This window comes from Algihabitans albus (genome assembly GCF_003572205.1).
GTDB lineage: Bacteria > Pseudomonadota > Alphaproteobacteria > Kiloniellales > DSM-21159 > Algihabitans > Algihabitans albus.
In genome coordinates this window covers 55,899-112,232 of sequence record NZ_QXNY01000010.1, presented here as the reverse complement: position 1 = coordinate 112,232, position 56,334 = coordinate 55,899, and the positions used below count along the sequence as shown (strand labels likewise).

At 66.2% G+C, this 56,334-nt stretch carries 51 protein-coding genes and 1 tRNA gene (2 of these 52 running past the window's edge); 20 read left to right on the top strand and 32 right to left on the bottom strand.

Annotation, left to right across the window (positions count from 1 at the left end):
- Positions 1–621, top strand: partial view of an acyl-CoA carboxylase subunit beta gene (locus DBZ32_RS20990; RefSeq protein WP_119169211.1) — the 3' portion only. The gene continues 912 nt to the left of window position 1, outside the view; only the last 621 of its 1,533 coding nucleotides appear in the window; its start codon lies beyond the left edge, outside the window; the stop codon is at positions 619–621.
- Positions 622–905: 284 nt separating this feature from the next.
- Positions 906–3,140 carry a DNA topoisomerase IV subunit A gene (parC, locus tag DBZ32_RS20985; RefSeq protein ID WP_119169210.1) on the top strand — a complete coding sequence of 745 codons (2,235 nt, stop codon included), beginning with the start codon at positions 906–908 and terminating at the stop codon, positions 3,138–3,140.
- A gap of 48 nt (positions 3,141–3,188) precedes the next feature.
- Here parC and DBZ32_RS20980 read toward each other — a convergent pair whose 3' ends face one another.
- From DBZ32_RS20980 to DBZ32_RS20935, 10 genes are all read right to left on the bottom strand, one after another.
- The gene (locus tag DBZ32_RS20980; RefSeq protein ID WP_119169209.1) at positions 3,189–4,766 is read right to left on the bottom strand and encodes a TRAP transporter large permease; all 1,578 of its coding nucleotides are present in this window, start codon (positions 4,764–4,766) and stop codon (positions 3,189–3,191) included.
- 3 nt (positions 4,767–4,769) lie between these two features.
- A complete protein-coding gene (locus DBZ32_RS22610; RefSeq protein WP_235830296.1) occupies positions 4,770–5,984 on the bottom strand; it encodes a TRAP transporter small permease subunit in 1,215 nt (404 codons plus the stop codon).
- 249 nt (positions 5,985–6,233) lie between these two features.
- The gene (locus DBZ32_RS20970; protein ID WP_119169208.1) at positions 6,234–7,337 is read right to left on the bottom strand and encodes a TRAP transporter substrate-binding protein; all 1,104 of its coding nucleotides are present in this window, start codon (positions 7,335–7,337) and stop codon (positions 6,234–6,236) included.
- 184 nt (positions 7,338–7,521) lie between these two features.
- A complete protein-coding gene (locus tag DBZ32_RS20965; RefSeq protein WP_119169207.1) occupies positions 7,522–8,337 on the bottom strand; it encodes an arginyltransferase in 816 nt (271 codons plus the stop codon).
- 75 nt (positions 8,338–8,412) lie between these two features.
- Positions 8,413–9,396: an alpha-E domain-containing protein gene (locus DBZ32_RS20960; protein WP_119169206.1), complete on the bottom strand. Its 984-nt coding sequence runs from the start codon at positions 9,394–9,396 to the stop codon at positions 8,413–8,415.
- A gap of 10 nt (positions 9,397–9,406) precedes the next feature.
- A complete protein-coding gene (locus DBZ32_RS20955) occupies positions 9,407–10,858 on the bottom strand; it encodes a circularly permuted type 2 ATP-grasp protein (RefSeq protein ID WP_235830295.1) in 1,452 nt (483 codons plus the stop codon).
- Positions 10,859–10,993: 135 nt separating this feature from the next.
- A complete protein-coding gene (locus DBZ32_RS20950) occupies positions 10,994–11,512 on the bottom strand; it encodes an RDD family protein (protein WP_119169204.1) in 519 nt (172 codons plus the stop codon).
- A gap of 111 nt (positions 11,513–11,623) precedes the next feature.
- Complete coding sequence (gene motB / locus DBZ32_RS20945; protein ID WP_119169203.1) at positions 11,624–12,844, bottom strand: flagellar motor protein MotB; 1,221 nt, start codon at positions 12,842–12,844, stop codon at positions 11,624–11,626.
- Positions 12,845–12,989: 145 nt separating this feature from the next.
- Entirely contained in the window at positions 12,990–14,174 is a 1,185-nt protein-coding gene (locus DBZ32_RS20940) for a trans-sulfuration enzyme family protein (RefSeq protein WP_119169202.1), read from the bottom strand.
- Between the two features lie 14 nt (positions 14,175–14,188).
- Positions 14,189–15,580 carry a pyridoxal-phosphate dependent enzyme gene (locus DBZ32_RS20935; RefSeq protein WP_119169201.1) on the bottom strand — a complete coding sequence of 464 codons (1,392 nt, stop codon included), beginning with the start codon at positions 15,578–15,580 and terminating at the stop codon, positions 14,189–14,191.
- A 308-nt stretch (positions 15,581–15,888) separates the two neighbouring features.
- On the opposite strand from DBZ32_RS20935, the gene DBZ32_RS20930 reads away from it, so the two are divergent.
- Positions 15,889–18,243: a penicillin acylase family protein gene (locus tag DBZ32_RS20930; RefSeq protein WP_119169200.1), complete on the top strand. Its 2,355-nt coding sequence runs from the start codon at positions 15,889–15,891 to the stop codon at positions 18,241–18,243.
- Between the two features lie 35 nt (positions 18,244–18,278).
- Entirely contained in the window at positions 18,279–19,523 is a 1,245-nt protein-coding gene (locus DBZ32_RS20925) for a threonine ammonia-lyase (RefSeq protein ID WP_119169199.1), read from the top strand.
- 32 nt (positions 19,524–19,555) lie between these two features.
- On the opposite strand, the gene DBZ32_RS20920 is transcribed toward DBZ32_RS20925, so the two are convergent.
- The 10 genes from DBZ32_RS20920 to DBZ32_RS20875 form a co-directional block, all read right to left on the bottom strand.
- The gene (locus DBZ32_RS20920) at positions 19,556–19,897 is read right to left on the bottom strand and encodes a HesB/IscA family protein (protein WP_208539356.1); all 342 of its coding nucleotides are present in this window, start codon (positions 19,895–19,897) and stop codon (positions 19,556–19,558) included.
- An 82-nt stretch (positions 19,898–19,979) separates the two neighbouring features.
- Complete coding sequence (locus DBZ32_RS20915; RefSeq protein WP_328587499.1) at positions 19,980–20,456, bottom strand: iron-sulfur cluster assembly protein; 477 nt, start codon at positions 20,454–20,456, stop codon at positions 19,980–19,982.
- A gap of 36 nt (positions 20,457–20,492) precedes the next feature.
- Positions 20,493–21,776, bottom strand: a complete 1,284-nt coding sequence (locus DBZ32_RS20910) for an aminotransferase class V-fold PLP-dependent enzyme (RefSeq protein WP_328587498.1) — start codon at positions 21,774–21,776, stop codon at positions 20,493–20,495.
- Positions 21,773–23,122 (bottom strand): Fe-S cluster assembly protein SufD, encoded by a 1,350-nt coding sequence (gene sufD, locus DBZ32_RS20905; RefSeq protein ID WP_162906893.1) that lies wholly within the window; start codon positions 23,120–23,122, stop codon positions 21,773–21,775. The genes DBZ32_RS20910 and sufD overlap by 4 nt, the downstream gene beginning before the upstream one ends.
- A 73-nt stretch (positions 23,123–23,195) precedes the next feature.
- Positions 23,196–23,942 carry a Fe-S cluster assembly ATPase SufC gene (sufC, locus tag DBZ32_RS20900; RefSeq protein ID WP_119169196.1) on the bottom strand — a complete coding sequence of 249 codons (747 nt, stop codon included), beginning with the start codon at positions 23,940–23,942 and terminating at the stop codon, positions 23,196–23,198.
- 39 nt (positions 23,943–23,981) lie between these two features.
- Positions 23,982–25,433, bottom strand: coding sequence for a Fe-S cluster assembly protein SufB (gene sufB / locus DBZ32_RS20895; protein ID WP_119169195.1), 1,452 nt, complete (start codon positions 25,431–25,433; stop codon positions 23,982–23,984).
- Positions 25,434–25,519: 86 nt separating this feature from the next.
- Positions 25,520–25,975, bottom strand: a complete 456-nt coding sequence (locus DBZ32_RS20890; protein WP_119169194.1) for an SUF system Fe-S cluster assembly regulator — start codon at positions 25,973–25,975, stop codon at positions 25,520–25,522.
- Between the two features lie 650 nt (positions 25,976–26,625).
- The gene (gene upp, locus DBZ32_RS20885; RefSeq protein ID WP_235830294.1) at positions 26,626–27,288 is read right to left on the bottom strand and encodes a uracil phosphoribosyltransferase; all 663 of its coding nucleotides are present in this window, start codon (positions 27,286–27,288) and stop codon (positions 26,626–26,628) included.
- Positions 27,285–28,505: an MFS transporter gene (locus DBZ32_RS22225; protein WP_162906892.1), complete on the bottom strand. Its 1,221-nt coding sequence runs from the start codon at positions 28,503–28,505 to the stop codon at positions 27,285–27,287. Before DBZ32_RS22225 ends, upp begins: the two co-directional genes overlap by 4 nt.
- Complete coding sequence (locus tag DBZ32_RS20875) at positions 28,502–30,163, bottom strand: GMC family oxidoreductase (RefSeq protein ID WP_119169193.1); 1,662 nt, start codon at positions 30,161–30,163, stop codon at positions 28,502–28,504. The genes DBZ32_RS22225 and DBZ32_RS20875 overlap by 4 nt, the downstream gene beginning before the upstream one ends.
- 154 nt (positions 30,164–30,317) lie before the next feature.
- On the opposite strand from DBZ32_RS20875, the gene DBZ32_RS20870 reads away from it, so the two are divergent.
- Positions 30,318–30,593 (top strand): histidine kinase, encoded by a 276-nt coding sequence (locus DBZ32_RS20870; RefSeq protein ID WP_119169192.1) that lies wholly within the window; start codon positions 30,318–30,320, stop codon positions 30,591–30,593.
- A 63-nt stretch (positions 30,594–30,656) separates the two neighbouring features.
- On the opposite strand, the gene DBZ32_RS20865 is transcribed toward DBZ32_RS20870, so the two are convergent.
- The 5 genes from DBZ32_RS20865 to DBZ32_RS20845 form a co-directional block, all read right to left on the bottom strand.
- Entirely contained in the window at positions 30,657–31,343 is a 687-nt protein-coding gene (locus DBZ32_RS20865) for an ABC transporter ATP-binding protein (RefSeq protein ID WP_119169191.1), read from the bottom strand.
- Positions 31,343–32,098, bottom strand: a complete 756-nt coding sequence (locus tag DBZ32_RS20860) for an ABC transporter ATP-binding protein (RefSeq protein WP_119169262.1) — start codon at positions 32,096–32,098, stop codon at positions 31,343–31,345. Before DBZ32_RS20860 ends, DBZ32_RS20865 begins: the two co-directional genes overlap by 1 nt.
- A 5-nt stretch (positions 32,099–32,103) precedes the next feature.
- Entirely contained in the window at positions 32,104–33,069 is a 966-nt protein-coding gene (locus DBZ32_RS20855; RefSeq protein ID WP_119169190.1) for a branched-chain amino acid ABC transporter permease, read from the bottom strand.
- A complete protein-coding gene (locus DBZ32_RS20850) occupies positions 33,069–33,989 on the bottom strand; it encodes a branched-chain amino acid ABC transporter permease (RefSeq protein WP_119169261.1) in 921 nt (306 codons plus the stop codon). The genes DBZ32_RS20855 and DBZ32_RS20850 overlap by 1 nt, the downstream gene beginning before the upstream one ends.
- 115 nt (positions 33,990–34,104) lie before the next feature.
- Positions 34,105–34,971, bottom strand: coding sequence for a LysR family transcriptional regulator (locus tag DBZ32_RS20845; protein WP_235830298.1), 867 nt, complete (start codon positions 34,969–34,971; stop codon positions 34,105–34,107).
- A gap of 145 nt (positions 34,972–35,116) precedes the next feature.
- On the opposite strand from DBZ32_RS20845, the gene DBZ32_RS20840 reads away from it, so the two are divergent.
- Both DBZ32_RS20840 and DBZ32_RS20835 read left to right on the top strand, forming a co-directional pair.
- Entirely contained in the window at positions 35,117–35,575 is a 459-nt protein-coding gene (locus tag DBZ32_RS20840) for a (2Fe-2S)-binding protein (protein ID WP_119169188.1), read from the top strand.
- Between the two features lie 3 nt (positions 35,576–35,578).
- On the top strand, positions 35,579–37,798 hold the full coding sequence (locus DBZ32_RS20835) for a xanthine dehydrogenase family protein molybdopterin-binding subunit (RefSeq protein ID WP_208539354.1): 2,220 nt from the start codon (positions 35,579–35,581) through the stop codon (positions 37,796–37,798).
- A 75-nt stretch (positions 37,799–37,873) separates the two neighbouring features.
- Here the strand turns inward: DBZ32_RS20835 and DBZ32_RS20830 are convergent, their stop codons facing one another.
- From DBZ32_RS20830 to DBZ32_RS20820, 3 genes are all read right to left on the bottom strand, one after another.
- Positions 37,874–39,049, bottom strand: a complete 1,176-nt coding sequence (locus tag DBZ32_RS20830; RefSeq protein ID WP_119169186.1) for an ABC transporter substrate-binding protein — start codon at positions 39,047–39,049, stop codon at positions 37,874–37,876.
- Positions 39,050–39,203: 154 nt separating this feature from the next.
- Positions 39,204–39,563, bottom strand: a complete 360-nt coding sequence (locus DBZ32_RS20825) for a VOC family protein (RefSeq protein ID WP_119169185.1) — start codon at positions 39,561–39,563, stop codon at positions 39,204–39,206.
- A 64-nt stretch (positions 39,564–39,627) separates the two neighbouring features.
- Positions 39,628–40,386, bottom strand: coding sequence for an SDR family NAD(P)-dependent oxidoreductase (locus DBZ32_RS20820; protein WP_119169184.1), 759 nt, complete (start codon positions 40,384–40,386; stop codon positions 39,628–39,630).
- Between the two features lie 236 nt (positions 40,387–40,622).
- On the opposite strand from DBZ32_RS20820, the gene rplM reads away from it, so the two are divergent.
- Positions 40,623–41,084, top strand: coding sequence for a 50S ribosomal protein L13 (gene rplM, locus DBZ32_RS20815; RefSeq protein ID WP_119169260.1), 462 nt, complete (start codon positions 40,623–40,625; stop codon positions 41,082–41,084).
- 7 nt (positions 41,085–41,091) lie between these two features.
- Positions 41,092–41,592 carry a 30S ribosomal protein S9 gene (gene rpsI, locus DBZ32_RS20810; protein WP_119169183.1) on the top strand — a complete coding sequence of 167 codons (501 nt, stop codon included), beginning with the start codon at positions 41,092–41,094 and terminating at the stop codon, positions 41,590–41,592.
- Positions 41,593–41,667: 75 nt separating this feature from the next.
- Here the strand turns inward: rpsI and DBZ32_RS20805 are convergent, their stop codons facing one another.
- On the bottom strand, positions 41,668–42,441 hold the full coding sequence (locus DBZ32_RS20805; RefSeq protein ID WP_119169182.1) for a class I SAM-dependent methyltransferase: 774 nt from the start codon (positions 42,439–42,441) through the stop codon (positions 41,668–41,670).
- Positions 42,442–42,643: 202 nt separating this feature from the next.
- Between DBZ32_RS20805 and DBZ32_RS20800 the strand changes: the two genes are divergently transcribed.
- Both DBZ32_RS20800 and DBZ32_RS20795 read left to right on the top strand, forming a co-directional pair.
- Positions 42,644–43,267: a LysE family translocator gene (locus tag DBZ32_RS20800; protein WP_119169259.1), complete on the top strand. Its 624-nt coding sequence runs from the start codon at positions 42,644–42,646 to the stop codon at positions 43,265–43,267.
- A 71-nt stretch (positions 43,268–43,338) separates the two neighbouring features.
- Positions 43,339–43,926 (top strand): gamma carbonic anhydrase family protein, encoded by a 588-nt coding sequence (locus DBZ32_RS20795; RefSeq protein ID WP_119169181.1) that lies wholly within the window; start codon positions 43,339–43,341, stop codon positions 43,924–43,926.
- A gap of 281 nt (positions 43,927–44,207) precedes the next feature.
- Here DBZ32_RS20795 and DBZ32_RS20790 read toward each other — a convergent pair whose 3' ends face one another.
- From DBZ32_RS20790 to DBZ32_RS20780, 3 genes are all read right to left on the bottom strand, one after another.
- Positions 44,208–44,426, bottom strand: a complete 219-nt coding sequence (locus tag DBZ32_RS20790) for a tautomerase family protein (RefSeq protein ID WP_119169180.1) — start codon at positions 44,424–44,426, stop codon at positions 44,208–44,210.
- Between the two features lie 77 nt (positions 44,427–44,503).
- A complete protein-coding gene (locus DBZ32_RS20785) occupies positions 44,504–45,094 on the bottom strand; it encodes a hypothetical protein (protein ID WP_119169179.1) in 591 nt (196 codons plus the stop codon).
- Between the two features lie 13 nt (positions 45,095–45,107).
- Positions 45,108–46,940 carry a PHA/PHB synthase family protein gene (locus DBZ32_RS20780; protein ID WP_119169178.1) on the bottom strand — a complete coding sequence of 611 codons (1,833 nt, stop codon included), beginning with the start codon at positions 46,938–46,940 and terminating at the stop codon, positions 45,108–45,110.
- A 273-nt stretch (positions 46,941–47,213) separates the two neighbouring features.
- Here DBZ32_RS20780 and DBZ32_RS20775 point away from each other — a divergent pair, with 273 nt between their 5' ends.
- The 9 genes from DBZ32_RS20775 to rbsK form a co-directional block, all read left to right on the top strand.
- On the top strand, positions 47,214–48,089 hold the full coding sequence (locus DBZ32_RS20775) for an OmpA family protein (protein ID WP_119169177.1): 876 nt from the start codon (positions 47,214–47,216) through the stop codon (positions 48,087–48,089).
- 92 nt (positions 48,090–48,181) lie between these two features.
- Positions 48,182–49,390: an LL-diaminopimelate aminotransferase gene (locus tag DBZ32_RS20770; RefSeq protein ID WP_119169176.1), complete on the top strand. Its 1,209-nt coding sequence runs from the start codon at positions 48,182–48,184 to the stop codon at positions 49,388–49,390.
- Positions 49,391–49,412: 22 nt separating this feature from the next.
- Positions 49,413–50,705, top strand: coding sequence for a homoserine dehydrogenase (locus DBZ32_RS20765; RefSeq protein WP_119169175.1), 1,293 nt, complete (start codon positions 49,413–49,415; stop codon positions 50,703–50,705).
- Between the two features lie 128 nt (positions 50,706–50,833).
- Positions 50,834–51,802: a class II fructose-bisphosphatase gene (gene glpX, locus DBZ32_RS20760; RefSeq protein ID WP_119169258.1), complete on the top strand. Its 969-nt coding sequence runs from the start codon at positions 50,834–50,836 to the stop codon at positions 51,800–51,802.
- Positions 51,803–51,826: 24 nt separating this feature from the next.
- Positions 51,827–53,635 carry a single-stranded-DNA-specific exonuclease RecJ gene (recJ, locus tag DBZ32_RS20755; RefSeq protein ID WP_119169174.1) on the top strand — a complete coding sequence of 603 codons (1,809 nt, stop codon included), beginning with the start codon at positions 51,827–51,829 and terminating at the stop codon, positions 53,633–53,635.
- 18 nt (positions 53,636–53,653) lie between these two features.
- Complete coding sequence (locus DBZ32_RS20750; protein ID WP_119169173.1) at positions 53,654–54,280, top strand: LbetaH domain-containing protein; 627 nt, start codon at positions 53,654–53,656, stop codon at positions 54,278–54,280.
- A gap of 130 nt (positions 54,281–54,410) precedes the next feature.
- Positions 54,411–55,214, top strand: coding sequence for a DUF1194 domain-containing protein (locus tag DBZ32_RS20745; protein ID WP_162906891.1), 804 nt, complete (start codon positions 54,411–54,413; stop codon positions 55,212–55,214).
- Between the two features lie 46 nt (positions 55,215–55,260).
- A tRNA-Glu gene (locus tag DBZ32_RS20740) sits at positions 55,261–55,336 on the top strand.
- 408 nt (positions 55,337–55,744) lie between these two features.
- Positions 55,745–56,334, top strand: the 5' portion of a protein-coding gene (rbsK, locus tag DBZ32_RS20735; RefSeq protein WP_235830293.1) for a ribokinase. It continues 319 nt past the right edge of the window; the window shows 590 of its 909 coding nt (coding positions 1–590); it begins with the start codon at positions 55,745–55,747; the stop codon falls past the right edge of the window.

Below are 56,334 nucleotides of genomic sequence, written 5' to 3'. Positions count from 1 at the left end.
GCGAACATCATCACCGGCTTCGCGCGGATGGACGGCCGGCCGGTCGGCATCGTCGCGAACCAGCCGATGGTGCTGGCCGGCTGCCTCGACATCGACTCCTCCCGCAAGGCGGCCCGCTTCGTGCGCTTCTGCGACTGCTTCAACATCCCCATCGTGACTTTCGTCGACGTGCCCGGCTTCCTGCCCGGCACCAGCCAGGAATACGGTGGCATCATCAAGCATGGCGCCAAGCTGCTGTTCGCCTTCACCCAGGCCACCGTGCCCAAGGTCACCGTGATCACCCGCAAGGCCTACGGCGGCGCCTACGACGTGATGAGCTCCAAGCATCTGCGCGGCGACATCAGCTATGCCTGGCCTTCGGCCGAGATCGCCGTGATGGGGCCGAAGGGGGCGGTGGAGATCATCTTTCGGGCCGACGCCGGCGAGCCGGAGAAGATCGAGCAGCGCACCGAGGAGTACCGCAAGCTCTTCGCCAATCCCTTCGTGGCGGCCTCGCGCGGCTTCATCGACGACGTGATCATGCCCCACGGCACCCGTAAGCGGATCTGCGGCGCCCTCAAGCTGCTCGAGAACAAGCAAGTCGCCGACCCCTGGAAGAAGCACGACAACCTACCGCTGTAGGGGCGGGAAGGACTGCTCCGTCTCAAGCGATCTCCGCCGGTTGGGAGGGACTTTTCCACCGCTAGAGGGCCTGCCGCTCGGTCCTCCATCTTGTGGTCGACACGCCCTGCGCCTACGATGACTAGCGTCTAGACCGGATAGGGATCACTCGTAACCACTCCACGGTTCCGGCGATCGCGTGAGGTCTGGTCCAGAGTCAGATAGTTGGAGACTGTTTCTTCTGATCGGGGAAACCGCCTTGCGGTTCCATAGGATCACAACAGGCTCTAGACACGAGGTTGCCGATGCCCCCCCAGTCCACCGCCGAGTCCGGCGAGGTGCGCGAAGTGCGCCTGGTCGAGGCGCTCAGCGAGCGCTATCTGGCCTACGCGCTCTCGACCATCATGAGCCGCTCGCTGCCCGACGTGCGCGACGGCCTGAAGCCGGTGCACCGCCGCTTGCTCTACGCCATGCGCGAGCTGCGGCTGAACCCCGACACCCCCTTCAAGAAGTCGGCGCGCGTGGTCGGCGACGTGATCGGCAAGTATCACCCGCACGGCGACCAGTCGATTTATGACGCCCTGGTGCGGCTCGCCCAGGACTTCGCGCTGCGCTATCCGCTGATTGACGGGCAGGGCAACTTCGGCAACATCGATGGCGATAACGCGGCGGCCATGCGATACACCGAGGCGCGGCTGACGGCGGTCGCGGCCCGGCTGCTCGAGGGCATCGACGAGGCGGCGGTCGACTTCCGCGCCACCTACGACGGTGAAGCGCAGGAGCCGGTGGTGCTGCCGGCCAACTTCCCCAACCTGCTGGCGAACGGGGCCCAGGGCATCGCCGTCGGCATGGCCACCTCGATCCCGCCGCACAACGTGTCGGAACTGGCCGATGCCCTGATTCATCTGGTTCGGCATCCGGGGGCCGGCGTCGAAACCCTGGTGGAAAAGGTGCAGGGGCCCGACTTTCCGACCGGCGGCCTGCTGGTCGAGCCGCGCGAGTCCATCGTCGAGGCCTACCGAACCGGCCGCGGCAGCTTCCGTCTGCGCGCCCGTTGGGAGGTCGAGCGCCAGAAGGGCGGCACCTATCAGGTCGTGGTGACGGAGATCCCCTATCAGGTCGGCAAGGCGAAGCTGATCGAGCGGGTCGCCGAACTGCTGAATCAGAAGAAGCTGGTGATGCTGGCCGATATCCGCGACGAGTCGACCGAGGACGTGCGCCTGGTGCTGGAGCCGCGCAGTCGCAACGTCGAACCCGAGGTCTTGATGGAGTCCCTGTTCCGCCAGACCGATCTGGAGGTGCGGGTTCCGCTGAACCTGAATGTTCTCGACGGCGATCAGACGCCGCGCGTGCTGTCCCTGCGCGAGGCCTTGCAGGCCTACATCGACCATCGCCACGAGGTGCTGCAGCGCCGCAGCCGGCATCGGCTGGAGCGCATCGCCAAGCGCCTGGACGTGCTGGCGGGCTATCTGGTCGCCTACCTCAATCTGGACGAGGTGATCCGCATCATCCGCGAGGAGGACGAGCCCAAGGCGGCGCTGATCCGACGCTTCGAGCTGAACGAGGACCAGGCCGAGGCGATCCTCAACATGCGGCTGCGCGCCCTGCGCAAGCTGGAAGAGATGGAGATCCGCAAGGAGCATGCGCAACTCGCTGAGGAACAGGCTGACCTGAACGCCCTCCTGGAGGACGAGCCGCGGCGCTTCAAGCTGCTGGAGCGGGAGTTCAAGGACCTCAAGAAGGAGTTCGCGCCCGATACCGAGCTGGGGCGCCGCCGCACCGACATCGCCGAGCCGCCGATGGCCGTCGTGATGCCGCTGGAGGCGGTGATCGAGCGCGAACCCGTGACGGTGCTGCTCTCGGCCAAGGGTTGGATCCGCGCCATGAAGGGGCACGGGACGGCCGCCGCCGATGCCAAGTACAAGGAAGGCGACAAGGCGCGTTACGCCGTCCCCTGCCAGACCACCGACAAGCTGCTGGTCTTCGCCACCAACGGCCGCATCTACACGCTCGGTGCCGACAAGCTACCGGGTGGGCGGGGCTTCGGCGAACCGCTGCGTCTGATGATCGACCTGCCCAACGATCAGGACCTGCTCGCGGTTCTGGTGCACAAGCCGGGACGCAAGCTGTTGGTGGCCGCCTCCGACGGGCGTGGGTTCGTCGTGCCGGAAGACGAACTGGTCGCTCAGACCAAGAACGGCAAGCAGCTTCTGAATCTGGGCGAAGGCGCCGAGGCGCAGGTGCTGCGCCCACTGCCGGAGGGGGCCGACCATTTGGCCGTGATCGGTGAAAACCGCAAGCTGCTGGCCTTTCCGCTGACCGAACTGCCGGAGATGACGCGCGGGCGCGGCGTGACCCTGCAGAAATACCGCGACGGCGGGCTCAAGGACGCCAAAGCCTTCCGCCTGGAGGAGGGGCTGGAGGTCCGCCTGGGTCCGGAACGCAGCCGCACCTTCGATCTGCGCGAGTTTCTCGGCAAGCGCGCCCAGGCCGGCCGCCTGCCGCCCAGCGGCTTCCCGAAACACGGTCGCTTCGACTGAGACATCCGCCGCGTTACGGTCTGTTGGACGGCGACCCGGCTCGGCCTGCTATCCGAAGACCACGCTCGGGAACCAGGTGGCCAGGCCCGGGAAGCTGGCGAGGATGAAGAGCGCGACGATCTGGATCATCACGAAGGGAATCACGCCCCGATAGATCTCCATGGTCTGGATCTCGGGCGGCGCGACGCCGCGCAGATAGAAGAGCGCGAAGCCGAAGGGCGGCGTCAGGAAGGAAGTCTGCAGGTTTACCGCGATCAGCACGCCGAGCCAGACGGGATCGACGCCGAAGATGAATAGTACCGGCGCGACGATCGGGACCACGACGAAGGTGATCTCGATGAAGTCGAGGAAGAAGCCCATAATGAACATGACGACCATCACCGTGGCGATGGCGCCCCAGACACCGCCGGGCATCCCGGTCAGGAACTCGTGCACCATCTCCTCGCCGCCCAGGCCACGGAAGACGAGGCTGAAGAGCGCGGCACCGATCAGGATCACGAAGACCATGGCGGAGACCTGCGTGGTACCTCGCATCACGTCGCGCAACACGCCGTTGCGCAGAACCCGCAGCAGGCTGACGACCACTCCATAGGCGAGCCCGAGGGTCAGTAGGACGGCGAGGCCGATCAGCACCAGGTCCTGAGTGGGGATCACTTGCCGCGTGACCCGCAGATCGGCATAGCCCGTCAGCACCAGCAAGGCGATCAGGCAGGCCCCCGACAGGTAGATCGCTAGGCCGCGCTTCTCGTCCAGACGCAGGCCGGCCAGCATCAGAGCGCCGACGGCACCGACGCCGGCTGCTTCCGTAGGGCTGGCGATACCGGCCAGGATCGAGCCGAGCACGGCGATGATCAGGATGACCGGCGGCAGCAGGGCGTGCAGGACCCGGGCCAGAATCTGACCCTGGCTCATGTCCCGCCGGCGCTCGTCGTAGGGTAGCGCCGGAGACGACTCCGGATCGATCAGCGCCTTGACGAACTGATAGGAGATGTAGAGTCCGACCAGCATCAGGCCCGGCAGCAGGGCGCCGGCGAAGAGGTCGCCGACCGAAACGGTCTCGGGCGAGAAGTTGCCCATCGAAAGCTGGGTTTGCTGATAGGCGTTGGAGATCACGTCGCCCAGCAGCACCAGCACGATGGAGGGCGGGATGATCTGACCAAGCGTCCCGGCCGCACAGATGGAGCCGCAGGCGAGCTTCGGATCGTAGCCGTTGCGCAGCATGGTGGGCAGGCTCAGCAGGCCCATGGTGACGACCGTCGCGCCCACGATGCCGGTCGAGGCGGCGAGCAGCATGCCGACCACCGACACGGAGATGCCGAGACCGCCGCGCAGGGTCCCGAACAGCCGGCCCATGTTCTCGAGCAGCTCTTCGGCGACCTTGGAGCGCTCCAGCATAACGCCCATGAAGACGAAGAGCGGGACGGCGATCAGCACCTCGTTGGTCATCACGCCGAAGATGCGCTGGGGCATCGCACCGAAGAAGGTGTTCGGCTCGAAGACCCCGAAGGCGAAGCCCAGCATGCCGAAGATCAGCGCCGTACCGGCCAGCGTGAAGGCAACGGGAAAACCCGACAGCAGCACCGCGCAGACGGTGATGAACATCAGGAGATCGAGGATTTCTGCCATCGGTCAGTGCCCTCCGGCCGTGGCGGTGCCTGCCGTCTTGCGGAGACCGGCGAGCACCAGGATGGACCGGAAGGCGAGGGAGAGACCTTGAAGAATCATCAGCACGACGAACACCAGAATGCAGGTCTTCAGCAGGTAGACGCCCTGAATGCCGCTGGTTTCCCGCGAGCCTTCGAGCACGGCCCAGGAACTGAGGACGTAGGGCAGGGAATAGCGCCAGATCAGCAGGCACACGGGGATCAGCAGGAACGTCACGCCGAGCAGATCGACCCAGGCCTTTTTTCGCGGCTCCGCCTCGCGATAGAAGATGTCCACGCGGACATGGCCGCCGACCAGCAGGGTATAGCCGGCGGCAATCATGAAAAGCGCGCCGTGGGCGTAGATCAGCGACTCTTGGGTCATGATCGAACCGATGCCGAAGATGTAGCGCATCAGCACCAGAGCGAACTGAACCAGCACCATGAAAAGCGCCAGCCAGGCGACGGTGGTGCCGATATGATAGTTGACCCGGTCGATCGCCTCGGCCGTGCGCTCCAGGCCGAGGGCGGCCGGGATCAAGGCGAGGCTGATGAGAAAAACGAGGATACCGAAGGGCGTCAGTCCGAAGACGACGCCCATGCCGAACCAGAGATGCGGCGCCATCAGCGCCCAGACTCCGCCGGCGGCGGCGGCGAGCGCGAAAAGCTCGCTGGACCGCCCCATGACTCCAAGTATCACGGCGCCGAGGGCGCCGATGGGCAGCAGCAACAGCAGCAGCGGATAGATAAGGAACAGGCTGTGCGTCCAGAGCTGGTGGTCGGTCTGCCGGTAGCTCTCTAGTTGGAGTTCGGCAGCGGCGATCCGCTCTTCGGCCCGTTCGGCACTGCTGACGCGGCGTTCGGCACGGCTTCGAAGACGCTCGTCGCCGGCATCGGCGGCTGCTTCGGCCTCGGCCTCGTCCGCTTCGGCACGTGCTTCGTCGGCGCGTTCCTGCGCCCGCTCGATCGCTTCGGCGAGCGCGGCCTCCTGTCTGGCTATGGCAGCTTCGGCGACCTCGCGGCTGAGTGCCGGGGCTCGGAAGCCTTCGATCAAGACCTCGTAACCGGCGAGTCTTCGCTCCTCGCCTGCGATCGTCCACTGCACCCACGGCAGAAAGAACAGCAGGATGAGCGCCGCTGCCGATAGGACCGGCGGCCGGGTCGCGGCGCTGCCGGACCCGCTTTGGGCTGAAACCGACATGTCGAGTCCCAACGTTCCCTGTACTTTATTCTCTGTGCGAGACTCGCCGACTGACCGTGACGCCGCAACGCCTCAGCCCGCCACCCCCAAACTTGTCTCGCTTCTGACTTTATTCTTGCGGGTTTTATCCCGTCTCGGATGTGAAGCGGCGTCTGTATAGCTGAAACCGCCGCCTTATGTGACGAAAAAACAGAATGGCCCGCCCTCCGGAGGAGAGCGGGCCGCCTGAAATCGAAGCTCCGGTAAAGCTTAGAGGTTTTCAGTCGCGATCCGGCGCATATCGGCATAGCTCTGGTCGGACAGGGCCGTCCAGTCCATCGCCTTCTGCTTGAAGTCCGTATAGGAGGTGTAGATCCGGTCGACCATACCGGACTCCGCCGCCATGTCGGCCAGGACATCGACCGAGGCCGCTGCGAAGGCGTCGAAGATATCCTGATTGAACTGGCGCAGGTTGACGCCGTGCTCGGTCACCAAGGTGCTGAGAGCGTCGCCGTTCCGTGCGTTGAACTCGGCCATCATGATGTCGTTCTCGGCGGCGCAACAGGCGGCGATGAGCGCCTGATCGCTCTCCGAGAAGGAGTTCCAGACGTCGAGGTTGAAGGTGCACTCCAGCGTCGAGCCCGGCTCGTGGAAGCCCGGATAGTAGTAATAGCTGGCGACCCGGTAGAAGCCGAACGCCAGGTCGTTCCAGGGGCCGACCCACTCCGTCGCGTCGATCGCGCCGGACTGCAGGGCCGGGAAGATCTCACCGCCCGGCAGGTTGACGACGGCGGCGCCGAGCTGGCGCAACACCTCGCCACCGGCACCCGGCATGCGGAACTTCAGACCGTTGAAGTCCTCGACCGAATTGACTTCCTGACGGAACCAGCCGCCCATCTGAGAACCGGTGGAGCCGGCCGGGAAGGGCATCAGGTTGAAGTCGCTGGCCAGTTCCACCCAGAGGTCGTGACCGCCGGCGTGGTAAAGCCAAGCGTTCATTTCCGTGTAGGTCAGGCCCATCGGCACGGCGGTGAAGAAGTTGAAGCCTTTCGACTTGCCCTGCCAATAGTAAGAGGCACCGTGGAAGAGGTCGGCCGTGCCTTCGGAGACCGCGTCAAAGGACTCGAAGGGCGGGACCAGTTCACCGGCCGCGAAGAGCTTTACCGTGATCCGTCCGTCCGTGGTGGCCGTGATCCGGTCGGCCAGGCGCTGGGCGCCCGTACCTAAGCCGGGAAAGTTCTTCGGCCAGGTCGTGACCATGCGCAGTTCGCGCATATCCTGCGAGATCGCAGGCGTGGGGAACGCACCCGCCGCTGCGCCCACAGCGGCAACACCGGCGACCCCGGCGCCCTTCAAAAACTTACGGCGCTGCATCTCTTTTACTCCTCCCTGTGTTACGTCAACCCTGTCGTAGATCCTACGCTCGCCGTTCTGGCGATCCGCACCCGAAGCGGCACACCAGCATGCCGCTGGAAGCCTCAGTGGCTGGGACCTTACGGGCTGCCGCCCGAACTCGCAACAAATTGGGCGACTGGTGCGCCCGGAGCGAAAGCGCGCTCTACTCCTCGTGCGACGTGGTGTCGGGCAGTAATCGCCAGCCGTCCGGCCCGAGCGCTTCGAGGGGCCTAAACCGTGCCTTGTAAGCCATCTTCGGCGAGTTCGCGATCCAGTAGCCCAAATATACAACCGGGAGCTCCCGGCTGCGGGTTTCCCGGACGAGGCGCAGGATGATTTCGGTCCCGAGCGACCGGTCGGGTTCGGAGGGGTCGAAAAAGCTGTAGACGGCGGACGGGCCGTCTTCCAGCCAATCGACGAGACAAGCCGCCCGCAGACGGTTTTCACCATCGCGCAGCTCGATCATCCGGCTCTGCAGCACCGTGTCTTCGATCATGGCGCGGTAGTCGGCATAGGCCATGCTGGCCATCTCGCCACCGCTATGGCGCGCCTGTAGATAGGCCAGGAAGAGCTCGTACTGCTCGACGTCGGCCTTGGCGGCGCGGCTCCAGACGGTCAGGTCGGCGTTTCGCCGGGCAATGCGTTTCTGCGACCGGCTGGGTCGAAAGCGCGCGACGGGAATACGCACGGGAACGCAAGCCTCGCAGCCGCTGCAGGCCGGCCGATAGGCAAAGCGGTGGGACCGCCGAAAACCGGCGCGGCTCAACTCCGTATAGAAGGCCGTGTCGTTTGGCGGCAGCTCCGCGACGAGTTTTCGCTCGAACCGACCCGGCAGGTAGGGGCAGGGCGTCTCACGCAGAACGAAGAGGGCATTGCAGGGCGCCGCAAGCTCCGGCCGCGGGATCTGCTTGCGTCGGGATGGCTCGAACGCCGAAGCGGTGAGCGCATCCAACCCGGTATCGAAGGCCTCGTTCGGCATGACCTCTAAATAAGTCTTCCTCTTGCCGCTGCCCAGCCGATCATGCAGGCAGGCGAGACCGGACTGCGATCGGCGCTAGAGATCCTGAGCTTGAGCTTGCTCCGGCTCGTAGCCGAAGAAATCATGCCCCAAGGCGGCGCCGACGTCGATGAGTCGAAGCTGCGTCCAATCCAGGAGTTCGTGAAGACCGCGCTCCAGAATGCTGTCGATCGAGCGGTCGTGATAGACGGCGCGCAGTTCGTCCAGAACCTCCAGGGCATCCGCTCCGCCGCGCAGACGGTAAAGCGCGCGCAGATTGTTCAGGGTCGAGTCCATCGAGGCGATGCAGGCTGCGACCGAGCGGGGAAACAGCGGATTGAGGAGCAGAAAGCCGGAGGCCTTGGCGGGACTCATGCCCGACGGATGAACCCGCCGGAAAGCGTGGTAGCCAGCCGCCGAACGCAGCAGCGCGTTCCACTGACGGATATCCAGATTGCTTCCCAGATCCTCGGGACTGGGCAGCAGCAGGTGGTATTTGACGTCCACCAGGCGGGTGGTCTGGTCGGCGCGCTCGATCAAACGCCCGAGCTGATAGAAGTACCAGCCCTCGTCGCGGTAGAAAGTGCCTTCGGTGATGCCCGTATGACTCTGGCAGCTTTCCTTGATGGCACCGCAGAGCCTGGCGATCCGCTCCTCCGCGACGTCTTCCGGCCGGAGCGCCCGCATCCGGTTGTAGAAGGTGTTCAGATTGATCCACATCTCCGTCGAAATCAGCGGGCGGAGACTGCGGGCGTTCTCTCGGGCTGATTTGACCAGTTGAACGATGGAGCCGGAGTGCGCCTCGTCCAGAATGTAGAACTCCAGCACGGCCTCGGTGCTGGCCTCGTCGTGACGCTCCGCAAAGGGCTCTTCGTCGGCGTAGAGCTGGACGATGGCGCCCCAGTTCTGGCCGCCGCGCATGTCCCGGCTGAAGCTTTCGTGCACATCCAGAATGCGCGCGAGATTCTCGGCGCGCTCGACGTAGCGTGCCATCCAGAAAATAGCCTCGGCGTAGCGAGACAGCAGGGAGTAGGTGGTCATGGCCTGCAGATTACTCCAACACCCAGGTATCTTTGCTGCCGCCGCCCTGGGAGGAGTTGACCACGATGGACCCCTTGCGCAGCGCCACGCGGGTCAATCCGCCCGGCAGGACCCAGGTCGACTCTCCGGTGATTGCGAAGGGGCGCAGATCGACGTGCCGCGGGGCGACGCCCTCCTCGGTCAGCGTCGGGCAGACCGACAGGCGGACCATCGGCTGGCTGATGTAGTTGGCGGGATCGGCGAGCAGTCCAGCGCGGCAGGCTTCGATCTCTTCTTGCGTTGCGCGCGGACCGACCGTGATGCCGTAGCCGCCGGCCTCGCCGACCGGTTTGACCACCAGCTCGTCCAGATGGTCCAAGGTGTACTGCAAGGCCTGCGGTTCCCGGCAGATGTGCGTCTCGACGTTCGCGAGAATCGGGTCTTCGTCGAGGTAGTATTTGATCAGCCGCGGCATGTAGGCGTAGACGGCCTTGTCGTCGGCCACGCCGGTCCCCACCGCATTGGCCAGTGCGACCGTGCCCTTGCGGTAGGCGGCGAAGAGACCGGGCACACCGAGCATCGACTCCGGATTGAAGGCTTGCGGATCCAGGAAGTCGTCGTTGATCCGCCGGTAGATGACATGCACGGGTTTGTAGCCGGAAACGGTCTTCATGAAGACCTGATCGTTCGGCTGAACGACCAGATCGCGCCCCTCGACGAGGGGGACCCCCATCTCTCGCGCCAGGAAGATATGCTCGAAGTAGGCGGAGTTGAAAACGCCGGGTGACAGAAGGGCGACCTGCGGATCGAGGACTTCCTTCGGCGCCAGCGCCGCCAGCGCTTCGTGCAGTTTGTCGCCGTAGTTGGAGACGGGCCGGATCCCGACGCCGGCCATCAGGTCCGGGAAGGCGCGCTGCATGAGATGACGGTTCTCGACCACGTAGGACACGCCGGAGGGTGTACGTGCGTTGTCCTCCAGGACACGGAACGCGCCTTGCTGATCGCGTACGATATCGGTTCCGTCGATATGCGCGTAAGTACCGAGCGGCGGCGTGAAGCCCTCCATCTCCGGCCGATAGTTGGGATTGCTGTAGATCAGCTCACCGGGGATGACGCCGTCCGTGATCGCCTTGCCCGCTCCGTAGATGTCCCGCAAGAAGGTGTTGATCACGGCCACGCGTTGCTTGACGCCGGTTTCGATCGTCTTCCAGTCCGCCGCCGAAATGACGCGTGGAATGACGTCGAACGGCAAGATGCGATCGACGGCGTCCTTTTGCGTATAGACGGTGAAGGTGATGCCGAAGTTGTAGAGTTCGCGCTCCGCGTCGGCCGAGCGCGTCCGCAACTGGTCGAGAGAAATACGGTCGAGACGCCGGCGCGTCTGTTCCGTTTCGACGAGCGGTTGTCCGGGGAGGCCGTAGATCTCGCAGTAGTATCCGTCGGAGTCGTAGGCGGAGAGGAGAGTGCCGTCGGTCTGTGCCAAAAAAAGCGATCCTGCAGCGTTTTCAGAAGGCAACGAACCTCCAGCCTTCAGCGACGCGTGCATTATGGCAAGCGGTTTCTCGTATCCCAGGGCGTCGGTTTCGGCGACGGTGTCGATCTTCGCCGAAGCGGCGCCTTACGACGGCAGTTCGCCGCGGGACTCGGCAGCTCGACTGCGGACCACGACGGTTCCGGACAGGAAGTCGTGCAGCGCGCGGCGTTTGTCGTTGAAGAAAACGACGGCCAAAACGAGAAGGCCCGTGATCCCCACGGAGACGGAGTAGGTGGCCAGTCTCACGAAAGCCTGAAGGTAGTCGGGCTTTCGGCCGTCGAGACTGCGTGCTTCGATATCCATGAGTTGCATCCCCGGCGTCGCGCCACGCTCGCCGATGAACAGCGTATGGTAGGCGATGGGGAGCAGCGTCAGAGCCGCCGCCTGAAGTGGCAGTAAGAGGCCCAACGACAGGATCCCGATCAGGCCGAGAGAGAACCACAGCACGACCGCCAGCACCGCCAGTATGATCGCGTCGACGACGAAGGCGGCGGTCCGGCGGGTCAGAACCTCGTCGAACAGCGCCGTGTCCTCGAAGGCCCGATTGCCGTCTTCGCCGAGGCGCATCAGGAAGGGACGGCGGGCTGGAAGGTTACTGGTCACGCGACGGTGGCTCCCGATCTGCGGTGCAATCACACTCTACAGATGTGGGTCACGCGAGGCGGTGTCGCAAGTTACCGTAACCGCGCCGGGCCGTTCGAGCGACCCTGCCGCTCAGTTGCCGAAGGTCAGAACGTTGGTAAAGGGGTCCGGCGGAGCCGTCGCTTCGAATTGCTGGTCTTCTCTCACCGCAGCGGGGCGCGCGGTCGTCGCTGCTTGGGCCTCCACCCCATTGCCCGTCGGCGTTTCGGCCGATCCGGCAGCCGTCCCGGATGTCTGTGCCGACGTCTCGGTCGCGGCTTGGGTTGCAGCCGGTTCCGCCGGCTTCTCGCTGCGCTCGAAAAGGCGGGGCGGTTCGAAGGCCGGCTGTATCGGGGCGGGAGCGCCGCCCTCGACTTGGGCTTCGGTCAGGCCGTCTCGCAGGAGCACGATCGAGATCCGGCGGTTGACCGCGTCGAAGGGGTCGCCGTCATTCAGCGGTTCCCTGTCGGCCTTGCCCACCACGTAAGCAACCCTCTGGGTCGGCAAGCCCGACGCGAGAAGGGCGCGTCGGCTGGCGTGGGCCCGGTCGCTCGAGAGCTCCCAGTTCGAGTAGTTGCCGTCGCCCCGGAAGGGGGCAGCGTCGGTGTGCCCCTTGATGGCGACCTCGTTGGGGAGCGACTTCACGGCATCGGCCACCAGATTCAAAAGCGTGCGCGTGTGGGCGAGGGGCAGGGCCGACCCGGAAGCGAACATCGACTTGTTCTGGCGATCCACGATCTGGATGCGCAAGCCTTCCGGAGTTTGGTCGACCAGTAGATTTTCGCTCAGCTCACTCAGTTCCGGAACGCTGGCGATGGCATTGCGGAGCTGCTGGGCGATTTTATCGAACTCTTCTCGCTCCTGCTCGGCCTTCGCTTCCGCCGCGGCTGCCTGGTCGGGTGTCATGCCGTCGAAGTCGGTCTCAGATCCTGCTTGGGTCGAGTCTTCGGTCGCTGCACCGTCGTTCTCTCCGTCGTCGTCTTCCGACGTCTCGTCCGACATGCCCATCACCACGCCCATCGGGGCTTGGGTATCCCGCGCGGCACCTTCCGTGGTTACGGTCTGGCCGCCGAGCACGCCGCCTGCGCCGCTGGTCGTGGAGTCCGTCACCACTGTCGGACTGAAATAGTCGGCAATACCCTGGCGCTGCTCCTCCGAGGTGGAGGCGAGCAGCCAGAGCAACAGGAAGAAGGCCATCATCGCGGTTACGAAGTCGGCATAAGCCACCTTCCAGGCGCCGCCGTGATGGCCGTGCCCGCCGCCCTTCTTGACCTTCTTGATAATGATCGGCGCGTGATTCTCGCCGCCTGCCATCGCATTCGCCTGCCGCTAGACCTGCGCTCTCGCGAGCGCGTCTGCGCAGACTGCCGGTGCAAGGTTAAAGGACAGTTAGAAAGCCTTTGATTTTACTTAAGCTCAAGCGCGGGCAAGGCTCTCTGCAGTGACGTATCGCAGCCGGTCATGCGAGCGCGTGGCCCAAGTCCGCGATCAGATCGTCGAGACCCTCGATCCCGACCGACAGGCGAACCAGACCGTCGTCGATGCCCAGGGCCGCGCGCTTGTCCGCGGGGATCGACGCGTGGGTCATGATCGCCGGATGCTCGATCAGGCTCTCGACACCACCCAGGGACTCGGCCAGCGCGAAGAGCTCGACCCGTTCCAGGAAGCGCCGCGAGGCCTCCAGACCACCCTCCAGCACCGCCGTGACCATGCCGCCGCCGGCCAGGGTCCCGGGACCCTGCATCTGCCGTTTGGCCAACTCGTGCTGAGGGTGGCTCGGCAGGCCCGGATAGGCGACGCGCGCGACCTTGGGATGGTGTTCCAGATAGTCGGCCACGGCCAGCGCACCGCTGCAGTGCCGCTCCAGCCGGAGATGCAGGGTTTTCAGGCCGCGCAGCGCCAGGAAGGAGTCGAAGGGACCTTGCACGCCGCCAACGGCGTTCTGCAGATAGCCCAGGCGCTCGATCAGGTCCGGCGCATCGCGCGCCACCAGGATACCGCCGACCAGATCGCTGTGTCCGCCCAGATACTTGGTCGCCGAGTGCATGACCAGGTCGATGCCGAACTCCAGCGGCCGCTGGACCCAGGGACTGGCGAAGGTGTTGTCGGCCACGGAGATCAGGCCGCGGCTGCGGGCGATCTTCGCGATAGCCTCCAGATCGACCAGCTTAAGCATCGGGTTGGTGGGCGTTTCGAGCCAAACCATGCGGGTATTCGGCCGGATCGCGGCCTCGAAGGCTTCGGTGTCGGAGAGGTCGAGAAAGCTGAAGTCGAGCCCGGCCGAGCGGCGGCGGACGTTCTCGAACAGGCGATAGGTGCCGCCGTAGACGTCGTCCATGACGATCACGTGGTCGCCGCTGTCTAGCAGCTCCAGGGCCGTTGCCGTCGCGGCCATGCCGCTGGCGAAGGCGAAACCGGCCGCGCCGCTTTCCAGATCGGCGATGCAGCGCTCGTAAGCCATGCGCGTCGGATTCTGGCTGCGCGAGTACTCGTAGCCCTTATGAACGCCGGGGCTGTCCTGCACGTAGGTGCTGGTGGCGTAGATCGGCGTCATGATCGCGCCGGTCGTCGGGTCGGGCTCCTGGCCCGCGTGGATCGCGCGGGTGGCGAAGCTCGGGCGGTTCGGCTTGTGTGTATCGGGCATCTCGAATCCGTCGGTTACGGCATCTGCCGGCGCAGGTGGTTGAGCAGGTCGATGCGGGTGATCACGCCGTAGAAGCGTGCCTCGTCGGCGACGATGGCCACGTGATCTTGATCGAAGATCGGCAGCAGGTCGTCGATCGTGGCGCTCGGCGGCAGGGTCTCGAGCTTTTCGGTCATGGCGGTGCTGACCGCGTCGGCGAAACGGCTGCGGTCGCCGAAGACGCGCAGCAGAATATCGCTCTCGTCGACGATCCCGCAGGCTTGGCCGGTCTCGTCCAGGACCGGCAACTGGGAGACGTCGTAGAGTTTCATCCGCCCCAGGGCCTGGGCCAGCGTATCCGCCGGTCCGGCTGTGACGGCCGCATACTCGCTGTGCTTGCGGGCGATCAGGTCGCGCAGGTCGCCGGTCGCGGGCTCCTCCAGAAAGCCCTGATCGCGCATCCAGAAGTCGTTGTACATCCTGGAGAGGTACTTGTTGCCGCTGTCGCAGACGAAGGCCACGACCCGTTTCTCCGACCTCTGCTCCCGGCAATAGCGCAGTGCGGTTGCCAGCAGCGTGCCGGAGGAAGAGCCGGCGAGAATCCCTTCGGTCCTCAGCAGGTCGCGCGCGGCCAGCAGGGCGTCCTTGTCGGAGACGGAGTAGGCCTTGCCGACCCGGCTGAAATCCGCGATCGGCGGAATGAAGTCTTCTCCGATGCCTTCGACGATCCAGCTGCCGACCTCGTTGGGCGCGACGCCGGTATTGACATAGTCCGCCAGGATCGAGCCTTCCGGATCCGCCAAGATCATTTCCGTCTTCGGCGAGACCTCGGCGAAGTAGTTGGACAGGCCGGTGATCGTGCCGGCCGATCCGACGCCGCAGACCACGGCATCGACGTCGCCTTCCATCTGCGCGTAGATCTCCGGCCCGGTCGTGGTTTCGTGAGCCAGGGGATTGGCGGGGTTGCCGAACTGATTGACGAACCAGGCACCTTCCTCGGTAGCGATCCGTTCCGCCATGTCTTGATAGTACTCGGGATGGCCCTTGCCGATGTCGGAGCGGGTCAGGCGCACCTCGGCCCCCAGTGCCTTGAGGTGGAAGATCTTCTCCTGCGCCATCTTGTCGGGGACCACGATGATCAGGCGATAGCCTTTCTGCGCCGCGACCAGGGCGAGGCCCAGGCCGGTGTTGCCGGCCGTCGCCTCGACGATGGTTCCGCCGGGTTTCAACTGTCCGTCGGCCTCCGCCGCCTCGATCATCGAACGTCCGATCCGGTCCTTGATCGAACCGCCGGGATTCTGGCTCTCCAGCTTGAGAAACAGACGACAGAGGCCGGTGTCGAGGCGTTTTGCTTCGACCAGGGGCGTGTTGCCGATCAAATCGAGAGCCGAAGCGTAGACGGGCGCGGTTGGCGCGGTCGTTGTCATGGCGCGGTCTGTGTCATGGAGGTGCTCGTGTTGGGCGGACTGGAAGGTGCCAGGGCCAGCATGGGTCCCCGGCACGAGCGGAGCAAGGTCGCGGGCTTGCCCCTGCGGCAAATCTTTCGTGAAGAGGGGGCGGCCCGCCGGACAGGAGTTACCCCCGTTTTCGGCGACAAGGACGTGACCTGGATCTCTCCATGGCCTGTTTTCCGTGCTATCCGGTGCCATATTGCGGCGGTGCCGTAGTGTGCTCGAGTCATGTTGCGGTTGAGTCACGTTGAGGTCGAGTCACGGGCGGAGAAGAACCAGGACGCATGCGCAAGGTCTTGAAATGGTTTGGACGGGGGCTGGCCGGCCTCGTCGTGCTCCTGGTTCTGGTTCTGGCGGGCGGCTGGCTATGGCTGCAGGGCTCGTTGCCGAAGACGGCGGGCGAGATCACGGTCGGCAGCCCCGCGGCGCCGGTCGAGATTCTGCGCGATGCCGCTGGCGTACCGACCGTGAGAGCCGAGAGCTGGAACGACGCCTTTTTTGCGCTTGGTTATCTCCATGCGCAGGATCGCTTGGTTCAGATGGAGATGCTGCGGCGCATCGCCACCGGCCGCCTGTCGGAGGTGGCAGGGGGCATGACCCTCGATTTCGACAGGCTGATGCGCGCCCTCGACCTGGCCGGCCTGGCACAGCGCGACCTGCCGCAGTTGTCCGCCGAGGTGCGAGACGCTCTGGACGCCTATAGCGAGGGCGTGAACAGTTTTCTGGAGACCCATGAAGGTCCCTGGCCGCCGGAATTCCTGCTCGCCGGCGCGCCGGAACGTTGGGAACCCTGGCATTCGCTGCTTTGGGGCAAGCTGATGGCTCTGCGGCTGTCCGGTAACTGGCGCGAGGAGTTGGACAATGCCCGCCTGATCGCCGCGGTCGGGCCGGATGCTCTGGACGACCTTTTTCCCAACAAGATGACCGAGGCCGCGACCATTCCAGGCGCGGATATCGGGGACTTGTCGAGCTTGCTGGAGGTCCTGCCGCGCGAAGCGACGCTGGGGGCGAGCAATGTCTGGACCGTGGGCGGCAGCTTGACCGCCAGTGGCAAACCCGTGCTGGCCAACGACCCACACCTGGGTCTGCAGGTGCCGGCAACCTGGTACCTGGCGCGTTTGGAAACGCCGGAGGGCGTACTGGCCGGGGCTACGTCGCCCGGCATCCCGCTGATGGTGTTGGGCCATAACGGCCAGGCCGCCTGGGGCTTCACCACCACCCATAGCGATACTCAGGATCTGGTGGTCGAGACGCTCGACCCGACGGATCCCGAGCGCTATCTCACGCCGGCCGGCCCTCGGCCTTTCGAAACGCGCGAGGAGACCTTCCGGGTCCGCTTCGGCGAAGACGTCACCGAGACCTTCCGCGCGACGCGCCACGGCCCGGTGATCTCCGATATCAACGAAGAGGCCTCCGACGCGGCCGAAGACGGCCGCGTCATGGCGCTGGCCTGGTCCTATCTCAGCGTGCCGGACAGCTCGCCGGAAGCGCTCTATCGCCTCAACTTCGCCCAGACCTGGGACGACTTTACCGCCGCCATGCGGCTCTGGACCGGCCCGCAGCAGAACGTCTTCTGGGCCAATAGCGAAGGCACCTTCGGTTTTTACGCCCCGGCGCTGGTGCCGATCCGCGAGGGCTTCGACGGCAGCCTGCCGGTCGAGGGGGCCGAGCGCGAGCGCCTTTGGTCCGGAATGATCCCCTTCGCGGCCTTGCCCCATGCGGTCGATCCCGCCGAAGGCCTGCTCATCAACGCCAACAACCGGGTTGTCGGGCCGGACTATCCTCACCTTCTCGCCACCCGCTTCCAGCCGGCCTATCGCGCGCGCCGCATTGCGGAAGTGCTCGAGAGCGAGAGCCCGCATACGCCGGAGGCCAGCTGGGCGCTGCAGCGCGACGCCCATTCGCTGATGGCGCGGGAACTGGTGCCGCTGCTGATCGAAGGGCTGCCGGTGGACGACACGCCGGTCGGACAGGCGGTCGCGCTGCTCGACGACTGGGATTTCCAGATGGCGCCGGATCGCCCGCAGCCGCTTTTGCTCTACGCCTGGCTACGGGCCATCAACGCGAAGATCTTCGCCGACGAACTGGGCGAGGCCTATTGGGGCTATGCCTACTGGAACGCCACCGGCATCTCCCACGTCCTGACGCAGGCTCAGAGCTGGTGCGACCATACGGCGACGGCCGAGGTCGAAGACTGCCTCTGGGTGCGCGGCGAGGCTCTGACGGAGGCGCTGGCGTGGCTTGAGGGACTCGGCGCGGACCAACCGCTGGCCGAGATGGCGTGGGGCGACTGGCATGTCGCGCGGCTGCAGCACATGCTGCTCGGGCGCGTACCCCTGCTGGGGGCCGCCTATCAGCGGCGCTTCCCGGTTGCCGGGGGCAACTATACGGTCAAGCGCGCGACGCCGGCTTGGGAGGAGGCGACGCCGCTGCGCATGGTTCACGGTGCCGGCCTGCGGGCCGTCTACGACCTGGCCGATCTCGACGCCTCGCGCTTCGTCATCACTTCCGGCCAGTCCGGCAACCCCTTCTCGGCCCATTTTCTGGATTTCGCAGCGCAGTGGCGCGACGGCGGCTATGCAACTCTGGTCGCTGACGAACAAGCCGAGGGTGGGCGCCTGGTGCTTCGTCCGCGCTAAGCTGCGATACAGGCGCTTGGAGCGGAGAGGTGGTTATGACTGAGGTCCCCGGCGGCGTTACGCTCGAGACGATCCGTGCTGCGGCGGCGGCGTTGAACGGCCGAATCGTCCGCACGCCGCTTGTGCCGGCCTTCCGCCTCTCCCGCCAGCTCGGCTGCGAGCTTTTCCTGAAGTGCGAGAACTTCCAGGTGACTGGCTCCTTCAAGGACCGCGGCGCCTGCAACAAGCTCATGAGTCTGACCTCGGCGCAGGCCGAGAAAGGCGTGATCGCGATGTCGGCGGGCAATCATGCCCAGGGCGTTGCCTACCACGCCCAGCGCCTCGGCATCCCCGCCACCATCGTGATGCCGGAGTTCGCGCCCTTCACCAAGGTGCAGCGCACCCGGGCCTATGGTGCGCGCGTGGTGCTGACCGGCGATACCCTTGACGTGTCGGCCAAGAAGGCGCGGGAGATTGCGGAGGCCGAAGGTCTGGTCTTCGTGCATCCCTACGACGATCCGGCGATCATCGCCGGGCAGGGGACGATCGGCCTGGAGATCCTGGAGGACGCGCCGGACCTGGACATGGTCGTCGTGCCGATCGGCGGCGGCGGCCTGATCTCGGGGATTGCCGCGGCCGTGAAGGCGCTGCAGCCGTCTTTGGAGATCATCGGTGTCGAAGCCGCCCTGTTCCCCTCGATGCTGCAAGCCCTGCGCGGCGAGCCGATAGAGGCGGGTGGCACGACCTTGGCGGACGGCATCGCGGTCAAGACGCCCGGCACCTTGACCCAGGAGATGGTGCGCGCCTTGGTCGACGACATCCGGCTGGTCGACGAAACCGCGCTGGAAACGGCGGTGCATCACTTGGCCGAGGAGCAGAAGATAGTCGCCGAGGGGGCGGGCGCCGCCGGGCTCGCCGCCGTCGTCGCCGAGCCCGAGCGCTATGCCGGAAAGAAGGTCGGCGTCGTGATCTGCGGCGGCAACATCGACATGCGCTTGCTGTCGGGCGTGCTGATCCGCGGCCTCGTGCGCGACGGACGCCTTGTGCGGCTGCGCATCACCATCGTCGACCAGCCGGGTCAACTGGCGCGGCTGTCGCAGGTGATCGGCGGTACCGGCGCCAACATCATCGAGGTCGACCACCAGCGGCTCTTCGCCGACGTGCCGGCCAAGCGCGCCGATATCGACGTCACGCTGGAGTCTCGGGACGCCGAGCATGTGCGGGAGATCACCGCGGCACTCGACGCGGCCGGTTTCCCGGCGCGGGTTCTGGCAAGCCGCTCCGCCGATCCGAGAAACTGAGACGATCCGAGGACCTAAGGCCTCGGCGCTCGTTAGACCGAGAAGCTCTCGCCGCAGCCGCAGCGGCTCTTTTCGTTGGGATTGGTGAAGACGAAGCCGGACTGCAACTTGTCTTCCTGGTAGTCCATCTCGCTGCCCAGGATGAACATCGTGGCTGTGGGGTCGATGAAGATCTTGACGCCCTTGTCCTCGATCACGTCCTCGAAGCGCTTCTGCTCCTTCGCGTACTCGACGAAGTAGCTCATGCCGGAGCAGCCGCGCGTCTTCACGCCCACGCGCAGCCCCAGCACGCCGTCTTCCGGGCTTTTCGAGATCAAGCGCTTGACGCGCTCTGCGGCGCGGTCGGTCAGCGTCAGCATGGGACCCATTGTCATCGACTCCTCGGAGCGAACGTCGCTCTCTGCAACACTATGTAGTTACGGGCGCCTGCGGCGAAAGACCCGGAATCCGCAATCTCTAGAAGAGGCCCAGCGCCAGCTTCGCATCTTCGCTCATCTTGGTCTGGTTCCACGGCGGGTCCCAGGTGATGGTGACCGCGACTTCGCCTGTACCCGGCACGGAGGCGACCTTCTCGGCGACCTGGCCCGGCAGGATGCCCGCGACGGGGCAGGAGGGCGCGGTCAGGGTCATCAGGATCGCGACGTCGCCGTTCTCCTGATTGATCTTGTTTTCGTAAATCAGACCGAGATCGAAGATGTTCACCGGGATTTCGGGGTCGTAGACGGTGCGGAGAGCTTCGACGACGGCCTCTTCCTCGGCCACGGCTTCCCCTTCCGGCTTCGGTTCGCCGGCGGTCGTGGTCGCCCCTTCCTCGGCGGCATCGTCGTCCTGCATGGCGCCGGGCCAGAGGTAGGGGTTGTAATGCGGCTGAGCGAGTGGCTCCAGCGGCTCCGGACGCTCCTTGGTGTCCTTGGTTTCGATCTCTTGGGTCATTGTCGTCTTTCCCGTACTTCCTAGAACCCGTACTTCCTAGAAGAAGTCCTTCACCTTCTCGACCGCGGCGGCCAAGGCGTCCACTTCGTCGCGGGTGTTGTAGAGCCCGAAGGATGCGCGGGCCGTGGCCGGCACATCCAGATAGTCCATCAGCGGCTGGGCGCAGTGGTGACCGGCGCGCACGGCCACGCCGGAGCGGTCGAGGATGGTGCCGACGTCGTGGGCATGGGCGCCCTCGACGTTGAAGGAGAGGATGGCCGACTTCTCCTTGGCCGTGCCGTAGAGGGTCACACCTTCGATGGCGTTCAGCCGCTCGGTCGCGTAGCGCAGCAGGCTGTCCTCGTGCGCGGCGACCGCGTCCAGACCGATGGCCTCCAGATAGTCGACGGCGGCGCCCAGCCCGACGGCTTCGGCGATGGCCGGCGTGCCCGCCTCGAAGCGATGCGGCGGTTCCTTGTAGGTCGTCTCCTCGAAGGTGACCCGTGCGATCATCTCCCCGCCGCCCTGGTATGGCGACATCCCGAGCAGGGTATCGTAGGGCGCCCAGAGGACGCCGATCCCGGTCGGGCCATAGAGCTTGTGGGACGAGAAGACATAGAAGTCGCAGCCCAGCTTGCCGACTTCGACCGGCAGGTGCGGGACCGCCTGGCAGCCGTCGAGCAGCACCTTGGCGCCGACCGCATGCGCCTTCTCCGCAATCTCGCGGACAGGCAGCAGCGTGCCAAGCACATTCGAGATATGGGCCACCGCGACCAGCTTGGTCCGGGGACTCAGCAGCCGCTCGAAAGCGGCCATGTCGAAGCTGCCGTCGGCCTCCAGCGGCACGACCTTGATCTCGATGCCGATGCGATCGCGCAGCAGCTGCCAGGGCACGATGTTGGCATGGTGCTCCAGCACCGTGAGCAGGATCTCGTCGCCGGCCTGCAGGTTCTGCTGTGCCCAGGAGTTGGCGATCAGGTTGATCGCCTCGGTGGCGCCCCGGGTGAAGACGATCTCCTCGGAGGTCGTCGCGCCCAAGAAGCGGGCGACCGTCTCGCGCGCCGCCTCGAAGGCGTCGGTCGCCTCCTGGCTCAACTTGTGGACGCCGCGGTGGACGTTCGAGTAGTGGCAGCGATAGATCTCGTCCATGGCCTCAAGAACCTGCGTCGGCTTCTGAGCCGAGGCGCCGTTGTCCAGGTAGACGAGGGGCTTGCCGTAGACCTCGCGGGTCAGGATCGGGAAGTCCGCCCGGATCCGCTCGATGTCGAAGGCGGAGTCCGAATTGGCCGCCGGCATCTGCCGGATCGCCGCCGCCGGATCGAGCTTCAGAGCCTCGCTCATGCCGACTGCTCCTCTCCCTGAGGACCTTGTGTGCCCAACCAATCGCGGATCCGTTCCAGCACCAGCGGGCGCAGGGACTCGTCGCTCAGTTCCTCGACCGTCTCGGTCAGGAAGGACTCGACCATCAGGCTGCGGGCACGCGCTTCGGGCAGGCCCCGGCTGCGCAGATAGAAGATCGCGTCGTGGTCGATCTCGCCGGTCGTCGCGCCGTGGGCGCACTGAACGTCGTCGGCGAAGATCTCCAGTTCCGGCTTGGTGTCGATCTCGGCCTTCTCGGACAGCAGCAGTGTCTTGTTGAGCATCCGCCCGTCGGACTTCTGGGCGTCGGGCGCGACCCGGATCAGCCCCTGGAACACGCCGCGCGCGCGGTCGTCCAGCGCGCCTTTGATCACTTCCTTGCTCGTGCAGTGCGGCACCTGGTGGTCGATCACGGTGGTGATGTCGCCATGCTGGCGGTCGCGCAGCAGATAGGCCCCGTTCAGGTGACAATCCGCGCCCGTGCCGATCAGCTTGACCCGCGTCTCCAGGCGCGACAGGGCGCCGCCGTGGTTCAGCGCGAAACTTTCGTAGCTGCTGTCGCGCTCCTGCCTGACATGGGTGGTCGCGAAGTGGAAGGTGCCCGAGGGGGCCGACTGCAGCTTGAGATGCGTGAGGCGGGCGTTCTCGCCGAGAGCGATCTCGCTGACGCCATTGTGGAAGACCGGCGCGTCGCCGTAGCCGAAGTGATGTTCCAGCAGCGTCGCCTCGGCCCCCTGGTCCAGCAGGATCAGGACGCGCGGGTGAAGCTGGGTCGGTTCCTCGCTCAGCGGCCCCAGGAAGGTCAGCTCCAGGGGACTGTCCAGGACCACGTTCTTGCCGAGACGGATGACCAGCCCGTCGTCGAACAGGGCGGTGTTGAGCGCCAGCAACGGCTGGTCGCGGTCGGTCGCGATCTGTCCCAGCCAGGGTTCCAGGGCGGCTGGCTCGCGTTCGAGAAGGGCGCTCAGCGGCTCCACCGTCGCACCGGCGGGCAGCCCGTCGAGCGCCGAGAGGTCGGCTCGGAAGACGCCGCCGACCAGGGTCGCGCGGAGCGGTGAGTCGCTCTCCGTCAGTAGGGTGGGGACGCGGTCCAGGCTGGCGGTCTGTCCCGTCTCGCCGGCCGGCTTGAAAGTCAGATCCTTCAGCGCCTTCAGCGGGGTGTACTTCCAGCTTTCGTGACGCTGGGTGGGAAAGCCCAGCTCGCGGAAGCGCGCGGCCGCCTGCTCGCGAAGCTCGGACAACCAGGACTGGGCCGCGCCCGGCAGGGCCGCCTTAGCCGCATTGAAGCGGGCCAGATAAGGATCGGTGGAGAGAATCTCTTGAGCCATGAACGCGGTACCGTTGTCTCTTTTCGTTTGCCCGTGGGTCTTGCCCCTCGGGTCGTGACCGTTTGCGCTTCGCCTAGGCGGCCTCGACCGACTCGGCATAGCCTTTCTCTTCCAGTTCCTGCGCCAGCTCCGGTCCGCCGGAGCGGATGATTCGGCCCTTGGAGAGCACGTGCACCCTGTCGGGCACGATATAGGTCAGCAGGCGCTGGTAGTGAGTGATCACCAGCATGGCGCGGTCCGGTCCGCGCATGGCGTTGACCCCCTCGGCGACCGCCTTCAGCGCGTCGATGTCCAGGCCGCTATCCGTCTCGTCCAGCAGGCAGAGGCTCGGCTCGAGCATGGCCATCTGCAGCATCTCGTTCCGCTTCTTCTCGCCGCCCGAGAAGCCCGCATTGACCGCGCGCTTCAGGAAGTCCTGGTTGATCCCCAGTTCCTTCGTCTTGGCACGCAGCTGCTTGACGAACTCCATGGCGTCGAGCTCGGGCTCGCCCCGGTGCTTGCGCACCGCGTTCACCGCTTCCTTGAGGAAGGTGGTGTTGGGCACGCCGGGGATCTCGACCGGGTACTGGAAGGCCAGGAACAGGCCCTCGGCGGCGCGCTCCTCCGGCTCCAGCGACAGCAGGTCGTTGCCCTTGAAGGCGACGGAGCCGTCGGTGGCCTCGTAGCCCTCGCGTCCGGACAGCAGGTAGGAGAGGGTCGATTTGCCGGAGCCGTTCGGGCCCATGATGGCATGGATCTCGCCGGCCTTGATGGTCAGGTCGATCCCCTTGAGGATTTCGGTGCCGTCGATGGTCGCGTGCAGGTTCTTGATCTCGAGCATGGGTCTCGTTTCTTGCAAGTGTTTCGGTAAATCCCCGGTCTAACCGACCGAGCCTTCCAGGCTGATGCCGACCAGCTTCTGCGCCTCGACCGCGAACTCCATCGGGAGCTGCTGCAGCACTTCGCGGCAGAAGCCGTTGACCACCAGGGCGACGGCCTCTTCCTGACCGATACCGCGCTGGCGGCAGTAGAAGAGCTGGTCTTCGCTGATGCGCGACGTGGTCGCCTCGTGCTCGACCTGCGCGCTGCGGTTCTTGCTCTCGATGTAGGGCACGGTATGGGCCGCGCAGGCTTCGCCGATCAGCAGGGAATCGCACTGGGTGTAGTTACGCGCCCGCTCGGCCTTGCCGCCCATGCGCACCAGGCCGCGATAGGTCTGTGCCGAACGGCCGGCCGAGATGCCCTTGGAGATGATCCGGGAGGAGGTGTTCTTGCCCAGGTGGATCATCTTGGTGCCGGTATCGGCCTGCTGCATGTTGTTGGTGATGGCGATGGAGTAGAACTCGCCCACCGAATTGTCGCCCTGCAGGATGCAGCTCGGGTACTTCCAGGTGATCGCGGAGCCGGTCTCGACCTGGGTCCAGCTGATCTTGGAGTTGGTGCCCTTACAGAGGCCGCGCTTGGTGACGAAGTTGTAGATGCCGCCCTTACCGTCCTCGTCGCCGGGATACCAGTTCTGGACGGTCGAGTATTTAATCTCCGCGTCGTCCAGCGCGATCAGCTCGACAATGGCTGCGTGAAGCTGGTTCTCGTCGCGCTGCGGCGCCGTGCAGCCCTCCAGATAGCTGACGTAGGAGCCCTTGTCGGCGATGATCAGCGTCCGCTCGAACTGGCCGGTGTTCTCGGCGTTGATGCGGAAGTAGGTGGAGAGCTCCATCGGGCAGCGCACGCCCGGCGGGATGTAGACGAAGGAGCCGTCGGTGAAGACCGCCGTGTTCAGGCAGGCGTGCTTGTTGTCGGCGAAGGGCACGACCGAGCCCAGGTACTTGCGCACCAGCTCCGGGTGCTCCTGGATCGCTTCCGAGATCGAGCAGAAGATGACGCCGACTTCGCTCAGCTTCTTCTTGAAGGTGGTCGCGACCGAGACGCTGTCGAACACGGCATCGACGGCGACGCCGGCCAGCATCTCCTGCTCCCGCAAGGGAATGCCCAACTTCTCGTAGGTCTCCAGCAGCTTGGGGTCGACCTCGTCGAGCGACTGCGGCTTATCGGCCAGCTTGGGCGCGGCGTAGTAGTAGACGTCCTGATAATCGATCGGCGGATGCTCGACCTTGGCCCACTTGGGCTCCGGCATGGTCTGCCAGTGCGCGTAGGCCTTCAGACGCCACTCCAGCATCCACTCCGGCTCGTCCTTCTTGGCCGAGATGAAGCGGATGATGTCCTCGTTCAGGCCCTTGGGCGCGGTCTCCATCTCCAGATCGGTGGACCAGCCGTACTTGTAGCGCTCGCCCAGCGACTTGACCTGTTCGACCGTTTCGACGCTTGCCGCCATGATGTCTGATCTCTCTCGCTTCCTGTCGAACTCGATTGCTTCGGCGGCGCGGGGCCGCCTTTTCTTTCTTCAGACCCGTTCTTTTCTCAAGCTTGGGCCTGCCTGGCATGACTCGACGGCGCCTGCGGCAGAGCCGCGAAGGGCAGGGCCATATCCGCCAGGGTGACGTCCGCCAGCGCCGTTCGGATCGCGGTGTTCACCCGCTCCCAGTTACCGCGCATCGGGCAGAGGGACTCGACGCTGCAGGTATCCGTCGCCGCTTCGACGCAGGCGGTCAGCGCGATCGGCCCGTCCATGGTCTGGATGATGGCCGCCACGTCGATCTGATCGGCTGGCTTGGCGAGGCTGTAGCCGCCCGTCGCACCCCGTTGGGAAGCGATCAGGCCGCCCTTGGCCAGCAGGTTCAGCACCTTGGCCGCCGTCGGCTGGGGCAGGCCCGTGTCCTGGGACATCTGCGCGGCGTTGACCAGCCGCTCGGGCCGCAGCGCCATCTGCGCGAGCACCACCACGGCGTAGTCGGTCAGGCGATTGAGGCGAAACATTTGGGACCAGCGTCCTTCGGCACGGCGGTGAGGAGGAACCTCAGGGGTACGAATCTGTCCGGTACAATCCAGACTAATCCATTCCAGTTTCCATGAAGTACCATCTTCGCCGAAGAATTCAAGCGGAAATCAGACTGGATCAGTCGGATTTGATCTGCAAGGACTTCAAAGGCTTAACCCCTGTCGGCGAAGGGGTTTGCCGGTCCGTTGCCCAGAGGACGCCGGGTACCGCCGCTGGCGGATCCGTGCCGACCTGTCCGAGCGGTCGCTCCGACAGTGCGTTTCTCTCCTGCCAAGCCTGTCGCAGCAGGCGGCTTGCAGGGAACTGCGCCTTCAGAACTTGATGCGTCCGCCGAGCAGGAAGCCGTGGTCTCTGGCGCTCTCGCCGAAGCGTCCGGCGGAGCCGGCGGAGAGGGCCCAGCCGTCGTCGGCGGCGAGGTCGGCACCGAAAGCGGCACCGATCGCGCCAGGACGGAGCGAGCCCCCCGGACCTGCTCGACCTACGGTTATCCCGCTCCGACAATGGATGTTTTCAAGGGAGGCTTGTTCGTCACGGCGGGTAGCCGGAGAACAGCGGGTGGCCGGAGAACAAGGACTCGACAGGGCTGGCCCAGTCCGACGGGCGGTGCGGCGCCGCCCGCGGGTTGGCCCTACAGCGTGCCGAACAGGCGGTCGCCGGCGTCGCCGAGGCCGGGGACGATGTAGGCGTGGCTGTCCAGATGGCTGTCGAGGGCGCCGGCCACGACCGTTACCTCGGGGTGCGATGCGGCGAGGCGGGAGACGCCCTCCGGCGCGGCGACGAGGCAGAGGAAGCGGATGTCGGTAGCCGGAACGCCCCGCGCGATCAGCACGTCGATGGCATGGGCGGCGGAGCCGCCCGTCGCCAGCATGGGGTCGATCAGCAGGGTCCGGCCCGGGTCCTCCGGCAGCTTGACGTAGTACTCTTGCGGTTTCTTGCTTTCGGGATCGCGGAAGACTCCGATGTGGCCCTCGCGCGCCATGGGCATCAGCTCGCGGATGCCCTCGGCCAGGCCCAGGCCGGCGCGCAGGATCGAGACGATGGTGATCTCGCCGGCCAGGTGCGGCGCGTTCATCTCCGCCATCGGCGTTTCGATGGGGCGCCGTTCCAGCGGCAGGTCGCGGGTGATCTCGTAACCCAGCAGCAGGCCGAGTTCGCGCAGCAACTGTCGGAAGGCGATGGGCGGCGTGGTCTTGTCCCGCAGGATCGTCAGCTTGTGCTGCACCAGCGGATGCGCGACCAGGCGGAGGTTGGGAAAGGTCTCGGCGTCGCTGTCGCTCATGGTCTCGCTCATGGTGTCTCCGCGGCCCTGGCTCGTTTGATCGTCTGCTGCATCACCAGCAGCGCGACCACTGTACCAAGCAGAGATGTCAGGGCCATGGCGAAGTAGGCTCCGGCGCCGAAGCTTCCGTAGAGCCAGCCGGCGGCGAACATCAGGCTGCCGACGCCGAGCGATCCGACGGCGGTGGCGTAGAGGGCCTGGGCCGTGCCGGCCTGGGCGTCGGGGACGTTGCGGCCCAGCCAGGTCAGGGCGCCCAGATGCGCCGCTCCGAAGCTGAGGGCGTGGAGGAGCTGCAGCGGGGCCAGCAGCAGCGGATCGGCCGTCAGGGCCGTCAGGGGCCAACGGACCACGCCCGCCAACCCGCCGACCGCCAGCAGAGCAAGCGGTCCGAAGCGCCCGATCAGCGACTTTCCGAACCAGAAGAGCACCACTTCGGCCAGTACGCCGAGCGCCCAGAGCGCGCCGATCAGGGTGCCGTCGAGACCGGCGCGCGACCAGTCCAGCGCGGAGTAGGCGTAGTAGACGGCATGGCTGCCCTGGATCAGCAGACCGGCCAGCAGCAGCAGCAGGAAGTCGGCACGGCGCAGCAGCGCCAGGGGCCGGCCGCCGGCCAAACCGCTCGAGCGGACCAACGCGGGTTCGATCTCCGGCGGCAGCAGCCAGGCCGCCGCCGCCGTCAGCAGGGCGCCGAGGGTGGCGAGGTGCAGGACCCAGTCCGGCCCGAAGCGGCCGATCGCGAGACCGCCGCCCAGGTTGGCGACGACGAAGGCCAGGGAGCCCCAGAGCCGCGCCCGGCTGTAGGCGAAGCCGTGCCGCTCCGCCGCGCGCACCGCCAGTCCCTCGATCAAGGGCATCTGCGGCTGATGCAGCAGGCCGGCGAGGCTGTGCAGCACGACGATCAAGGCCAAGCCGACTGCGAACTCCAGGGAGATCAGGCAAAGCGGGGTCGCCAGGGCCAGCACCAGGATGGTCAGCCGCCGGCGGCCGCTGCGGTCGGCGAGCAGGGCGATGGCCGGCGTCGTGACGATGCGTAGCCAGGCCGGGATGGCCAGCACCAGACCGATGGCTTCGTCGGAAAAGCCGCGCGCCTCCAGCCAGAGCGGGATGTAGGGTAGGTAGATCCCGATGGTCAGGAACAGCCCGCCGTAGAAGAAGGCGAAACGGGCCGAGAGGGCGAGGGGCGAGAGACGGCCGGAACCCGGATCTCGGTCGTCCGCCGGATGACTCACGCGGCCCTTCGCGCCGCGCCGCGCCGGTCTTCCCGGATCATATCGCTGGCCTTCTCCGCGATCATAATGGTCGGCGAGTTGGTGTTGCCAGAGACGATGGTCGGCATGACGGAGGCATCGACGACGCGCAAGCCCTGCAGGCCGTGAAGACTCAGCCTGTCGTCGACCACCGCCAGGGAATCGTCGCCCATCTTGCAGGTGCCGACGGGGTGGAAGATGGTCGTTGCGATGTCGCCGGCCGCCCGGGCCAGATCCGCGTCGCTGACGATCTGCGGCCCCGGCTTGATTTCCTCCGCCGCGAAGGCCCGCAGGGGTGGCTGGGCGCAGATCCGCCGGGTCAGCCGGATCGACTCCGCCGCGACGCGCCGGTCGGCGGCGGTCGCCAGGTAGTTCGGCCGGATCGCTGGCGGTTCGCGGAAGTCTGCGCTCCTGATGTGGATCGAGCCGCGGCTTTCCGGGCGCAGGTTGCAGACGCTGGCGGTGAAGGCGGGAAAGCGGTGCAGCGGCTCGCCGAAGCGGTCCAGGCTCAAGGGCTGCACGTGGTACTCCAGGTTCGGCGTCGCCTGGCTGGTGTCGGAGCGTACGAAGGCGCCGAGCTGGCTGGGCGCCATGGTCAGGGGTCCGCTGCGCCGGATCAAATACTCCAGTCCCATGGCCGCCTTGCCGAACAGAGAGTTGGCCACCTGGTTCATGGTCCTGGTGCCGGCGACCCTGAAGACCGTGCGGATCTGCAGATGGTCCTGCAGGTTCTCGCCGACGCCGGGCAGCGCGTGCCGCAGCGCGATGCCTTGCTCCCGCAGCAGCTCGGGCCGGCCGATGCCGGACAGCTCGAGCAACTGCGGGCTGCCGACGGCGCCGCTTGTCAGAATCACTTCGCCGGCGGCCTCGGCCCAAGCCGCACCCCCCTCGTGCCGGAACACGACGCCGGTGACGCGGGTGCCCTCGAAGACAAGCCGCTCGGCCTGAGCATGGGTTAGAACGGTGAGGTTCGGCCTGTTCAGGACGGGCTTCAGGAAGCCGGTCGAGGTGGACCAGCGCAGGCCCCGCCGCTGGTTGACCTGGAACAGTCCGACGCCTTCGTTGTCGCCGCGATTGAAGTCGTCGCTGCGCGGGATGCCCGTCAACTCGGCGGCCTGGGCGAAGGCCTCCAGGATCTCCCAGGAGAGGCGCTGCCGCTCGACCCGCCATTCGCCGCCGGCCTTGTGGTGCGGGCTCTCGCCGCCGAAGTGGTCCTCCGAGCGCAGGAAGTAGGGCAGCACGTCGTCCCAACCCCAGCCTGTATTGCCCATCTGGCGCCAGCCGTCGTAGTCGGCGGACTGACCGCGCAGGTAGAGCATGCCGTTGATCGAAGAGCAGCCGCCCAGCACCTTGCCGCGTGGATAGCCGAGCGCGCGGCCGTTCAGACCCGGCTCCGGCTCGGTCTTGAAGCCCCAGTCGGCGCGCGGGTTGCCCATGCAGTAGAGGTAACCGATCGGGATCTTGAACCAGATCCAGTCGTCCTTGCCGCCGGCTTCCAGCAGCAGCACCTTGATGTCCGGGTCCGCCGACAGGCGGTTCGCCAGGACGCAGCCGGCCGAACCGGCCCCCACCACGACGTAGTCGAACTCACCGATCTTGTTGCGCGGATCTTGACTCGTCTCGTGACTGGGGCGGGGCATCGGGCCGGCGGCTCCTCCAGGTTCTTGTCTTTAGCTGCAGAGTGCCTCAACCCGCGCGTGGAAGGGAAGACGCGCGAACTTCATCTTTCGGCAAGGCTTCGATGCTTATTGTCACGTCGATCTATGACCGGCAGCTTCGAAAGCGGCGCAAGACATGACTCACTTCCTGAGTTCCGACCTGAACGAAAACGGCCACAAGCTGGAAGACGTCCTCGGCACGATCACCAAGGATATCATCTATCGCGCCGGCAAGATCGCGGACGATCAGCGGCCCGAGGCACGCCACGTCCTGGACAACAACGTCAAGATCCTCGGCCTGCTGGCCGAGGCACGGCGTCTGGCGGAAGATTCGACCCGCACCCTCGACAAGGCCTTCGGGCCCAGCCGCTCGGCCGAAGGCGGCCCGCCGCGCATCGGCGTCGCGGACTGATCCTGATCCTCGCCGCCGGTTACGGCGCGCCCGTCGAAGGGTGTCCTCAGCGCCTCCCGGCCGCTAGACGCCGAGATAGCGGTCCTGCAGGGCGGCGTCGGCGGCCAGCTCGGCGGAGCTGCCGCTCCAGGCGACCTGGCCTTTTTCGATCAGCGTGTGACGGTCGGCCAGCGGCAGGAGCGCGTCGAGGTTCTTGTCGATCACCAGGATCGCTTGCCCGCTGGCCTTCAATTCGCCCAGAACCCGCCAGATCTCGGCGCGGATCAGCGGTGCCAGGCCCTCGGTCGCCTCGTCGAGAATCAGAAGCTTCGGGTTGGTCATGAGGGCGCGGCCGATGGCCAGCATCTGTTGCTCGCCGCCGGAAAGCTGAGTTCCCAGCGCGGCGCGGCGCTCCGCCAGCACCGGAAAGAGCTGCCGCACCCGGTCCAGGCTCCAATGCCCGGCGCGCGCGGTGGCGATCAGATTTTCCTCGACGGTCAGGTTGGGGAAGATCTGCCGGCCCTCTGGCACCAGGCCGAGACCGGCACGGGCGGCGCGGTGCGGCGGACTGCCGACCAGTTCGGCGCCCTCGAAGCGGATCGAACCGCCGGTCGGGCGAAGCAGACCCATCAGGCAGCGCACGCTCGTGGTCTTGCCCATGCCGTTGCGCCCCAGCAGCGTCGCGACTTCGCCCGCGCCGACCGCGAAATCGAGGCCGAAAAGCACGCGGCTGGAGCCGTAGGAGGCCGTCAGGCCGGTGACCTCGAGCATCAGACGCTTTCCTGTTCGCCGAGGTAGGCCGCGCGGACGGCCGCGTCGTTGCGGATCGCCTCCGGGGCCGCGGTCGCGATGGGACGGCCGTAGACTAGGACGGTGATGCTGTCGGCCAGAGCGAAGACCGCGTCCATATCGTGCTCGATCAAGACGATGGTGATGTCCCGCTTGAGACCCTCGAGCAGAGCGACCATCGCCTGGGTCTCCTCCCGGCTCATGCCTGCCGTCGGTTCGTCGAGCAGCAGCAGTTTCGGACCGGTGGCCAGCGCGAGTGCGATCTCGAGCTGGCGCTGCTCCCCATGGGCGAGGGCGCCGGCCGGCACGTCGCCCCGCGCGCCGAGCCCGACCCGGGCAAGCGCCGCCTCCGCCGGTTCGACCAAGGCCCGCTCCTGCGTTGCCGGACGCCAGAAGCGGAAGGCATGCCCGGCGCCCGCCTGAACGGCCAGCAGCACGTTCTGCAGCGCCGTGAAGCGCGGGAAGAGACTGGTGATCTGGTAGGATCTTGCGAGCCCGGCCTGGGCGCGGGCGGAGGCGGGCAGGGCGGTGACCTCCGCACCGTCGAAGACGATGACGCCGGCGTCGGGCTTCAGTTCGCCGGCCAGTAGGGAGATCAGGCTGGTCTTGCCGGCGCCGTTCGGGCCGATGATGGCCCGCAGTTCGCCCCGCTGAACCTCCAGTTCGATGCCGTCGCAGGCCTGAACGGCACCGAAGGCCTTGCGCAGACCGTTGGTGCGGAGCAGCGGCTCAGTCATGACCTTCACCTTCCATTTCGTCCCTCCACCAGACCCCAGAGGCCGCGGCGCGCGTAGAGCACCACCAGGATCAGGATCGGCCCGAGGAAGAGCTGCCAGTGCTCGGTCACCTCCTTCAGCAGGAACTCCAGCAGCAGAAAGGCGACCGCACCGGCGATCGGACCGTAAAGCGTGCCGATGCCGCCCAGGATGACGATCACCAGCAGCTCGCCGGACAGGTGCCAGGAGAGGAAGGAGGGGCTGACGAACTCCGTCTGGTTCGCCAGCAACGCGCCGGCCAGCCCGGCGACGGCCCCGGACAGCGCGAAGGCGGCAAGCTGGTACCGGAACCCCGGCGTGCCGAGGGCCGCCATCCGTCGCGGATTGTCGCGCAAGCCCATCAGGGTCCAGCCGAAGCGAGACCCGATCAGACGGCGCTTCAGCAGGGTGAAGCCCAGCACCAGCAGCAGGCAGAGATAGAAGAAGAGGATGTCGTTGCCGATGTCGAGCGGGCCGAAATCGCTGCGCTCCCAGAGGCTCAGTCCATCCTCGCCGCCGTAATCCGGCAGGGAGATGAAGAGGTAGTAGATCATCTGCGCGAAGGCGAGGGTGATCATGATGAAGTAGAGGCCACTGGTCTTGAGGCTGAGGGCGCCGATCGCCAGGGCCAGGCCCCCCGCGACCAGCATCGCCAGCGGAAAGGCGAGGAAGCCGGAGCCGGTGCCCGGCAGGCCGAGGAAGCTGCCGCCCATGAAACTGTGGAAGGAGAGGATGGCGACGATGTAGGCGCCGGCACCCACGAAAGCGGCATGGCCGAAGCTGACGAGACCGCCGTAGCCCAGGATCAGGTTGAGCGCGAGCGCCGCCAGACCGTAGATCAGCATGCGGCTGCCCAGATCGACCGCCCAGAGCGAGTCGCCGGCCCAGGCGATGGCCGGAAAGAGCGCGAAGGCCAGAAGGCCGATCAGGGCGATGAGGTCGGAGCGTTGCATCAGCCGTGCGCCGGGAAGAGGCCGCGTGGCCGGGCGATCAAAACGGCGGCCATGAGGATATAGATCGCCATGGAGGCCAGTGCGCCGCCCACGGCCGCGGCGCCGACGGGGTCGAGGAACAGTCCGAACAAGCCCGGCAGGAAGGCCCGGCAGAGCATGAAGGTCAGGCCGACCAGCAGGGCGCCGACGAAGGCGCCGCGGATCGAGCCGATGCCGCCGATCACGATCACCACGAAGACCATGATCAGCATCGGCTCGCCCATGCCGACCTCGACCGCGTAGATCGGGCCGGCCATGACGCCGCCCAACGCGGCCAGCACGGCGCCCAGGCCGAAGACCAGCGTGTAGAGCTTGGCGATATCGACGCCGAGGGCCTGCACCATCTCGCGGTTCGAGGCGCCTGCGCGGATCAGCATGCCGAGCTTCGTCTTGGTGACCAGCCAGTAGAGGAACAGACCGACCAACAGGCCGACCGCGATGATCGCGAGTCGGAAAGCGGGGTAGGGCGCGCCGGGCAGAATCTCGACTGCGCCCGAGAGCCAGCCGGGCAGGTCCAGGCGCAGGGGGCGGGCGCCGAAGACGATCTTCACGCCCTCGTTGAAGAAGAGAATGAGGCCGAAGGTCGCCAGCACCTGGTCGAGATGGTCGCGGTCGTAAAGGCGGCGCAGCACCAGCAGCTCGACCAGAATGCCGACCAGGGCCGTGGCCGGCAGCGCCGCGACCAGACCGAGCAGGAAGGAGCCGCTCTGCAGACTGACCCAGGCGCAGACGAAGGCGCCCACCATGTAGAGCGAGCCGTGCGCTAGGTTGACCAGATTCATGATGCCCAGCACCAGCGTCAGCCCGGCCGCGATCAGGAACAGCATCACGCCGAACTGCAGGCCGTTCAGCAGTTGCTCGAGGATCAGGAGAAGCGACATCGACCGGACGAAAGGCGGGAGAGAGGGCTGGAGATGGGCGGGTTGCGGTAAAGGCGCCGTCAAGGTCCGGGAAGCCGGCGCTGCGGTCAAGGCCCGCAGTATCCTCTACCGACCCTCAGATACCGGGCAGCAGCGCGCGCGCCGTTTCGATGAAGGCGCGCAGTTTGGGCGTCTGCTGGGCGCGTTGGGGGAAGTAGAGGAAAAGGCCGTCTTCCTGGATACCCTTGTCCGGCAGCACCTCGACCAGCTGGCCCGCGGCCAGATCCTCGGCAACCAGAGGCTCGAAGATGTAGACGAGGCCGAGGCCGGACAAAGCGAGGTCCCGCGCGTAGACGAAGTCGTTGATCACGACCGATCCGGGCGTCTCGAGCGCCAGCTCGACGCCTTTGTCCTGAAGGTTCCAACGGTAGACGCCGCCACTCGGCATGCGGTAGGTGACGCAGTTGTGCCTCTGCAGATCCGCCAGATCCTCTGGTGTGCCGCGCGCCGCGAGGTAGCTGGGCGTGGCGACGATGATGATCCGGAGGGGGGGTGTGAGGCGGACCGCCACCATATCCTGAGCGATCATGTTGCCCAGCCGGACGCCGGCGTCGAAGCCGTCGGTGACGATGTTCGCCATGGTGTCGTCGCTGTAGATCTCGACCCGGAGGTCCGGGTAGCGCCGCGCCATCTCCGGCAGCACCGGCGTGATGCAGAGCGGCTGGGCGACTCGCGGTACGTTGAGCCGCAGCAGCCCCGCGACGCGGCCCTGGTCCGCGCGCAGCAAGTCGAAGCTGTCGGAAAGCGACTTGAGCGCCGGCGCGGTGGCTTCGACGAACCGATGCCCCGCTTCGGTCAGAGCGACGTTGCGGGTGGTGCGGGCGAAGAGCTGCACGCCCATACGCTGCTCCACCGTCTTGACGGCGTGGCTGACCGCCGAGGGGCTGATGCCGAGTTCCGCCGCAGCCGACGCGAAGCCGCCACGCCGCGCGACCGTGAGCACGGTCGGCAAATGTATAAGAAGATCCCGATCCATTCCTGAGCCATATCGAATAATTCATGCACTTTGAGAGATCTAGTCATTCTTCGCTGCGGCGCCACATGAATGGTTGAATGCGCATAAGCACGTCATAGCCAGGAGAGAGTCGATGGTCAGCTTCACCTTGAACGGCGAAGAGACGAGTCTCGATGCCGATCCCAACATGCCATTGTTGTGGGCCCTCAGAGAAAAGGCCGGATTGACCGGTACGAAGTTCGGCTGCGGTCTCGCTCAATGCGGGGCCTGCACTGTTCATCTGGACGGCTTCCCCGTCCGGTCTTGCCAGACTTTCGTCGGCGATATCGAAGGCGCCTCGATCACCACGATCGAGGGACTCTCCGGCGACTTGGCCGCGACCGTGCAGCAGGTCTGGGCGGACCTGGACGTGCCTCAGTGCGGCTACTGCCAGTCGGGTCAGATCATGGCTGCCGTCTCCCTGCTGTCGGAGACGCCGAGCCCGAGCGATTCCGACATCGACGGCGCGCTCGAGGGCAATCTCTGCCGCTGCGCCACCTATCACCGCATCCGCGCCGCGATCCACGAAGCATCCCGTCGACTGGAGGCCTAGGCCATGTTGCCCCACGCAATGTCACCCCATGCAACGAGATTGCCCAACAAGCTGATGAGCGCGGCTGTTTCCCGCCGTCGGTTCCTGATTGGCGCCGCCGCCGCCGGAACCGGTCTGACGGTCGGTTTCAAGGCTTTGCCGCTGGCAGCCGACGGCGGCGCGGCGACGGAGGCCGGCAACCCCTTCCAGAGTTACGTGGAGATCGCCGGGGACGGTCGCGTGACCGTGCTCTCGTCTCAGTTCGAGATGGGCCAGGGCTCCTATCACGGGCTCGCCACTCTGGTGGTCGAGGAATTGGACTGCGACTGGAACGACGTCCAAGTGGTCGGCGCCAGCGGCAGTCTCGACGTCTACGGCAACCTGGCCTGGGGCGGGGCGGCACAGGGCACCGGCGGTTCCACCTCGATGGCGACCTCCTGGGACCGCTATCGCCAGGCCGGGGCCACGGCGAAGGCGATGCTGAAGACCGCGGCCGCCGAGGCCTGGGGCGTGCCCGCCGAAGAGATCGAAGCCGAGGCCGGCGTTCTGCGCCACGCCGCGAGCGGTAACGAGTCCACCTACGGTGCGCTTGCCGCCGCCGCTGCGGCCGTCGCGGTGCCGAGCGACGTCGCCTTGAAGACGCCGGAGGAATGGCGCCAGATCGGCAACCCCGATGTCCTGCGCTACGACCGGGTCGGCAAGACCAACGGCACCCAGGACTTCACCCTCGACGTGCAGCTGCCCGGCATGCTGACCGCCACGATGATCCATCCGCCGAAGTTCGGCGCCAAGCTCGTCAGCTTCGACGGCGAGGCGGCCAAGGCCATGCCGGGCGTGGTCGAGGTGGTCGCCGTGCCGCGCGGCATCGCGGTGGTGGCAGAGGATACCTGGTCGGCGATCAACGCGACCTACGCCGTCGAGGCGGAGTGGGATGAGAGCGAAGCCGAGACTCGGGGATCGGCGGAGATTCTGTCTGAGTACCGCGAGTTGGCGGGGCAGGAACCGATGGCCCTGGCGCGCGACGACGGCGACGTCGAGGCCGCCTTGGCCGAGGCCGACCGGGTGATCGAGGCGCGCTACGAGTTTCCCTTCCTGGCCCATGCCGCGCTCGAGCCCCTGAATGCCGTCGCGCACATGACCGAGGAGGGCACGCTTGAGGTCTGGGGCGGTCACCAGATTCCGGGCTTCTACCAATACCTCTCCTCGCAGATCGCCGAGCTTCCGCCGGAGCGGGTCAAGATGCACGTGCTCAAGACCGGCGGCAGCTTCGGACGCCGCGCGGTCGGCGACGGCGACGTGGTGGCCGAGGCCGTCTCCGTGGCAAAGGCGCTGGATTGGCGGGCGCCGGTGAAGGTGCAGTGGACGCGCGAGAACGACATGCGCGGCGGTCGCTACCGCCCCGCCTATGTCCATCGCCTCCGCGCCGGCCTGGATGCCGACGGGCGGCTGATCGCCTGGGACAACCATATCGTCGGGCAGTCGATCGTCTCCGGCACGCCCTTCGAGGGCCTGATCCAGAACGGAATCGACAATACCTCCGTCGAAGGCTCGTCCACGCTGCCCTATGCGATCCCCAATCTACGGGTCGGCCTGACCACCACCGACGTCAAGGTGCCGGTGCTCTGGTGGCGTGCCGTGGGCTCGACCCACACCGCCTATGCCACCGAGGTCTTCCTGGACGAGGTCGCCGAGGCGGTGGGCGCCGATCCGGTGCAGTTCCGTCTCGATCTGCTGCAGGACCATCCGCGCCATGCCGAGGTGCTGCGCCTTGCCGCCGAGCGCGCCGGCTGGGGCGAGGATCTGCCCGAGGGCCACTTCCACGGCGTGTCCGTGCACGAGAGTTTCGCCAGTTACGTGGCCCAGGTCGCGGAGGTCTCGGTGGAGGACGGCCAGGTGCGGGTCCACAAGGTGGTCTGCGCCGTCGACTGCGGCGTGCCGATCAATCCCGACACCATCCGGGCGCAGATGGAGGGCGGTATCGGCTTCGGTCTGGGTTCCATCCTGCAGGAAGAGCTGACCCTGATCGCCGGCGAAGTCGATCAGGGCAACTACGACGGCTACAGGCCGCTGCGCATTTCGCAGATGCCGGAGGTCGAGGTCGTCATCGTCGACAGCCCGGCCTCGCCGACCGGTGTGGGCGAGCCGGGCACCCCGCCGATCGGTCCGGCCGTCGCCAATGCGGTCTACCGGGCCACCGGCCGTCGGGTCCGCGAGCTGCCCTTCGAGAAGGGTCTCACGACCTGACAGCTAAGACCGACTGAGGCGTTCGGGCGGAGCCGGGTGGCTCCGCCCGATCTGTTTCGGCCGTCCCTTTAGGCGCTACTCCAGACCGCACTCGGTGGCGTAGGCGTCCTGATGGCCGGCGAAAGCACGGCCGACCGTGCGGTTGGTCAAGGCTCCGTCCTCCATCACCACCTCGCGGACATAGATGTTCTGGATCGGGTGGTTGTTGTTGCCGAAGCGGAACTCTCCGCGCACCGACTCGAAATTGGCGGCTTTCACCGAGGCCCTGAAGGCCTCCAGGTCGTCGGTGCCGCCGGTCTCGGCCAGCGCTGCGGCGATCAGACGGGCGGTATCGTAGCCCTGGCTGGCGTAGAGCGAGGGCAGGCGGTCGTAGGCCTCTTGGAAAGCCGCCACGAACTCCGCGTTTGCCGCGTTGTCGAGGTCCTTGTTCCACTGGGACGAATTGATCACGCCGACCGCCGACTCGCCGACCGCGCCCAGAATCGCCTGATCGAAGCTGAAGGCAGGGCCGAACAGGGGCAGCTGGCCGCTCAGTCCGGCTTGGTCGTACTGCCGGATGAAGCTGATTCCCATGCCGCCCGGCAGGAAGAAGAAGACGGCATCCGGATCGGCGGCGCGGATCTGCGCCAGCTCGGCGGCATAGTCCGTCTGGCCGAGCTGGGTGTAGAGCTCGCCGGCCAGCTCGCCGGTGTAGAAGCGCTTGAAGCCGGTCAGCGCGTCCTGACCCGCCGGGTAGTTGGGGGCCAGGATGAAGGGTTTGCGGAAGCCTTGATCGAAGACGTACTTGCCCATCGCCTCGTGCAGGTTGTCGTTCTGCCAAGCGACGTTGAAATAGTTCTCGTGGCAGCCGCGCCCGGCGAGCTGCGAGGGGCCGGCATTGGCGCTGATGTAGATCACCTCGTCGCGCAGCACGCTCGGCACCACGGCGATGGCGAGGTTCGAGAAGATCAGGCCGGTCATGATGTCGACCTCGTCGCGCTCGACCATGCGGTCGGCGATCTCCTTGGCGATGTCGGGCTTGCGCGCATCGTCCTCGACGATCACCTCGACCGGAACGCCGCCCAGCGTGCCGCCCTCCTGTTCGACCGCCAGCAGGAAGCCGTCGCGCACGTCGATGCCCAGCGCGCTGCCGCCGCCGGACAAGGTGGTGAGCATGCCGATCTTGACCGAGGCGTCTTGCGCGGTGGCGGCCGCAGCCCCGCCCAACGCCAAGGCCGTCGCTGCCATGGCAACCAAAAGCTTACCTGTCATGAAATCTCGCTCCCTGATCCCCAAAACCATCCCAGTGAGCGGCCGTTCGCAATCGCGCTCCCGGCGACAGGACGACCACCCTCGTTGTTTGGCCTGCACCTCAGCGCAGGCCGTCGGACTGTAGCGCGGCACCGGGGGGCCGCCAAGAAAGGGCTTACAGGGGCTTGGCGAAGCTGAGTTCGTGGCCGTCGGGATCGGCGATGTGGAAGTAGCGTTCGCCCCAGGGCGCGTCTTCCGGTGCGAAGAGCGGCGACAGGCCTTTCGCGACGGCGCGTGCATGGAAGGCATCCACATTCTCGACGTGGAAGATGGCGCGGCCCCACCACGGCAGCGGCTGTTTCGGGTCGGCGACAATGAGGTTGAGAAAGCCGCTGCCGGCCTGAAAGGAGGTGAAGTCCGAGTCCGCGCCGCCGTAGGTCGGGGCGAAACCCAGCTTCTCGTAAAAACCGACCGCGCGCGGCATGTCGTGGGTTGCCAGGGTGATGGCTGAGATTGCGGTGACAGCGGGTGTCATGACATCGAGCTCCCGTCGATTCTCATCGTTTGATTGTCATCGTGCGACCTTCTCCGTGCGGTTTTCACCGTGCGACGAAGCCGCCGTCGGCGATCAGGGCTTCGCCTGTGATCGCGCGCGCGTCGTCGCTGACCAGGAAGGCAATGGCCGCCGCGACCTCCTCCGGCGTGCCGAGCCGCCCGTTCGGCTGGCGGCGCGCCAGCTTGCCGAGCATCGCCTCGGTGTCGCCGAGCGATCCGGCGATCCCCGAAAGCATGCCCGTCTCCACGAAGCCGGGGCAGAGCGCGACCGCCCGGATCGGATAGCCGGCCTCGGCGCAGTGGATCGCGGCGGTCTTGGTCGCACCGACCAGTCCGGCCTTGGCGGCGCCGTAGGCGGCCAGCGGCACGGCCGCGACCTGTCCGGCGATCGAGGCCAGGCTGACGATGACGCCGTCATGGGGCGCAGAACGCCGTTTCATGGCCGCGATGCCGGCCTGCAGGCCGAAGAAGGGACCTTCCAGATTGATCGCCAGGCTGCGGCGCAGCTCCTCGGGCGTCGTCGTCTCGATATCCTTGGCGATCGCTAGACCGGCGCCGTTAATCAGGATATCGAGCGGACCGAGTCGGTCTTGGACTTGGGCAATCGCCGCCTCCCAAGCGCCGGGCCGGGTCACGTCCAGCGCCAGGGTGAGCGCCGCCGCGGGCAGATCCGGCGCCGTCAGGTCGCTCGCCGCCACAAGAGCGCCTTCGGCTGCCAGGCGGGCGACCGTGGCTTGGCCGATCCCCCCGGACGCGCCCGTCACCAGGGTGACGCGGCCCGCGAGGCGGCGGGTCAGATCCATCCTTCGGCCCCTACCTGCAAATCTCGGCGCGATCCCAGGGTGGCTGGCGCATCGAGCGACGGTATTAAAATACCGAAATTGTAAGCATCTATTTTCAAACTCTTTTCTGCCATTGACTTCACCGACGCTCCTGCGTATCTCAGTTGCCACGGCGCGCGGCGGATTTTCAGGTCCGCAAGGCGCGCCGTCTCGTTTTTCGCATGTCACCCCATCCGATCCAACAGGACCCGGCGAAGATGAAGACCTTTTCAGCCAAGCCGTCCGATATCGACAAGCAGTGGATCGTCATCGATGCCGATGGCGTTGTGCTCGGTCGGCTCGCGAGTCGCGTGGCGAACATTCTGCGCGGCAAGCACAAGGCCACCTACACGCCGCATATGGACTGCGGCGACAACGTGGTGATCGTCAATGCCGCCAAGGTGCGCATGACCGGCAAGAAGCGCTTTCAGAAGCGCTACTACTGGCACACCGGCTATCCGGGCGGCATCAAGGACCGCACGGCGGACGCGATCCTGTCCGGACGCTTCCCCGAGCGCGTGATCTACAAGGCGATCGAGCGCATGGTGCCGCGCGGCCCGCTGGGACGTACGCAGATGAAGAACCTGCGCGTCTACGCCGGTGGCGAGCATCCCCACGAGGCGCAGCAGCCCACGGCGATGGATTTCGCCGCGATGAACCCGAAGAACAAGCGAGGCTAACGGTTCCATGGCCGAGGAACAGACCCTCACCGATCTCTCGCAGCTGGGCGAAGCCACGGGTGTCGCACCCGGTGCCGTCGCCAGTGCGGATGCCGTCCAGGCAGAGCCCAAGCTCGACGCCCAGGGCCGCGCTTACGCCACGGGCCGGCGCAAGAACGCCGTGGCCCGCGTCTGGGTCAAGCCGGGCAGCGGCAAGATCACCGTCAACCGGCGCGAGGTGGAGGTGTACTTCGCGCGTCCGGTGCTGCGCATGATCATCAACCAGCCCTTCGGCGCTGCCAACCGGGTCGACCAGTTCGACGTGGTCTGTACCGTCACCGGCGGCGGCCTTTCGGGGCAGGCGGGCGCGGTGCGCCATGGCATCAGCCGCGCTTTGATCAACTTCGAACCCGACCTGCGTCCGGTTCTGAAGCAGGGCGGCTTCCTGACCCGCGACGACCGCGAAGTCGAGCGCAAGAAGTACGGCAAAGCCAAGGCCCGCCGCAGCTTCCAGTTCTCGAAGCGCTAGGCACCGGCGAAGACAACCGACTGGCTTCGGGGCCGTCCAATTGGGCGGCCCCGAAGTCTTTGGGCGCCCTGGGTTCTAGGCTGCCTTCCGGCCGATTACGTACTCGTAGTAGATTTCCTCGCCGGTCACTCCGTAGCGGTGGAAGATGCGGTCCGACTCGCTGTCGACGATCTCGCCGTTGCGCAGTTTCGCCTCGATCCACTCGACCAGGGCCACGCACTCTGGGTCGGGATCGTTCGGTTTGACGTGGAAAATGAACCAGCCCCTCGGCTGCAGGTAGGCGAAGGCCTGCTCGAAACCGGCGACCGGGATGTGATTGCCCCAGCCGGTGGCCGAGGCGACGCCGACGCAGTTCGGCGCGAAGGCCGCGACCTGGGCCTCCGCTTCCTCGGACATGTTGCAGAGATCGGCCACGAGGTAGCCGTCGTAGGCCCCCGGCCTGTCTCGTGCGGCGGCGAGTTTCGCTTCTTCGATGATGTCGAGACCGAGGATGCGGATGGCCGGGAGTTCGTGATGCAGGGCGGAGGCGAAAGCCCCGGATCCGGCACCGACCTCCAGCATGGCGACTTCCTGTCCGGCATCGGACGCGGTCGCGAGCAGGCGTTTGAAGTGCTGCGCCAGCAGTCGCGGCGTCTGGCAGCGAAGCCATCCGTAGAGCATCGTGTCGTAGAGCATCGGCACGCGATACATCGTTCGGTAGTCGTGCATTTCGAATTGCCGACGGGTGCCTTCCACACAGGCGGTAAACCGTTCGTCGGCCTGCCGCAGGGTGCCCTCCACAGCCACCGGTTCGATACGAAGACGTTCCAGATGCGGATGAAAAGCCTCAAGGTCGCCCGGCAAGGCCATAGCTGCTCCTTTCGCTTGCGTTCGCGCTGATGTGGGGAAGGGGGCACAGACTTGCCCTACCATAACGGCCACTTGCAAAAGGCGAAACGTAAGTCTTCCGTTCGCTCTATCAGAGAATTTACACCGCAAGAATCGCGCGTGCTTCCGCCGGAGACGATCTCGCTCTAAGCTGGCTGCAAACGCCGCTTTGGGGGCTGCCGCCGTGCTTGATCCGACCGCCTATCTGACCTTCGTGTTGGCCTGCGTCGCCGTGGTGATCGTCCCTGGGCCGACAGTCACGGTGATCATCGCCAACTCCTTGCGCCATGGTGCCCGCGCCGGGTTGGCCAACGTGGCGGGAACCCAGGTGGGTCTGACGGTCATGGTGGTGATTCTGGCCGCCGGCCTGCAGGTGGTGGTGGAGGCGATGGGCGCCATCTTCACCTGGGTCAAGCTGCTGGGCGCCGCCTATCTGATCTACCTGGGCCTTAAGCTGCTGCTGAACCGCGCGCCGCTGGACGCCGCGGAGAGCACGGCGCCGCTGCGTCAGCGCTCCTTCTTCTGGCAAGGCGTTCTGGTGATCTGGTCGAATCCCAAGGCCCTGCTGTTCTTCGGCGCCTTCATCCCGCAGTTCGTCCGGCCCGAGGGTTCGGTGATGCTGCAGACCCTCCTGCTCGGCGCCACCTTCATGGTGGTGGCGACCCTGCTGGACGGCGGCTATGCGGTGCTGGCGGGCCGGGCCGGACGCTGGCTCACCCGCAAGCGCGTCCGCCTGCTGGAGATCTTCAGCGGCTGCGCGCTCCTCGGCGGTGGCATCTGGCTGGCTTTGTCGCGCCGCCCCACCTGACTCCGACCGACGTGACAGCCCCTCGGTATCTGGTCTAGAAGCCAGGCCTCGCAACCGCCCGGAGTCTTCCCATGTCGCCTGTGATCCTGTCCTACCGCGGAGCCTTTCCGCGCATTCACCCCGACGCCTTCGTGGCGGAGACGGCGGTGGTGATCGGCGATGTGGAGATCGGGCCCGGCAGTTCGATCTGGTACGGCTGTGTGCTGCGCGGCGACGTGAACACGATCCGGATCGGCGCCAGGACCAACATCCAGGATGGCACGGTGATCCACGTCAACCGGCCGCGCGACGGCTCCGACTACCGGGAGTCGGGCGGCGGCATGGCGACCCTGATCGGCGATCAGGTGACCGTCGGTCATTCCGCCCTGCTGCACGCCTGCACCCTCGAGGACCGGGCCTTCGTCGGCATGCGGGCCACTGTCATGGATCAGGCCGTGGTGGCGCGCCAGGGCATGGTTGCCGCCGGTGCCTTGGTCACGCCCAGGAAGCAGGTCGCTTCGGGTCAGCTCTGGTCCGGCAGTCCGGCCAAGCCGATGCGGGACCTGAGCCAGGAAGAGATCGACGGCTTCGGCCCCCAGGCGGACCACTACGCGCGGCTCGGAGCTACCTACTTGGCCGAGAGAAAAGAGCGGAATCAAGGACGTGCCGGCGAAATCTAAAGTTTTGCGAAAGCCAAAGAAGCCGCGCAATCCGCTCGCCGCGCAGCTCTGGAAACAGGCCTTGAAGGTCAAGCCGTCGGCCAAGGCCTACAGCCGCAAGGCCAAGCACAGGAGCCGAGAGGGGGGCTAAGCTCGACACCGATCTAGACCAGATAGTGATCGGTCGGACCCACGTATTGGGTCCGGCGATTCCGTTAAATCCAGTCTCGATTCAAAGTGTGAAAGTCTGTTTCCTAGGGTCGGCGGAACCGCAAAGCGAGTCCATACGATCACAACAGGCTCTAGGGGTCGTCCCTGCGTTCGGCGCTTTGCCGCCGGTAGTCGTCGGTCAGTTGGCCGGCGTAGCCCCAGTCGGCTTCCTCGATTTCCTGGATCACGACGTGAATATGCTCGGGGTTCTTCCCGAGCACCCGCACCAGGGAGTCGGTCACGTCGCGGACCAGGTCGGCTTTCTGAGCCCGATTGGCACCCTTCGTGATCTGAATGTTCACGTACGGCATCGCTCATGAGTCCTCCGAGGTTCGGGGCGTGGGTCCGCCGGTCGCCTTTGCCGGCTCGCCGCCCAGTCGCTGTCCAGTCACTGCGGCGCCGGCCTCTCCGGCAGCAGATCGTCGATCATGGCGGCGCCGACTCCCAAACGCTCCAGGAAGCGGGGCCAGTCGACGGCGGCGCGGTCCTGCAGCAGCAGCGGCAGCGGACGCCTGTCGAGGGTGAGGTCGGCGAGCGCCTCGCTGCGGGTGACCTGGCCGTCGCCGTCGGTGTCGTAGCTGCGGTGGAAGGAGGAGACGCCGACGAGCTGCAGGGCCAGCAGGCCGACCGCGATCCCGGCGTTGGTCTGTCGCGGGAGATCCTCGCGGGCACCCAGGAACCAGCGCTGCACGGCGTCGCGTACGCCGTTGACCTCTTCCAGGCCCAGGCGATCGTCGCCGTTACGATCGGCGAAGCGCCAGCCGCTGTCGATGCAGTCGGCGGCCGGCCGCACGGCGCAGAGCGGCGCGGCTTCGGCCAGAAAGCCCGTGACGTCCTCGGCTCTCGGCGGCTCTGCGGCGACGGCGAGCGATGGACCGGCGAGCAGCGGCACCGCGAAGCCGATCAACAGGACGATCACGGGCGCAGAGGCGGTCGCAACCTTCCGGATGGCGTTCCGCGTGGCGCCCCGTGTGAACATCGTCCGCGACCGGTCAGGCCAGCGCGCGGACCTGTACGTAGGATCCGGGTGCATCCTCTATGACCTTCAACTTGCCGTCGCCCGGCACCCGCGCCGGCACCTTGGCGCCGGCGTGCTTGGCCACCCACTTGTTCCACTCCGGCCACCAGGACCCGGCGTGCTCGGTCGCCTTGTCCAGCCAGTCATTGGGGTCCTTCGGATTGCGGCTGTTGGTCCAGTAGGAGTACTTGTTCGAGGCCGGTGGATTGACCACGCCGGCGATATGGCCCGAGGCGGCCAGCACGAACTTGACCGGACCCGACACCTGCTGGGTCAGCGCGTAGGTCGAGGCCCAGGGCGCAATGTGATCCTCCCGCGTCGACAGCATGAAGACCGGGGTCTTGATCTTCCGCAGGTCGAGGGGCACGCCGAGCAATTCGATCCCACCCGGTTTGATCAGCCGGTTTTCCTGGTACATGCGGCGCAGGTAGAAGGAGTGCATGGCGGCCGGCATGCGGGTCGAATCGCTGTTCCAGTACAGCAGGTCGAAGGGGAAGGGGTCCTTGCCCAGCAGGTAGTTGTTGACCACGAAGGACCAGATCAGGTCGTTCGCCCGCAGCATGTTGAAGCTGGTCGCCATCGACGAGCCTTCGAGATAGCCCTTCTGGCTCATCTGCTGCTCGAGGGCCGCGAGTTGTTCCTCATCGATGAAGACGCCCAACTCGCCGGCTTCCTCGAAGTCGGTCATGGTGGTGAAGAAGGTTGCGCTCTTGATGCGCGAGAGATCGGGGCCGGGCTTCGACTTGGGTTTCGCCGAGAGGTAGGCCAGTGCGCTGGCCAACAGCGTTCCTCCCAGGCAGTAGCCGATCACGTCGACCTCGGACTCTCCGGTCGCCTGCTCGATGGCGTCCAGCGCGGCGAAGGGTCCCTCCAGCATGTAGTCCTCGAAAGACTTGCGGGCGAGGCCCTCGTCCGGATTGACCCAAGAGACGATGAAGACGGTGTGTCCCTGCTCGACCGCCCATTTCACGAAGGAGTTCTTCTCGCGCAGATCCAGAATGTAGAACTTGTTGATCCAGGGCGGGATGATCAGCAGGGGACGCTTGAAGACCTGCTCGGTCTTCGGGGTGTACTGGACCAACTGCATCAGGTCGTTCTGGTAGACGACCTTGCCTTCGGTGACGGCGATGTTCTCGCCGATCTTGAAGGCCTCCATGTCCGTCATCCGGATCGCCAGCTTGCCCTTCCCGCGCTCCAGGTCCTCGAGCAGGTTCTCCAGACCCTTGACCAGGTTCTCGCCGCCGGACTCCATGGTCGCGCGCAGGACTTCCGGGTTCGTCATCACGAAGTTGGAGGGCGCCATGGCGTCCACGAACTGGCGGGTATAGAAGTCCACCTTCTTCGAGGTCTTGTCGTCCAGGCCGTCGACTTCCTTGACCGTCGACTGGATCCAGCGGGCGCTCAGCAGGTAGGACTGCTTGATGAAGTCGAAGAGCTGACTGTCTTCCCAGAGGGGGTCGCGGAACCGCCGGTCGGCGCGGTCGGGCTCGATCACCGGGTCCGACTCATGGCCCAGCATGCGCTGCGCCGTGCTCTGCCAGAGTTTCATGTAGTCTTGCCAGAAGCCGAGCTGAGCCTGCATCAGCTTGGCTGGATCGGTCATCAGGCGCGCCGTCATGTCGAAGAAGGCGCCGCCGATGTTCAGGGGATCCAGCGGTTGGTTGGTCAGGCCGTTTGATTCGTTGGACTGCCGTTCCAGAAAGTCGCTGACCAGCTTCTGACTGCGCTCGGCAATTCCCGCCATCGCTCGAGACAGCTCCACCGGATCGGGCAGTTTCACGTCGGCAGCCTGTTTTTCATCGGCCATGTCTTATCCTTGTCGGTGAATTGCGACCTTAGGGGGCGTCACCGGGGAACCGTCACCGGCCACGGTTTGGTTGAAGCGGTTTCGACCTCAATCCAGGGGCGGTTAGGCCCTTTGCGCGCTAGCTGTCTGTGTTACCTTGCCGCCTGTTCGGGTGCAAGGTAAGCAACCTTGCGTCCGGGACCAAGGCCACGGTCCCGAGTCGCGCGATCCAGGACGCCGGAGAGGAACGGCGACGGAGCCATGCGGGCGAAGGCAGTTTCGAGGAGTTGAACAGTGCAGGTTGTGCGAGGCATCAAGCGGGTTCGTGACGCTTCGGGGCCCAAAAGCGCGTCGCGCGGTTGTCGTCTCGCGTTTGTCGTCGTCGCGACACCTTTGCTGTTGAGCGGCTGCGGTGTGTGGGGCGAATTCTTCGGCGATGAACCCCAGCCGACCCGTGTCCAGGTTCCGGCGGAAAGTGCCGAGGCCGAGACCCCGAGTCTCGGCTCGATTCCCGAACGGCGCGGCACCAGCCCGACGACGCAGCGCCAGGCTCTGCAGCAGAGCTTGACCGCAGATCGCGAGCAGGCCGGGTTGATGGAGGCCGATCAGGGCCGGCAAGCAGTCTCGACTTCCCCAGCGCCCTCCAACGTACCTTCGGCCGCGCCTTCCACGGCGCCCCGGCCGCCGGCCGGGACAGCCGACGGCTTGCCGCCCGCGCCACCCGGCCGAGCCGGCTTCGATCAGGAACCCGACTCCATCAGTCAAGCGCCGCAGATGACGGCCGTTCCGCAGATGCAGCAGCAAGCGCCGCTACGCCGCGAGCTGGTCGGCGTCATCTACTTCGCCCATGGCTCGGCGAATCTGGATAGTCGCGACCGGACGGTTCTGAACCAAGTGCGCGACATTCTGCGCAGCACCGGCGGGCAGCTCAGGGTCGTCGGCCATGCCTCCATGCGCACCAGCGTGATGGATCCGGCGCGCCACGCCTTGGCGAACATCGAGATCAGCCAGCAGCGGGCCGCGGCGGTGGCCAATGCCTTGAACCGCCAAGGCGTGCCGGACTCGGCGCTGGCGATCGAGGCCATGGGAGCTCAACAGCCCGTCTTCTACGAGTTCATGCCGACCGGCGAGGCCGGCAACCGCCGTGTCGAGATTTATCTGGAGTATTAGGCCGGGGAGCGGTCGCGGCGCCTTTCCCCGCAGAAGCGTGGCCGGTCGGACGGGGTCAGTCGGATGGGGCCGGTTTTGCTAGATCGAGACCAATGGAAGAATTCCACCGCATAAAGCGTCTGCCGCCCTATGTCTTCGCGGAGGTGAACGCCCTGAAGGCCGCGGCCCGCGCCGCCGGCGAGGACATCATCGACTTCGGCATGGGCAATCCGGACCTGCCGCCGCCGCAGCATGTGATCGACAAACTCGCTGAGACCTTGGCCGACCCGCGCGCTCACCGCTACTCGACGTCACGCGGGATTCCAGGCTTGCGCAAGGCCGTGGCGGCCTACTACGACCGTCGATTCGGGGTCGACCTCGATCCGGATCGCGAGACCATCGTGACCATCGGCTCGAAGGAGGGGCTGGCTAACCTCGCCCAGGCGATCACCAGCCCGGGCGACATCATTCTGGCCCCGAACCCCAGCTATCCGATCCATGCCTTCGGATTCATCATTGCCGGGGCCGCGATCCGTTCGATCCCGGCGGGGCCCGAACTGGACTTCATGGCGGCGCTGGAGCGCGCGGTGCGTCACTCGGTGCCCAAGCCGCTCGCCGTGATCGTGAACTTTCCGAGCAATCCCACCGCCGAGACCGCCGAACTCGCTTTCTATGAAGAGCTGGTCGCCTACTGCCGGCGCGAGGGTATCTGGATCATCTCGGACCTGGCCTACGCCGAAGTCTATTTCGAGGGTCCGCCGCCGCCGTCGGTCCTTCAGGTGCCGGGTGCCAAGGAGATCGCCGTCGAGTTCACGTCGCTTTCGAAAACCTATTCCATGCCTGGTTGGCGGATCGGCTTTTGCAGCGGTAATCCCAAGCTGATCGCTGCCCTGGCCCGTGTGAAATCCTACGTCGACTATGGCGCCTTCACGCCGATCCAGGTTGCAGCGACGGCTGCACTCAACGGTCCGCAGGACTGCATCGAGGAGATGCGCCGGCGCTACCGCGAACGCCGCGACGTGCTGATCGACGGCTTGGCGGCGGCAGGTTGGGAGGTGCCGCGCCCACCGGCGACGATGTTCGCCTGGGCACCGCTTCCGGCCGCTTACGCGGACCTGGGCTCTCTGGAATTCTCCAAGATGCTGCTGCGCGAAGCCAAGGTAGCCGTGGCGCCGGGCGTTGGTTTCGGCGAGTACGGGGATGGTCACTTGCGCCTGGCCGTCGTCGAAAACCTCCATCGGACGCGCCAGGCCGTGCGCAACATCAAAGCCTTCCTCCGCCGGGACCAGGGTTCGGGCAATTCGCGACAAGCACTGGGATAGCAACGGGGTATAGCGACGGGCGATGACGAATGCCTTGAAGATCGGGGTCGCCGGCCTCGGGACGGTCGGTGGCGGAGTCGTGCGGTTGCTCTCGGCCAATGGCGATACGATCGCGGAGCGCTGCGGCCTGCCGATCCAGGTCGCTGCCGTCTCCGCGCGGGACCGGCAGAAGGACCGGGGCTTCGACGTCTCGAGGCTTCGCTGGTTCGACGATCCGGTGGCCATGGCGGCGGACCCCGAGGTCGATCTGGTGGTGGAGCTGATCGGCGGCTCGGAAGGGGTGGCCAAAGCCGTGGTGGAGACGGCGCTGACGCGCGGTGCTTCGGTGGTGACCGCCAACAAGGCCCTGGTCGCGCACCACGGGACGGCGCTTGCCCGACTGGCCGAAGACAAGGGGGTTGCCCTGGCCTATGAGGCCGCGGTCGCCGGCGGAATCCCGGTCATCAAGCTGCTGCGCGAAGGCCTTGCGGCCAACCGCATCGACAGAGTCCACGGCATTCTGAACGGCACTTGCAACTACATCCTCTCGACCATGCGCGAGACCGGCCGCGAGTTCGGCGACGTGCTCGCCGAGGCCCAGGACCTCGGCTATGCCGAGGCGGATCCGGCTTTCGATGTCGACGGCGTCGATGCGGCCCACAAGCTCGCGATCTTGACGGCCCTGGCCTTCGGCTGTCAGGTGGATTTCGACGCGTTGCACGTCGAGGGGATCCGGAGCATCTCCGCGCTCGACATGCAGTATGCCGAGGAGTTGGGCTATCGGATCAAGCTGCTGGGCATCGCCGAACGGCGCGACGGCGGCGTGGTGCAGCGCGTTCACCCTTGCATGATCGCCACTGGGACGCCGCTCGCGCAGGTGGACGGCGTGTTCAACGCCGTCGCGGCGCAGGGCGACTTCGTGGACCGCATCGTCGCCGAGGGCCGTGGTGCCGGAGCGGGGCCGACGGCCTCTTCCGTGGTCGCCGATATCGTCGACCTCGCCCGCGGCCTGCGTCTGCCCGTCTTCGGTGTTCCGGCGAAGCGCTTGAAGCAGCTGCCGACGCTGCCGATGGCCGACCATATCGGGGCCTACTACCTCCGCCTGATGGTGGTGGATCGGCCGGGCGTGATCGCGAGCATCGCAGATGTTCTCCGCGACGAGGAGATTTCCGTCGAGGCGCTTCTGCAGCGCGGCCGCGCCCCGAACGAGGCTGTCCCGGTGGTCATTGCCACCCACGAAACGGTCGAGGCCAAGCTGCGCCGCGCGCTGAAACAAATTTCCGCACAAGCCACTACGCTGGAGACCCCGCAAGTCATCCGCATCGAATCCCTGTAAACAAGCGTCTGTAAAAAAGACGACCGTAAACGGACGATTGTCATCTCACCTTGGGCCGCCGCCGCAGGGCCCGCTTGCGGTTTCGCGGCGGCCACGCAATCACAGGAGCCACCGTTCCCATGAGCTTTATGGACCGCAACCTTGCCCTGGAGGCTGTGCGCGTCACCGAAGCGGCTGCCCTGGCCGCCTCGCGATGGATGGGCCGCGGCGACGAAAAGAGCGCCGACCAGGCCGCCGTCAACGCGATGCGCGAGGCGCTGAACAGTCTGGCGATGGAAGGCCGGGTCGTGATCGGCGAGGGCGAGCGGGACGAGGCGCCGATGCTCTTCATCGGCGAAGAGGTCGGTAAGGGCGGTCCCAAGACCGATATCGCGTTGGATCCGCTCGAGGGCACGACCATTACGGCCAAGGGCGGTCCCAACGCCCTGGCCGTGATTGCCATGGCGGCGGAGGGCTGCTTCCTGAACGCGCCCGACGTCTACATGGACAAGATCGCCGTGGGCGGCGGTCTGCCCAAGGGCGTGGTCGATCTGGATGCCACTCCGGAGGAGAACCTCAAGGCCTTGGCCGCGGCCAAGGACGTCGAGATCGAGGACCTCGTCGTCTGCATTCTCGACCGGCCGCGCCACCAGGAAACGATCGCCCGGGTGCGCGAAGCGGGTGCGCGGATCATGTTGATCGGCGACGGCGACGTCTCCGGTGTGATCGCGACCAGCCAGCAGGAGTCCGGCGTCGATCTCTATGTCGGCCAGGGCGGTGCGCCGGAGGGCGTGCTGGCGGCGGCCGCGTTGCGCTGCATCGGCGGCCAGTTTCAGGGGCGCCTGATCTTCCGCAACGACGACGAGCGCGGTCGCGCCACCCGGATCGGGATCGAGGATTTCGATCGCAAGTACGACCTTCTCGATCTGGCTTCCGGCGACGTGATGTTCGCCGCGACGGGGGTCACCGACGGCTCCATGCTGAAGGGAGTCCGCCGCTACCACGCCGGCGCCAGCACCCATTCAATGATCATGCGCTCCAACACCGGCACGGTACGTTTCATCGAGGCGCATCACAACTTCTCGCGTAAGACCTGGTACGACAGTCTCGGCGTCTAGACCGGCGAAGAGGTAGGAAATTCGATGGCTCCGGACAGCGGCCTGGTTGCAAGCACCTCCGGCCCGGGCCGGGCCTGCCTGCTCGGCGTATCCGACTCTCTGAGCGGTAAGCGCTGGGAGCAGCGGGGCGGCGACGCCCGGCTGGCCCTGACCCTGGCCCAACGGCTGGACCTTCCCGAGATCGTGGCCCGCGTGCTGGCCAACCGCGATATCGATCTGGAGTATGCCGGGCTCTATCTCGAACCGTCCCTGCGGGACCAACTGACCGACCCTTCGCGTCTGGCCGACATGGACAAGGCCGCTGCACGCCTGGCCGTGGCGGTTCAAAAGGGCGAGACCATCGGCGTCTTCGGCGATTACGACGTGGACGGCGCCACCTCCTCGGCCTTGCTGCAGCGCTTCTTCGCGGCGCTCGGCATTCGCACGCGGATCTATATTCCGGATCGCCTCTCCGAGGGCTATGGACCCAATGCGCCCGCATTGCTTCGTCTGAAGGCGGAAGGAGTCGGTGTCTGCGTGACGGTCGACTGCGGCACGACGGCCCATGCTGCACTGACCCAGGCGGCGGACGCGGGGCTCGATATCGTCGTCTGCGACCACCATGTCGCGGAGCCGGCCTTGCCACCGGCCTACGCCGTGGTGAACCCCAATCGGCTGGACGACGTCAGCGGTTTGGGTCAGTTGGCTGCTGTGGGCGTAACCTTCCTGCTCGCGGTTGCGGTCAATCGCACCCTGCGCGAGGCCGGGTGGTATGCCGAGCGGCCGGAACCGCGGCTGCTGGATCTGCTCGACCTGGTGGCGCTCGGCACGGTTTGCGACGTGGTGCCTCTGACCGGCCTCAATCGCGCTTTCGTCGCACAGGGCCTCAAGGTTCTGCGCCAGCGCGACAATCCGGGGCTGGCGGCCTTGGCGGAGGTGGCGCGGATGGATGGACCGCCGGGAACCTACCACGCCGGCTTCCTGCTCGGGCCGAGGCTCAACGCCGGCGGTCGCGTCGGGCGGGCCGATCTGGGCGCCCGCTTGCTGACCTGCGCGCAACCATCGGAGGCTGCCGCGCTCGCCGCGGAACTGGACGGCTTCAACCGCCAGCGCCAGGAAATCGAACGTCAGGTGCTCGACCAGGCGATCGAGCAGGTGGAGCGCAGCCCGCGCCGGGACGGTCTGACGCTGGCTGCGGGGCATGGCTGGCACCCCGGCGTGATCGGGATCGTGGCGGGCCGCCTGAAGGAACGCTACGACCGACCCGCTCTGGTCATCGCCTTGGACGATGCCGGTTTCGGCAAAGGCTCCGCACGTTCGGTACCGAAGGTCGATTTGGGTGCTGCGGTGATTGCGGCCCGGCAGGAGGGCCTCGTGATCGACGGCGGCGGGCACGCGATGGCAGCGGGTCTGACGGTGGCGGAGGCCCAGGTGGGCGCCCTGAGCGACTTCCTGAACGAGCGTTTGGCGCGCCGTATGGCCGAGACCGGATGGCGGCCGGCGCTGGGTTGCGACGGCGTGCTGGCGGCGGGGGCCGCCAATGCCGACCTGCTGGCGCAGCTCGAACGCTGCGCGCCCTTCGGCCAGGGTAATCCGGAGCCGCGTTTCGCGCTTTCGGCGGTGCGGGCGGTCGATGCCCGGCCGGTCGGCGAGAGCCATTTGCGTCTGCGTCTGCAGGGGGCCGAGGGCGGCAGCCTGAAGGCCATCTGCTTCCGTGCCTTCGAGAGCGACCTCGGCTCCGCCCTGGTCCAGACGCGCGGTCGTCCGCTGCACTTCGCCGGTAAGCTGCGCGCCGATACCTGGACTGGCCCCGACGCGGTGCAGTTCGTCGTCGACGACGCGGCCTTCGCCTGAGGGAAAGGGTCGCCACTCATGCCGGCCTTGGTCCGAATCGATGCCTTCATCGGCGGGCTGGCCGACACGGCCCTAAGGACTTGGCGCGAGGCGGAGCCCTGGTCTCTGACCGCGTCCGCGGCGACGGTGACTCGCAGTCTCCTCGAAACGCTCTCGGCCGACGTTTACCGCATCGATGGAGAAGTGGCGGTTCATCGTTCGGCGGAGGTAGAGGCGGGGGTCACGCTCAAAGGGCCCTGCATTGTCGGGGCGGAAAGCTTCGTCGCCAGCGGCGCCTATCTGCGTGGCGGTGTCTGGATCGACTGCCGATGTGTGGTAGGGCCGGGTGCCGAGGTGAAGTCTTCGTTCCTTTTCGCCGGGACTGCACTCGCCCACTTCAATTTCGTCGGCGATTCCTTGGTCGGGCGAAACGTCAACCTGGAGGCGGGAAGCCTTCTGGCCAACTGCCGGAACGAGCGATCCAGCGGGCGAATCGCCGTTCGCGTAGGGTCGAAGCTGCACGAACTGCCGATCCGGAAGTTTGGCGCCATCGTGGGCGACGGAACGCGAATCGGGGCCAATGCCGTGGTGGCGCCAGGTGCGCTCCTGCCGCCCGCTACGATCGTCGAAAGACTTCATATTCTAGATCAGGAAAAATCTCTATGAAATTGATAAAAAATATTTTCTAATCCTCTCTGATTTCCGTTTCATCATGTGACGACGGGGCTTGGCGGTCGGACGGGTCCGTGAGGCTTTCTCTCCGCTCGCAACGGCCTATACTTGCTGCGTGACCTGCATGATCCGCACCCTAGGTCTGGCTGCCGCGCTTGCGATAACCGCTTTGCCTGTGAAGGCCAGCGAGATCGTCGAACTGGAATTGGTGCTCGCCGTCGACGCTTCTTCCTCGGTCACCTCCTGGGAATTCGATCTGCAGATGCAGGGTTTGGCCGACGCCTTTCGCGACCCGGAAGTGCAGGGCGCCATTCAGGCGGCGGGGGAGAGGGGAATCGCTGTCTCGCTCGTGCAGTGGTCGGGCCGCGACCGCCAGGTCCTGGCGACCGATTGGATGCATATCTACAGCCCGAGTTCGTCGTTGGAGTTCGCCGATGAACTGGCGGTGACGCCGCGCTTCATTTCGGGCGGTTCGACGGCGATCGGAAACGCCATCGAATTCTCGGTCAATCTCTTGACCTTCAATGCCTACGAAGGGCTGCGCCGGGTGATCGATGTCTCCGGCGACGGGCGCACGAATCAGGGAATTCAGACCAGCCAGATGCGAGACGCCGCGATTGTCGAGGGCGTCACCGTCAACGGGTTGGCGATCCTCAACGAGGACCCCAGCGTCGATCACTACTTCAAGACGAACGTGATCGGCGGGTCTGGTGCCTTCCTCTTGTCGGCGACCGACTACCAGGATTTCTCCCGCGCGATAAAGCAGAAGCTGCTGCGCGAGATCGCCGGTCCACCCATCGCGCAAGCCCCGGGAAGCCAGCCTGCGGTAGAGCAGATGCCGAGGACCGCTCGGGCGGCCCGGCCTGCGGCATCCGGTACCGTCTGGTATCGCCAAGATGAGCTTGCAATCCCCGTCTCGGCTGAGTAAGTCACGGGGCTTGAGCGCGGTCGAGCCGCGCTGTGCCACAAGCAACGTCCCCATCGTCTAGTGGCCTAGGACATCAGCCTTTCACGCTGAAGACACGGGTTCGAGTCCCGTTGGGGACGCCACTTCGACTTGGTGGCGGCAGGTCAGCCAATGAGGCGGCGGCACAGCCTTCACCCTAAGATCTGTTCGCGTTCCTAGTCGGTCGTGGGGTCCGGGTTGTTCATAACGGCGGACCGGACCGAAAAAGCCTGTCACCCCCCGCACCACCTCCCGTCGAGACGAGGGACCGACGCTCGCCGTTCGCCGTGAAACGGCGACAGCTTGGTTAGGCGTGGGATCACGGCGGCTGGCCTGGATGGGCCCCGGTTCCGGTCACGGACAAGTCGCACGCAGCCGTTTGACGGCAGATGGAGCCAGGGCTAGGTTTTCGCCGTCTGAGTCGAGTCCCAGCCGAATACGCCGTTGACTGTTTCCCGGTTGGCCCGGATTTCGGCCGGCAGGGTCAGGTCGTGTGGCGCAGAGGGTTCCGCGTGATCGTCGTTGTCGGCAGCATCAACATGGATCTGGTTGTCCGCGTTCCTCGGTTTCCCGAACCGGGGGAAACCCTTCTCGGCGGCGATCTGGCACAGTATTCCGGCGGCAAGGGCGCCAATCAGGCGGTTGCCGCCGCCCGGGCCGGCGGCAGTGTCAGCATGGTCGGCCGGGTCGGCAACGACGCCTTCGGGCCGGTCCTTCGCGATCGTCTCGCCAGCGAGCGGATCGAGGTCGACCCGGTGACTGCCGTTCCGGGTCCCAGCGGCGTGGCCGTCATCACCGTCGACCGGAACGCCCGGAACACCATCGTCGTGTCCCCCGGTGCCAACCATCGTTTGACCCCCGACGATCTGGACAGAACAGTTTTCGAGGGCGCATCGGCGGTCCTGCTGCAACTGGAAACGCCGCTGGAAACGGTGATGGCGGCGGCGCGGATGGGTCGGGCGGCGGGGGCGCGGACCGCCCTCAATCTGGCCCCGGCACAATCCCTGGAGCCACGACACCTGGCCGATATCGATCTGCTGCTGGTCAATGAAAGCGAAGCGGCGCTGCTGACCGGAGTTACCGCCGAAGCCGTCGCCGACGA

Excerpts from the sequence above, each read along its gene's own strand:
- recJ (WP_119169174.1), top strand. The coding sequence starts at position 51,827 with ATGGCTCCGGACAGCGGCCTGGTTGCAAGCACCTCCGGCCCGGGCCGG.
- DBZ32_RS20915 (WP_328587499.1), bottom strand. The coding sequence starts at position 20,456 with ATGACCCAAGAGATCGAAACCAAGGACACCAAGGAGCGTCCGGAGCCG.
- rpsI (WP_119169183.1), top strand. The coding sequence starts at position 41,092 with ATGGCCGAGGAACAGACCCTCACCGATCTCTCGCAGCTGGGCGAAGCC.
- DBZ32_RS20745 (WP_162906891.1), top strand. The coding sequence starts at position 54,411 with ATGATCCGCACCCTAGGTCTGGCTGCCGCGCTTGCGATAACCGCTTTG.
- DBZ32_RS20935 (WP_119169201.1), bottom strand. The coding sequence starts at position 15,580 with ATGACAACGACCGCGCCAACCGCGCCCGTCTACGCTTCGGCTCTCGAT.
- DBZ32_RS22610 (WP_235830296.1), bottom strand. The coding sequence starts at position 5,984 with ATGTCGGTTTCAGCCCAAAGCGGGTCCGGCAGCGCCGCGACCCGGCCG.
- DBZ32_RS20960 (WP_119169206.1), bottom strand. The coding sequence starts at position 9,396 with ATGACCACCTACTCCCTGCTGTCTCGCTACGCCGAGGCTATTTTCTGG.
- DBZ32_RS20840 (WP_119169188.1), top strand. The coding sequence starts at position 35,117 with ATGGTCAGCTTCACCTTGAACGGCGAAGAGACGAGTCTCGATGCCGAT.
- DBZ32_RS20820 (WP_119169184.1), bottom strand. The coding sequence starts at position 40,386 with ATGGATCTGACCCGCCGCCTCGCGGGCCGCGTCACCCTGGTGACGGGC.
- DBZ32_RS20980 (WP_119169209.1), bottom strand. The coding sequence starts at position 4,766 with ATGGCAGAAATCCTCGATCTCCTGATGTTCATCACCGTCTGCGCGGTG.
- sufD (WP_162906893.1), bottom strand. The coding sequence starts at position 23,122 with ATGGCTCAAGAGATTCTCTCCACCGATCCTTATCTGGCCCGCTTCAAT.
- parC (WP_119169210.1), top strand. The coding sequence starts at position 906 with ATGCCCCCCCAGTCCACCGCCGAGTCCGGCGAGGTGCGCGAAGTGCGC.
- DBZ32_RS20850 (WP_119169261.1), bottom strand. The coding sequence starts at position 33,989 with ATGTCGCTTCTCCTGATCCTCGAGCAACTGCTGAACGGCCTGCAGTTC.
- DBZ32_RS20780 (WP_119169178.1), bottom strand. The coding sequence starts at position 46,940 with ATGGCCGATGAAAAACAGGCTGCCGACGTGAAACTGCCCGATCCGGTG.
- DBZ32_RS20750 (WP_119169173.1), top strand. The coding sequence starts at position 53,654 with ATGCCGGCCTTGGTCCGAATCGATGCCTTCATCGGCGGGCTGGCCGAC.
- DBZ32_RS20970 (WP_119169208.1), bottom strand. The coding sequence starts at position 7,337 with ATGCAGCGCCGTAAGTTTTTGAAGGGCGCCGGGGTCGCCGGTGTTGCC.
- upp (WP_235830294.1), bottom strand. The coding sequence starts at position 27,288 with ATGAGCGAGACCATGAGCGACAGCGACGCCGAGACCTTTCCCAACCTC.
- DBZ32_RS20910 (WP_328587498.1), bottom strand. The coding sequence starts at position 21,776 with ATGAGCGAGGCTCTGAAGCTCGATCCGGCGGCGGCGATCCGGCAGATG.
- DBZ32_RS20875 (WP_119169193.1), bottom strand. The coding sequence starts at position 30,163 with ATGCCCCGCCCCAGTCACGAGACGAGTCAAGATCCGCGCAACAAGATC.
- DBZ32_RS20920 (WP_208539356.1), bottom strand. The coding sequence starts at position 19,897 with ATGACAATGGGTCCCATGCTGACGCTGACCGACCGCGCCGCAGAGCGC.
- DBZ32_RS20835 (WP_208539354.1), top strand. The coding sequence starts at position 35,579 with ATGTTGCCCCACGCAATGTCACCCCATGCAACGAGATTGCCCAACAAG.
- DBZ32_RS20795 (WP_119169181.1), top strand. The coding sequence starts at position 43,339 with ATGTCGCCTGTGATCCTGTCCTACCGCGGAGCCTTTCCGCGCATTCAC.
- DBZ32_RS20940 (WP_119169202.1), bottom strand. The coding sequence starts at position 14,174 with ATGCCCGATACACACAAGCCGAACCGCCCGAGCTTCGCCACCCGCGCG.
- sufC (WP_119169196.1), bottom strand. The coding sequence starts at position 23,942 with ATGCTCGAGATCAAGAACCTGCACGCGACCATCGACGGCACCGAAATC.
- DBZ32_RS20965 (WP_119169207.1), bottom strand. The coding sequence starts at position 8,337 with ATGCCGAACGAGGCCTTCGATACCGGGTTGGATGCGCTCACCGCTTCG.
- sufB (WP_119169195.1), bottom strand. The coding sequence starts at position 25,433 with ATGGCGGCAAGCGTCGAAACGGTCGAACAGGTCAAGTCGCTGGGCGAG.
- DBZ32_RS20825 (WP_119169185.1), bottom strand. The coding sequence starts at position 39,563 with ATGACACCCGCTGTCACCGCAATCTCAGCCATCACCCTGGCAACCCAC.
- DBZ32_RS20860 (WP_119169262.1), bottom strand. The coding sequence starts at position 32,098 with ATGACTGAGCCGCTGCTCCGCACCAACGGTCTGCGCAAGGCCTTCGGT.
- DBZ32_RS20805 (WP_119169182.1), bottom strand. The coding sequence starts at position 42,441 with ATGGCCTTGCCGGGCGACCTTGAGGCTTTTCATCCGCATCTGGAACGT.
- rplM (WP_119169260.1), top strand. The coding sequence starts at position 40,623 with ATGAAGACCTTTTCAGCCAAGCCGTCCGATATCGACAAGCAGTGGATC.
- motB (WP_119169203.1), bottom strand. The coding sequence starts at position 12,844 with ATGGCAGGCGGCGAGAATCACGCGCCGATCATTATCAAGAAGGTCAAG.
- DBZ32_RS20870 (WP_119169192.1), top strand. The coding sequence starts at position 30,318 with ATGACTCACTTCCTGAGTTCCGACCTGAACGAAAACGGCCACAAGCTG.
- DBZ32_RS20930 (WP_119169200.1), top strand. The coding sequence starts at position 15,889 with ATGCGCAAGGTCTTGAAATGGTTTGGACGGGGGCTGGCCGGCCTCGTC.
- DBZ32_RS20770 (WP_119169176.1), top strand. The coding sequence starts at position 48,182 with ATGGAAGAATTCCACCGCATAAAGCGTCTGCCGCCCTATGTCTTCGCG.
- DBZ32_RS20890 (WP_119169194.1), bottom strand. The coding sequence starts at position 25,975 with ATGTTTCGCCTCAATCGCCTGACCGACTACGCCGTGGTGGTGCTCGCG.
- DBZ32_RS20785 (WP_119169179.1), bottom strand. The coding sequence starts at position 45,094 with ATGTTCACACGGGGCGCCACGCGGAACGCCATCCGGAAGGTTGCGACC.
- DBZ32_RS20855 (WP_119169190.1), bottom strand. The coding sequence starts at position 33,069 with ATGCAACGCTCCGACCTCATCGCCCTGATCGGCCTTCTGGCCTTCGCG.
- DBZ32_RS20790 (WP_119169180.1), bottom strand. The coding sequence starts at position 44,426 with ATGCCGTACGTGAACATTCAGATCACGAAGGGTGCCAATCGGGCTCAG.
- DBZ32_RS20925 (WP_119169199.1), top strand. The coding sequence starts at position 18,279 with ATGACTGAGGTCCCCGGCGGCGTTACGCTCGAGACGATCCGTGCTGCG.
- glpX (WP_119169258.1), top strand. The coding sequence starts at position 50,834 with ATGGACCGCAACCTTGCCCTGGAGGCTGTGCGCGTCACCGAAGCGGCT.
- DBZ32_RS20830 (WP_119169186.1), bottom strand. The coding sequence starts at position 39,049 with ATGACAGGTAAGCTTTTGGTTGCCATGGCAGCGACGGCCTTGGCGTTG.
- DBZ32_RS20765 (WP_119169175.1), top strand. The coding sequence starts at position 49,413 with ATGACGAATGCCTTGAAGATCGGGGTCGCCGGCCTCGGGACGGTCGGT.
- DBZ32_RS20865 (WP_119169191.1), bottom strand. The coding sequence starts at position 31,343 with ATGCTCGAGGTCACCGGCCTGACGGCCTCCTACGGCTCCAGCCGCGTG.